We start from the raw sequence: 55145 nt of genomic DNA, 5'->3' as shown, positions 1-55145 counted from the left end.
CCGAATGGGGGATCGCGCCCTTTACGAACAGATCCCGACGAAACTGCTCATTCGTCACGAAGGCTTTCAACGTCTCGCGCTGTATCGGATCCGCCTCTGCCCCCAATAAAGCCTGGTGCTCGGAGCTGAGCAACTGGCTCTCCACCGCATCGAGCAAATCGACCGATCCGAGGAATGAGAGCTTCGCGGCAGACAATTCCCTGACGACGTCAGAAAAATACATGGGATGCCAGTCCTCGTTGAAATATTCGTGCGCGAGGTAGTTGCGCGACATTGGCTGCATCTGACCAAAATGCGTTTTCACTGAGGTATTGCTTTTGAAATATCCCGCATCCGATTTGAGAAGCGTGTCCGCGAACGCGAGAGCTTCCTCGATGCGCGGCAACAGTGGTCCCGAACGCCGATTTGCCCGATCGATAAGAATGCGCCGCAAAGGCAGGGCGGACGCCCAGCCAGGTAGCGTGTTGTAGCTGATGAAGACCAGACCGCCGGGCTTCAGCTTGCGGGAGATGAAGTCGATGATCTCGCCGCGGTTCCTCGCCGATATCCAGCTATAGACCCCGTGGAGGGCGATGATATCGAATCCATCGGGAAGCGAGGGTTCGTCGGCAAAATCTGCAAAAGCATGCTCGTAAAAATGGACATTGGCAAGTGCGGCGTCACCGGCCAGCCATCTTGCGCCGGCAATGTGGGCGGGATTGAAATCATTGGCATAAAATTCGATATCAGGGTTGGCGGCGGCAAGAAGATTGGTCGAAAAGCCCTGGCCGCAGCCAAGCTCGCAATAGTTTAGTAGCCGGCCTTCCAGGGCAAATTTCTGTCCCCTGCAAAGAGCCGCAAAACCCAGCAAAGCAGGCGTCAACTCCCGGTAAAAATCGAACGTGTAGTCCAGACCGTCTACATAGCCTTGCGTCCAATTCGTCAAAATACACCTGCTTTGCGACGGGTTATAATCTGGGCCGATCAATTCAAAACATCGGCGGGCAGCCTGCCGCTTTGTTCCCAAACTGGATCGGAGTTCACGCTCAACGCGCCTGGCAGGGGCGCTCCCTATAAAGGGCCTTGATGCGATGGGTTTGGGACGGCTTGTAACCAAGGCCCGATTCCGCCTCCATTCCGTTCCAGACGCGTTGATATTTATCGGGCAGGAGGCACACGAGGGGAGTCGCAGAAGATCGCCCGATAGGTCCGCCCGCCGCAGACGCGACGACTTAAGCCATCCCGACTTGCTCCTTCAGAGCAGCAAAAAACTCTGCGTCGTTTGACGCATAGCGCGCGGCGAGGAACTGGTTCGCATCGGCGCCAGCGATATAGCGGAGCCGGTCGCTCTTATCCGTTGCCGCTTCGTAAACGATTTCGGCAATCGCCTCCGGCGACGAGGTTTGCTCCTTCATCGAACTCACAAGATCCCACATGCCCTGAATAAGGGGCTGATATTCAACGAGTGCCGGATCGTTGTTGTGTTCGAAGGACCGACCGGAAAAATCCGTGTTGATCATGCCGGGCTCGACGATTTTCACACGGATGCCGAGGGGCGCAAGCTCATATTGCAGCGCTTCGGAAAAGCCTTCCACCGCGAATTTGGTGCCGTGATAGAGCGTGCCGGTCGGAAAGGCGATCCGCCCACCCATCGATGAGATGTTGACGATGGTGCCGCCGCGGTTTTTCCGAAAATGCGGCAAAAGGGCCTTGGTCGTTGCCATGAGGCCAAGGACGTTCACGTCATACTGGCGGCGCATGCTCTCAAAGGGCGTTGCCTCGAGAGGACCGTAAGCGCCGTAGCCCGCATTGTTGACAAGGGCGTCGATGCGCCCGAACCTTGCCAGACCGGCTACCAGCGCAGCGGTGATCGACGTCAAATCCTGAACGTCGAGGCGGGTGACGAGGGTGTTTGCAAGCTTCGTCAGTTCTGTTTCGGACTCGGGGTCGCGCATCGTCGCGATGACGTTCCATCCCTTCGCCTGAAAGAGCTTGGCCGTGGCACGACCGAGGCCGCTCGAAGTTCCGGTAATGAGGATCGTTCCAGTCATCTTGTGCTTCCCAATTTCGTGACAAGCGTCACTCTATGTGACTGGGTTTTGGGTGGCAGTATCGAAGCGCGCCAATATACAATCGGATCACGCCAACCGTTCCATGATCTTGGCAGGGTAGGCAGCCCTTGCCCAATCCGCCGTGGCTGCAGCAACACCACTGGGGTCGGACACAGACTTGGGATATAACGCCGCGACTAGTTCGCGGCGTTTCTGTTTTGCCGTACGAGATAGATGATCTGGGCGGTCAGGCCGACCACAAGGATCGCCAGCAACCCTGCCTGAGCGCCGAGAAGCAGCGGCGATTTCAGGTCCGTAACCAGAGGGTGACCGTCTGGAACACGGCGCAGGATTTCGCTGACCGTCGGGACCATCAAAAGAAACGCACTGATGCTGAGACAGATGGTTTCAATATATCTGGCCGTGCGCGTTGAACCCAGAACGCCTTCGATGCCGTAACCTGCGAGCAGGAACAGGATGGTCAGGACGCCAACGCCGTAACTGATCGGCTGATGCGCCACGAGGAAGACCGTCGCAGCGCCGATCAGCATGGAGACAAGATAGAGGGTGCCTAGCGCTGATCGGGGAACGATTCGACCGTGGCGGGCAAACATGTAAATGGCGGCGGGAATGGCCGGCAGGCTTCCAAGCGTATGGATCCAGCCGAGCGGAGAAATTCCGAACATGAGAGATTGCCTTTCTCGTCCAAACGGACGTGGTGGTCCGGGAAGCAGACTGTCATTGACAAATCTGCCAGCTTGATACGGTCTATTTTCTCGGTGGCGTGCCGCTCAGGTCATGCATCGAGCTCCCTCGCGAAACTGCGAGCTTAAGCGGTCATGCGCTCCAGCATGGGACGGGTTATTGCGCCAAAAGTCGTCGCATCACCGTGAGCACGGGCGGAAAGCATCGCGCCGTGCACGGTGGCCACGAAGATTTCAGCGTTCGCTCTGGCGGTCCCGCTCAGCGCGAGGCGCCCCTGGGCAACGCCACGTTCCAGAACGGCGGTGAGCCAGTCGGAGAGATTTCGAAAATGCGCGCGCACTTCAAGAGCGACCGTTTCAGGAAGAACCGGAATTTCACTGGCGAGCAGAGCGCAGACGCAGAAGGGATGAGTGGCCTCGGCGATACAGCCCTCCCAATAGCCGATATAGGCGCGGAGCTGTTCGAGCGGATCGGAAATGTTTCGCTCCAGTTCGGCGATACCGGCTTCGGCCTCCTGCCTGTATTGAGCGACAAGTTTTTGGACCAGATCGGACTTGCCGGGAAAGTGATGGTGAATGCTCGCATTGCGAATGCCGACCACGGCGGAAATGTCGGCATAGCTGAAACTGTTGTAGCCGCCCTTTATGATCAGGGAGCGTGCGCAACGGAGGATTTCATCGGCCTTGGTCTGTGGATTTTTCATGAGAACTACCTACCAACTAGTAGGTAGAATGTCAATGCCAGGCGGTTTAGCCTATGAACGCTTACAAGAGCGTGCCGGAGACCGAGTGCGCGTGGCGGATGTGGCGGGCCTATTCCAAGGCCGATGGCAGCTGATCCGCGCCCCGAACCGAGGCCGCATCGTCCGGGTCCAGAAGCTTGTGTCATGCGGTTGACGAGCCACGAAGCCGCTTGCACGTTTGACTTTGTGCCCCTTTTCGCCAGTATTTCGACTGTCCTTCGCAGAGCACCGTCGGTCCGGCACGGCTTTAGCCAGTGCCATGCAGTCCGTTAGGACAGGCTACGTGCGCCTGCAAAGGACAATGGGAGGAGCCCATCGATGACACACGATGTCGATCCGAAGCCAATGTCACGCGCCGCCGCGATCCTCTACGCCATTATTGCACCGCTCAGCCTGATGGCCCTGATCTTTCTGCCTGCGGGCCGGATCGGCTGGTGTCCGGGCTGGGTTTTCCTCGCGGTCGTCGTCGCGGCCTTTGGCCTTTCCGCGCTGGTATTGGCGCGTGTGAATCCGGTCATTTTCCGCGCGCGCAGCCGGTTCCAGCCCGGCACCAAGACATGGGACCTATTCCTCGTCACCGGTATCCTTCTCGCTTTTGCCGCTGAAATCCCGGTTGCGGCACTCGACGCCGGCCGGATGGGGTGGTCCGTCGTGCCGCTTTGGACCGTTCTGCTCGGGTATATCCTGCTTGCCGGCAGCATTGGGGTTACGGCGTGGGCCCAGGCCGTCAATCCGTTCTTCGAGCCGGGTGTCCGCATCCAAAGCGAGCGCGGACAGCGGGTGATCACGTCAGGCCCATACGGTATCGTGCGCCACCCCGGTTACACGGCCGCAATCGCCATGTTCACCGGCATACCGCTCGCATTGGGTTCCTTGGTGGCTCTGCTCCCCGCCGCTTTGGCCATCGCCCTGCTGATCCTGCGCACCGGCTGGGAAGATCGTCTGCTCCAGGCCGAATTGCCCGGTTATGCTGATTATGCCCGTGAAAGGCGCTATCGGCTATTTCCCGGCATCTGGTAAGCGCCACAAGACAATTGTTCTCTTTTTGTTCTTTAAATTATTGCCGTTAGTGATAATATCCCGGCCCGGGCAAAGGCCGTGGAGCATCGCTATGGGTTTCGGGTTGGCAGATGAAGGAGGTTTAAGGCAGCTTTTCTTCGAAGGATGGGAGCCGGAGAAAATACGGCGTTTCAATCCGCGATTTAGCAGCAAGCTCTTGATCACGGTGAAACCGCCGGCAGCCCTGGCGGAACGAATTTTTGCCGATGCGTCGCGCCATGCCGCAGGGCGGACGAAGCGTGAGGCCTATCCGCCGGAGCTTCTGCATATAACCCTGCTCTGTATCGGAGGTTTCGAGACCGTGCCTCACGGGCTGGTAGAAAGGCTGAAGGCAGCGCTGGGGGAGATCAAGGCGCGGCCCGTGCCGATCACATTCGATGGAACATCGCTTTTCGGCAATCGCAACAGTCTGGCGCTACGCAGCAGCCGCGAGATGCAGGAACTTAAGGCTCTGGCGAAAATGGTGCAGCGCGCCCTGCGGCGGGCAAACCTGCCCTATGTCGCCGCATCGTCGTTTACGCCACATCTCACCGTGATCTACGGCTGCGGGAAAATTGAGCTGATGCCGACTGATAAGCCCTATAGCTGGCTTGCGGGGAGCTTCGAACTCGTTTTCAGCCACAATGGCGAAACACGGCATGAGTTGCTCGGGCGCTTCGCACTCTCGCCGAAAGCGGAGCGTTATGAACGGCCTGAAAGCCAGCTACATTTGCCGGAAAAAGTGATCGGACCTTCGAAACGGCCGACACAAAGGGCGTCGGTGCGATAACATGCACCTGAAGCGGCATAGCGCTCTGATACCGACAATTTTTCCGCATTCTCCATTGAGAACTATACGGAACCTTGCTGTGCGAATCCGACGCTTTTCGCGCCAGTTGCACATCCGCCGCGCCAGCCGAAAACCGATCCGGTTATCAATCCTGAGCGCAAGCGAGGCGCTATCGCCTCGCAACGGATGATGACCAGCTTAGAGCTGTACCTTGTCGAAAGCCTTACCGTCGATGCCGAGGGCTTCGAGATCGGCGCGGGCGGGCTTGCGATGTGCGCGAACAGCGGCCGAAACCGAGAGCGCTGCACCGAGAACGGCGAAAGTTTCACCGAAGAAGTTACGCGATGTCTTTGCAACCTGACGCATTTTTCTCTCCATCTTTGATGCCCAGATAATGGGCATTTCCGGCCCGTTCTACAACTCATGATGCAGCAGGGAAGCCATGCAGCTTTGCTCGCGCTCGTTTGGATATCAGCCATTGCGATTTTGCATGGCTTAAGCACCATGACCGGGTATATGCGCAGGGCACTTCAGCAGGCGGGTTGAATAAGACGGATATTTTGTTATGCCGGAAGTGCTTTTAGAGACGAAGGGGCAGAAGGCATGACGGTCACGATTTACGGCATCAAAAACTGCGACACGATGAAGAAGGCCAGAAGCTGGTTGGAAGCCAACGGTGTCGACTATTCTTTCCATGACTATAAGGCGGCCGGCATCGACCGTGCCCATCTGGAAACATGGTGCGATGCCGCGGGCTGGGAAACGGTTCTCAACCGGGCCGGCACGACCTTCAAAAAACTCGACGACGGCCAGAAGACCGATCTCACCCGTGAAAAGGCCATCGGGCTGATGCTGGAGCAGCCCTCCATGATCAAGCGTCCCGTGCTGGAAGCGAAGGACAGGATAACCGTCGGTTTCAAGCCTGAAACCTACCAGACCCTTTTTGCGTGAACGCAGCCCGCCATGTCCAAAACAACCCGTGCCACCCAGATGCTGACCAAGGCCGGTGTTGCCTTCACCACCGTCACCTATGACTACGACCCGAATGCCGACCGCATCGGCCTGCAGGCGGCCGAGGCGATCGGTGAGCCACCGCATCTGGTGCTGAAAACGCTGATGGCGGAGCTGGATGGCAAACCGGTCTGCGTCGTCGTCCCTTCGGATCGCGAGGTCAGCATGAAAAAGCTGGCCGCCGCCTTCGGTGGCAAATCCGCCAGCATGATGAAGCCTGCCGATGCGGAACGAGCCACCGGTTACCATGTCGGCGGCATCAGCCCTTTCGGGCAGAAGAAACAGGTCCCGACGGCCATCGAGGCCGGGGCCATGGCGCATGATTATGTCTACATGAATGGCGGACAGCGTGGCTTGCAGGTGAGGCTTTCGCCCCGCGATGCCCAAAGCGCACTGAAGGCGATTGCCGCGCCGCTGGTCGCCGATTGAAGCGCAGGAGGCGCGCCTGAAAGCATTTGGCTTTCGGAAGGAATGGGCTATGGTCGGCGCCTCCTATTGAAATAGACGAAGGCAGATCATGACCGTTTCCCCCATCGATCCCGTCAAACTCGAAAAACTGGCTGAAGTCGCCGTCAAGGTCGGCCTGCAATTGCAGAAGGATCAGGATCTGGTGATTACCGCACCGCTGGCGGCCCTGCCGCTGGTGCGATTTTTGACCAAACACGCCTATATGGCGGGTGGCGGGCTGGTCACCACCTTCTATTCCGACGAAGAAACCACGCTTGCCCGCTATCGCCACGCCAGCGACGCCAATTTCGACCGGGCTTCCGGCTGGCTCTACGAAGGCATGGCGAAGGCCTATGCCAATGGCGCGGCGCGGCTGGCCATTGCCGGCGACAACCCCATGCTGCTGGCCGAACAGGACCCCGCCAAAGTAGCCCGCGCCAACAAGGCCAACTCCACGGCCTACAAGCCGGCGCTGGAGAAGATTTCCAATTTCGACATCAACTGGAACATCATCTCCTATCCGAACCCCTCCTGGGCAAAGCAGGTCTTCCCCGGTCTCGCGGAAGACGAAGCGGTCCGCAAGCTTGCCGATGCCATCTTCGCCGCATCGCGGGTGGATCTGGCCGACCCGGTCGCGGCCTGGGCCGAGCACAATGCCAATCTCGCCAAACGTTCGGCATGGCTGAACGGCGAGCGCTTCTCTGCGCTGCATTTCACCGGCCCCGGCACGGATGTGAAGATCGGCCTGGCGGACGGCCATGAATGGCATGGTGGCGCCTCCACCGCCAAGAATGGCGTGACCTGCAACCCGAATATCCCGACGGAAGAAGTCTTCACCACCCCGCATGCGCTGCGTGTCGACGGTTACGTCTCCAGCACCAAGCCACTGTCGCATCAGGGAACGCTGATCGACGACATACAGGTGAAGTTCGAAGCCGGCCGCATCGTCGAAGCCAAGGCTTCGAAGGGCGAAGCGGTGCTGAACAAGGTGCTCGACACCGATGAGGGCGCGCGGCGTCTCGGCGAAGTGGCGCTGGTGCCGCATTCCTCGCCGATCTCGGCAAGCGGCATTCTGTTCTACAATACGCTTTTCGATGAAAACGCCTCCTGCCACATCGCGCTTGGCCAATGCTATTCGAAATGCTTCCTCGACGGCGCTTCGCTGTCGCAAGATCAGATCAAGGCGCAGGGCGGCAACTCGAGCCTGATCCACATCGACTGGATGATCGGTTCCGACAAGGTGGATATTGACGGTGTGAAGCCGGACGGCTCCACGGTTCCGGTGATGCGCAAGGGCGAATGGGCCTGACGACACCTATCTCGGCAACTGGCTGCGCTGACTGAGCCAGATGCTGAAAAGCACCGCACCGAAACCGGCGATCTGCGCTGGCGTGAGGCTTTGGCCGAGCGCCAGCCAGCCAAGCAGGGTTGCAACGACCGGGCTTAGAAAACCGAGCGATGCGGCGGCGGAAGGTTCGATGCGGGCAAGCCCGCGAAACCACAGAAAATAGGTCAGAGCGGCACCGATAAGTCCCAGATAGGCCATGCCGAGAATATTGGCCGCTGTCGGCGTCGGCAGGGCCGGTTCCAGGAAATAGGCGACCGGCAGCAACAGAAGGCCGCCCGCCGTCAATTGCCAGGCGGTGAATGTGAGGTTCGACACCGGCGGCCGCCACTTACGGGTCAGCACCGTTCCAAAAGCCATGGAGACGGCACCGGCAAGACCTGCCGCCACACCGATACCATCCAGCGCAGCGCCCGGCGCCAGAACCAGAAGCGCGACGCCGACAATGCCCAGAAAACCGGCCGCGATGGCCAGCGGCCGGACGGGTGCGGCGAGAAACAGCCGGGAAAGGCCAATCACGATCAGGGGCTGGACTGCACCCACCGTCGCCGCCACGCCGCCCGGCAGCCGATAGGCCGACACAAAAAGCATCGCCCAGAAGAACGAGAAATTCAGCGCTCCGAGAATGAAGCTGCGCGGCCACCAGATACCGTGCGGCAACTTTCTCACGAAAAGCAGCAAAAGCACGCCGGCCGGCAATGCGCGCAGCATCGCGACATGAAAGGGATAACCGTGCGGCAAAAATTCGGTCGTCACGAAATAGGTGGTTCCCCAGATGGCGGGGGCAAGGGCTGTCACCAGCACATTGGTGGCATAGGTCGTATTTTTCTTCATTTCAAGAATCTCTACATCAAGATAAATATAATCTAGCCGATTTTATCTTGACGTCAAGACATCAATTGTTATGCCTTGGTGATGAGCAAAGAACCGTTGGACCATGTCGATCACATTCTGGCGCAATGGCGCAGGGAGCGGCCCGATCTCGATGTCGGCCCCATGGGGCTGCTCGGGCGCCTGAACCGTCTCACCACCCATCTCGGCCGGGAGGTGGAGGCGGTGCTGCTGAAGCACGGGCTTTCCTCTTCCGCTTTCGATGTGCTGGCGACATTGCGGCGCTCCGGCTCACCCTACAGGCTCTCCCCCGGCGATCTCCTAGCCATGACGATGGTGAGTTCCGGCACCATGACCAACCGGATCGACCAGCTCGAGAAAGCCGGGCTGGTGGAGCGCATCCATAACCCGAACGACCGGCGCAGCGTCCTGATATCGTTGACGGAACGGGGGTTTGCCATTGTCGAGGAAGCGGCAGGCGCTCACGTCGAAAACCAACATCGCCTGGTCGCCGGCCTTAGCGAAGAAGAGCGTGCGACGCTGAACCGGCTGCTGAAACGGTTTCTGCGGGATTTCGAAAAGTAGGCTTTTCGGCCCGACAAACACACAATGGCTCCGTGATGGCGCTTGTTTCGCTCCCAAAAATCCTGTAAGCAATTTTCCATAAACCTGTACTACAGGTTGGAGGAAAAATGTTAACTGCCATTTCGCATGAATCCGGTCTCGTCAGCAGCACGATCGGCGCTATCACCCGCCATATCCGCGAAAACGAACTTGCACCGGGAGCGAAGCTCCCCAGCGAGCTTTCGCTCTCGCAGCAGCTCGGTGTCTCCCGTACCGTCGTTCGGGAAGCTTTCCGTTCTCTGTCGGCCATGCGGCTGATCGACGTGAGCGCCGGCAAGCGCGCGACGGTGGCGACGCTGGATCACGGTGCAATGTCATTGATGTTCGAACATGGCATTCACACCGAGCAGATCAACATCCAGCAGATCTACGATGTGCGCCGCACGATCGAAGTCAGAACCGTGACGCTCGCGGCACTGAGGCGCACGGATGCGGAAGCGCTCACCATTCTCGACCATGCCAACAATATGGAGCGGGATTTCGGCGACAACGACAAGGTCATGGAACACGACCTTGCTTTTCACATCGCCGTTGCCAGGGCCTCCAAGAACCCGGTTTTCGAACTCATTCTTGGGGCTTTCCAGAACGTGACGCGCCAGACATGGCCAATCGGCTGGAAAAGCCGCACATCCGATGCGCAGCGCCATGCCGCAAGCGAGCTTCACATCGCCATCGGACAGGCCATTGCCGCCGGCGATCCGCAAACGGCTTCAACACTGATGGCGCGGCATTTCGATGAAAGCGTGCACGCGCTTCTGGCAGCCGGCATCGCCTGATTTTTCAAACACCGTTCCAGACGGAACACGACCTGCCTCTGGAGGAGGAGACACTTCATGAAAATCACAAAACTCGAGACCGTCCGCGTGGCGGAACGGACAAACTTGCTCTGGGTTCTGGTCCATACGGATGAGGGCATTACCGGGCTCGGCGAAACCTTCTTCGGAGCGGAGACGGTGGAGACCTATGTGCATGAATATATCGCCCCGCGCGTAATCGGGCGCGATCCGCTTCAGATTGACCTTCTGGCGCAGGACCTCGTCGGCTATCTCGGCTTCCGTTCATCGGGCGCGGAAGTGCGCGGCAACTCCGCCTTCGATATTGCGCTGTGGGACATTTTCGGCAAGGCCACAAATCAGCCCATCGCCCAGCTGCTCGGCGGTTTCAGCCGCAAGGAAATTCGCACCTACAATACCTGCGCGGGCACCGAATATATCAAGAAGGCCACGGGGCAGCAGACGGCCAATTACGGCCTCTCCAGCGGCAAGGATTACGACGACCTCAACGGCTTCCTGCACCGCGCCGACGAGCTTGCCCATTCGCTGCTGGAAGAGGGCATCACGGCCATGAAGATCTGGCCGTTCGATGCGGCGGCGGAAAAGACGCGCGGGCAATATATCTCGATGCCGGACCTGAAAAGCGCGCTTGCGCCTTTCGAGAAAATTCGCAAGGCGGTGGGTGACAAGATGGATATCATGGTGGAGTTTCACTCCATGTGGCAGCTTCTGCCCGCCATGCAGATCGCCAAGGCGCTCACTCCCTACCAGACCTTCTGGCATGAAGACCCGATCAAGATGGACAGTCTTTCCAGCCTGGCGCGTTATGCCGCCGTTTCGCCTGCGCCGATTTCCGCCTCGGAAACGCTCGGTTCACGCTGGGCCTTCCGCGATCTGCTGGAGACAGGTGCTGCCGGTGTGGTAATGCTGGACATCAGCTGGTGCGGCGGGCTTTCCGAGGCGCGCAAGATCGCTTCGATGGCGGAAGCCTGGCATCTGCCGGTCGCCCCGCATGATTGCACCGGGCCGGTGGTGCTCTGCGCCTCCACCCATCTGTCGCTCAACGCGCCGAACGCGCTGGTGCAGGAAAGCGTGCGCGCCTTCTACAATACCTGGTATCGCGATCTCGTCACGGCATTGCCTGAGGTGAAGAACGGCATGATAACCGTGCCTCCGGGCGCCGGCCTTGGCATGGAACTGCATCCCGATATCGAAAAGATCTTCACCGTCAGCCGGCGTTTTTCGGATGCGGCGTCGATCTGATCAGAACAGGCTGCCCTGATTGCCCGGATCGGAAGAAGCCGGTTTGGCCGGCTTCTTTTTTGACACTACGGGGTTATCAGGGGACGGCGCGCCCTCCCCCGTCGTGATGGCCGAGACGCGGCCATCGGCAAACTCCATCGAGACCACAGCACCTGAAGCGACAGCGGTAGCGCGGGTCAGCGGCCGGTTTTCTTCATCGCGGATCACGGCATAACCGCGTTTCAGCACGTTTTTATAAGACAGCGATTGCAGGATGCGGTCATGGGCGGCAAGGCCTGCACGGTTCTGCGCCATGCGGTGCAATACGGCGGTATCGGCCCGGCGCGCGCCGGTGACGACCCGCTCCTTCTGCCGCTCCAACTGGCCGAGCAGCCGGGCGGGAAGCGAACGCAGCGCTGAATCGAAGGCATCGACACGGCCTTTTCCCTGCAGCAGACGGCGTTCCACCAGGGTCTCGGCCCGATGCATGCGCTCGGTAATCCGTTGCCTGTGCTGTTTGAGACCGTTCAGCAGGGTTTCCGGCCTGAGACCCGAAGCGGACCGTTCAAAGGCGCGGCGCTTGTTCAGCGTGGTCAATTCCAGTCCACGCCCGAGACCGCTCGCGGCCTCGTCGAAACGGCGGCGCGGCAGGGCCAGAAGCTGATCGAGCGACGGCAGCGCGCGTACCAGCGCCCGCACACCCTGACGGCGATTGTCCATCTGCCGCGAGACCGAGCCTGAAAGACGCGCGGCAAGGCCGGAGAGCTGCGCTTCCAGTTCCGCACGCACCGGCACGGCCATTTCGGCGGCCCCCGTCGGGGTCGGCGCACGCACATCGGCGGCGTAGTCGATCAAGGTCGTATCGGTTTCATGCCCAACGGCGGAAATCAGCGGAATTTCGCTTTCGGCAGCGGCGCGCACGACGATTTCGTCGTTGAAGCTCCAGAGGTCCTCCAGACTGCCGCCGCCACGCGCGACAATCAGCACATCCGGCCGCGCAATCTCACCGCCGGGCTGGAGTGCGTTGAAACCGCGAATGGCGTTCGCCACCTCCTCGCCCGAGCCTTCGCCCTGCACCTTGACCGGCCAGACGACCACATGGACCGGAAAGCGATCCGAAATGCGGTGAAGAATATCGCGAATAACCGCACCCGTGGGCGAGGTGACGACGCCGATGACATGCGGCATGAAAGGCAGCCGGCGCTTGCGGGCCGCATCGAACAGCCCTTCCGCCGCCAGACGCCGGCGGCGATCTTCGAGAAGCGCCATCAGCGCGCCGGCGCCGGCAGGCTCAAGGCTTTCTATGACGATCTGGTATTTCGATGAGCCGGGAAAGGTTGTGACCTTGCCGGTGGCGATGACTTCCATGCCCTCTTCCGGGCGGAACTTCAGCCGCGAGAAGGTGCCTTTCCAGATCACCGCATCGATACGGGCGCGGTCGTCCTTCAGCGAGAAATAGGCGTGTCCGGACGAATGCGGCCCACGATAGCCGGAAATCTCGCCGCGCACCCGCACCTGCTCGAAAGCCGTCTCCACCGTGCGCTTGATGGAACCCGACAGTTCGGAGACCGAGAACTCGGCAAGATTGCTCAATGCTGCGTGGGAGAAGATATCGCTCATGCCCGTTTGTAACCAAAACCCGTCGATTCGGAAATGCCGGCGCCGGCCAGCCTCATTTTAACGGCGATGAAACCATATCCTCAACTAACGAGTTAGGAAAATGGGGATTGGAGGAGGAAACAAGGGTTCGTTAGGGAAAACGGCGTTACGTCTTGCCCCAGGCCCGACAACCAAAGAGGAGGCGGCATCATGATTTTTCTTACCGCCACAGCGCTCGGCGTAACCGCAGTTGCGCTTCGTTCGGTTTTCAGCATCGTTTTCATCTGCATGATGATTATCGGTGCCTATGGCGTGGCGATTGCACTTTCTTCCACGGCCGTGCCCTTGATGTCGCTGCTTCTGGCGCTCGCCGGTTACAATTTCGGTGTCGTGGGTGTCGTCCTCGGCCTTCTGGTGCTGCAGCGCCCGCGTTCCACCCAGCCAACCCTCTAAAAGCCCACGGTCTTGAGGCTTCCGCACTTTGCGCTGACCGAGATTTGCGGACTGGCCGCCGACCTTGCCGTTACCTGTCTGCTTATTTTCTATCTCGGTGTCGATCCGCTGGCCGCCCGTTTGCCGGGCGCAGCAACGGGGCTTGCAACAAGCTGGCGGCTGAACCGTGCAAATGGTGAGGCGTCAGCCAGGCTGAACAGCTTTCTGATGAATGCCGTCACACTCACCTCACGTATCGTCAGTGTCGGCCTGTTTGCCCTGCTGCAATGGCGCAACCCGCTGGTGCAGCCGCTCGTCCCACTTGCCTTTTCAGCGCTGGCGGCACTGGCGCTGGCGCTTTACGGCTATTGGCGGCTTCAAAAGCAACGGCAAGATCAGGACTAAACCGTCTCCCAGCCATCCTTTTCCGCTGCCCGGTAGATAGCGTCGATGAAAAGCTGGTTCTTTCTCGAGCTTTCCAGCGTAACCACGTCGCCCTCGCCCTTCGCCGCACGGGCAAAGGCCTCCGCCTCCAGCTTATATTGGCGGCTATCCTGAAACCGGAATATTTGCGACTGGCTATGGGCCTGATTGGTCAGTTCGATCTCTTCCGCACCCCAGCGATTGGCGTTGAAGGGAGACTTGACCTCAATGTACCCCTCAGTGCCATGGAAAACCATGAGCTGACGGGCGGCAAGCTGTGTGGCCAGATAAAAACTCAGTTCGAAATCGCCGAAATCGGCCCTGACACTGGAATAGATATCCGTGCCGAATTCCTTATCGCGCTCGACGGTGGCCTGTACGCGCCGGGGCTCCGCGCCGGTAGCGAAGCGGGTAACGATGGTCGGGTAAACGCCGATATCCGGCAAGGCGCCCCCACCCAGTTCGGGAATATTGCGCATATTGCCTGGATCGCGGTTGAAATAGCTGAAAGCGCCCTGAACATGCTTCAGTGTGCCTATCGCGCCGGATGCCAGCAATTCCTTCACCTTCGCCCAGACGGGCGCGTAGGTGACCATGAAAGCTTCCGAGACGATAACACGGTTGCGGTCACGCGCGGCGATGAGAGTGTCGATCTCCTCTGCCTTCAATGCAATCGGCTTTTCGCACAGAACATGCTTGCCGGCATCGGCCGCCTTGATGGTCCATTCCACATGCTGCGAGGTCGGAAGCGGAATATAGACGGCGTCGATGACATCCGAGGCCAGCATCTCCTCATAGGAGCCGAAGGCGTGGGGTACGGAAAAACGATCCGCCACCGCGCGGGCCTTGGCATGGTCACGGCTGGCGATGGCGCTGACCACGCAGTTTTGCGCATCCTGTATCGCCGGAATGACGTGATCCTGTGCAATTTTCGCCGTTGAGATTATTCCGAAACGCAGCATTCCATTCTCCCGCTCTGCCATCCGTCGGAAACTTACCATCGTCACACGGTCTGGCAAGCCGCAGATGCATGACAGAACAAGGTATGGCTGAATTTGTCCTGTCTTTGTCGGAATACCTGCTTTTCCCCGAGTGAGATAAGAGGAATTATGCTATGCATGAACCCAATGGAGAAACATGAAATGTCCTCTTCCCATACAGCACTGCTTGTCATCGACGTTCAGGAATCCTTTCGGCATGCCCCTTACTTCGAGGAAAGCGAGCTTGCCGCCTATCTGGAGAAGCAGCAGGCACTGATCGACGGTGCAAGGGCTGCGGGCATTCCCGTCGTACAAATCTTCCATGTCGATGGCGACAGGGCCTTTTCAAAAGACAGCGGCTATATCCGTGCGCTGCAGGGCGTGCGGATTACCCCAGATGTCACTTTTCACAAGAACCGCCATTCGGCTTTTGCCGGCACCGGCCTCGAAATCTGGCTGACGCAGAAGGGCATCAACCGGCTGATCGTCTCCGGTATCCGCACCGAACAATGCTGCGAAACCACCACCCGGCACGCTTCCGATCTTGGTTACAGCGTCGATTACGTCACCGAAGCGACGCTGACTTTCCCGATGACACATGCTTCCGGCACCGTCTTCAGCCCGGACGATATCCGCAAGCGGACCGAGCTGGTGCTGGCCGGCCGCTTCGCGCGCATCGTGACCGTCGATGACGCACTTGCCGCCGTGAAAGAGGCCGCCTGATGGATAAAGGCGGCACGCGCACCATTCCCTTTTATACGCTTGTGCCGCCACATGCGCTGTTGCTCGATATTGCCGGTCCGCTCGAAGTGATCCGTTATGCCAACGGGGAACAACGGGACATTCATTTCGACTGCCGCTACATTGCTGCGACTGACAAACAACAATCTTCCATCGGCCTTGCGCTTTCAGGGCTGGAGAGCTTGCCTGAGACCCTGCCGGAAAATGCTTTCCTGCTGATCTCCGGCAGCACGTCACGCTTCGACAACGATCCGGAGACACGGCGAGAGCGGCAGGCGCTGGCGGCATGGCTGCGCCGTGCGGTGCGCCCCGATACGACAGTCATTTCCATCTGTTCCGGCGCGCTGCTGGCGGGCGAAGCCGGGCTTTTCGACGGGCGCAACTGCACGACCCATGCCGATTGCCTTGAAGGGCTGCGTCGCATCGCGCCGCTGTCCCAGGTGGCCGAAAACCGCCTTTTCGTCGAGGATGGCAACCGCTTCTCAAGCGCCGGAATTTCCACCGGCGTCGATCTGATGCTGCATGTGGTTTCCCGGCTGACATCCCCGGCTGTCGCCGCGCGTATTGCCAAAACCATGGTGGTTTATCTCAGACGCAGCGGCAACGATCCGCAAATCTCCCCCTGGATGACCGGCCGCAACCACATCCACCCCGCCATTCACCGGGTTCAGGACCGTGTGATGGCCGAGCCGGCGCAGGACTGGTCGCTGGAGCGGCTGGCCGATATTGCGGCGCTCAGCGAAAGGCATTTGTCGCGACTGTTTCGCGAGCATACCGGCATCAGCGTCATCGACTACGTCAACCTGATGCGGGTCAATCTCGCCCGCGACATTCTCGCCAACAGTCGCCTGGATATGGAAGCCATTGCCGAACGGGCGGGCTTTGCCTCCGCCCGGCATTTACGGCGTGTCTGGCAGCAGCATAATCGTTACCCGCCCAGCCATTATCGCGGTTTTCAGGCCTGATAATCTCAAACCCCGCTGCTTCCTGATGAATGCCATCAAAGGAATTGAATGGTTATGCGGATGAGCAGTTGCTAACCTTGCCACCAAGACAGCAACAGGAGCATTCCCCGTGGAAAAACGAAGCCTCGGCCGCACCGGCCTCTCCATCGCCCCGATCGTTTTCGGCGGTAACGTGTTCGGCTGGACAGCGGATGAGAAGACTTCCTTTGCGCTGCTCAACGCCTTTTTCGACGCCGGGTTCAACGCCATCGACACGGCGGATGTCTATTCCGCCTGGGTGGACGGACATGTGGGCGGCGAGTCCGAGACGATCATCGGCAAATGGCTGAAGCAGTCGAGCGTGAAGCGCGAAGATGCGGTAATCGTCACCAAGGTCGGTTTTGACAATCGCGGCCAGAAGACAGGCCTCAGCGCCAAGTGGATCGAAGAGGCCGTGGAAGCGTCGCTGAAGCGGCTGCAAACCGACTATATCGACCTTTACCTCGCCCACAAGCCGGATGCGGATGTGCCGCTGGAGGAAACGCTCGCCGCTTTCGGCAAGCTGAAGGAGCAGGGAAAAATCCGCGCCATCGGCTGCTCCAATTATTCCGCAAGCCAGCTTCAGGAAGCGCTGGACACGGCCGCAAAAAACAATCTTCCCCGTTATGACGTGCTGCAGCCGGAGTATAATCTCTATAACCGCAAGGATTTCGAAGGTCCGCTTGCCGAGCTTTGCCAGAAGGAAGAAATCGGCGTCATCAATTATTACAGCCTCGCCGCCGGCTTCCTCACCGGGAAATATCGTGCCAAGGCCGATACGGAAGGCGTCGCCCGCAGCTATCGCGTGGGTGAATATGTCAATACGCGCGGGCTTGCCATTCTGGGCGCCATGGATGCCGTGGCAGTGGAAACCGGGGCCAAACTTGCCGACATCGCACTGGCCTGGCTGTTGCGCAAGAAGGCGATAACCGCGCCGATCGCCAGCGCCACCAGCCTCTCCCAGCTTGAAAGCTTCAAACGCGCCGTCGAGTTAAAGCTGACGGATGAGATGATGACGCTGCTCGACAAGGCGGGTGCGTAACATGGAGCTCAGAATTCGCGATGCGCAGCCGGCTGACCGGCCTGAATGGCTGCGCCTGTGGAACGACTACCTCGCCTTTTATGAAGTTCATCTTGCCGATGAGGTGACCGAGCATACCTGGGCGCGCATTCTCGATCCCGCATCCCGTGTTTCCATGCGCGTGGCCATGCTCGGCGACCGCATGGCCGGTTTCGCCATTCACCACTTCCATGATTCCACCTGGGTAAAGACGCCCGACTGCTATCTGGAAGACCTGTTTGTCGATGGCGAAATCCGCGGCAAGGGAACGGGCCGGGCGCTGATGGATGATCTTGTCGCCATCTGCAAGGACAAGGGCTGGTCACGGCTGTACTGGCACACCGGCGAGGACAATCACCGCGCCCAGAAGCTCTACGACAGCTATGTGAAGAGCGACGGCCATATCCGCTATCGCATCAAGTTCTGATCAAATCCTGAAGCGGAAGAAATCCACGAAAGCCCTCAGCGCCGGCCTCATCTGCCGGCGCGAGGGATAATAAATGTAAAAACCGTCGAACGGGGCGCACCAGTCGTCAAGCACGCGGATAAGCCTGCCCGCCCGGATATCGTCTTCAACACGCTGCTCGAAAACGAACGCAAGCCCTGCCCCGTCGATGGCAGCCCGGCGAATAAGGCTCTGGTCCGACAGGATCAGCGGCCCCTGCACATCAACCACCAATGGCTTGCCATTCTTCTCCAGTTCCCAGCGATAGATAAGGCCGCTGGCGAAACGCCGGCGGATACAGCGATGCCGGATGAGATCCCTTGGATCCTGCGGTGGTGGATTTTCTGAGAAATAGGAGGGCGCGCCGACAATCGCGCCGCGCCATGCGCCGCTGGCTTTTACCGCAATCATATCCGCATCGAGGTGCTCGCCAAGCCGCAAACCCGCATCGAAACCTTTCGCAACAATATCCTCGAAGCGGTCGTCGGTTGATATTTCGAGTGAAATATCGGGATAGAGCCGCAGGAACTCGCCCAGTCGGGGCACGATGAGGTCCTCAGCGGCAAGTCGCGGCAGGGTGATGCGCAGGGGGCCGGCCGGTCTTCCGCCCTGCTCGGCAAGCGTCTCGATGACCGCATCGATATCGGCAAGCGCCGGGCCAAGCGTCTCGAGAAGCCGCTTGCCCTCCTCTGTTGGTGAAACGCTGCGGGTGGTACGATGAAGCAGGCGCAGCCCAAGGCTCGCCTCCAGCGACGACACCGCATGGCTGACGGCGGAAGGGGCAATGGCAAGTTCGGCGGCGGCCTTGCGAAAGCTGCGGCCTTCGGCAACGGCGGCGAGAACGGCCAGTTGAGAGAGTTGCACACGGTTCATTGTTCTAAATGATAGAACAACTCAAGCGGATTTGCAGCGATTATTTTTACCGCCCTGAGACGCTATTTTCTCATCACGCCCTTAACGATGGGCGGTTCCTTATGGAAGGACGTACAGATGAAAAAAAGAACCCTTGGAAACAACCTTTCCGTTTCGGCGCTTGGCCTCGGCTGCATGGGCATGACACATGCCTATAGCCCGACCGGCGATGAGAGCAGCGCAATTGCCACGCTGCACCGCGCCGTCGAACTCGGCGTCACCTTTTTCGATACGGCGGAGGTTTACGGGCCTTACAATAACGAAATCCTTGTCGGCAAGGGTTTGAAGCCCTATCGCGACAAGGTGGTCATTGCCACCAAGTTCGGCTTCAAGATCGACAACAGCAAACCCGCTGGCCAGATGATGGTGGGTACCGACAGCCGCCCGGAAAATGTGCGCGCCGTCGCCGAAGCCTCTCTCAAACGCCTTGGCGTCGATGAGATCGACCTGTTCTACCAGCATCGCGTCGATCCAAATGTCCCGATCGAAGACACGGTAGGCGCCATGGCCGAGCTGGTCCGGCAGGGCAAGGTGAAGCATCTCGGCCTGTCGGAAGCAAGCGCCGAGACACTTCGCAAGGCACACGCCGTTCATCCGATCGCGGCCATACAGAGCGAATATTCGCTGTGGACCCGCGACGTGGAGGAAAACGGCGTGCTGGAAACCTGCCGTGAGCTTGGCATTGGTTTCGTCCCCTTCAGCCCGCTCGGGCGCGGTGCCTTGACGGGCGCGCTGAAGTCGCTCGACGGCCTTGCATCCGACGACTTCCGCCGCGGCCTGCCGCGCTTCCAGAGCGAAAACTTCGACGCCAATCTGGCGCTCATCAAGCTTCTGGAGGACATGGCGACTGAGAAGGGTGTGACCGCCGGACAACTGGCGCTGGCCTGGGTGCTGGCACAGGGCGACTTCATCGTTCCTATTCCCGGCACGACAAAAATCGCCAATCTGGAGAAGAATGTTGCCGCGGCGGAGGTATCGCTGACGGCAGAAGAAGCCGCCAGCCTCGGCGCGCTGCTTTCGCCCGCAAAAGTCGCCGGCGCGCGTTACCCAGAACAGATGTCACGGATGGCCAACCGATAACAACAAAAAGCCGCGGCAGCTGCCGCGGCTTTTTTCACTCCGACAGATGCCTTCAGGCTCAGGCGCGCAGGACGCCGCCCGTCGATTTCTCGACATTGCCGACGATCTTGGCCGTCAGGGCCTCGAAATCCTCGTCCGTCAGCGTCTTGTCGACCGGCTGGATCTGCACTTCGATGGCAACCGACTTGCGGTTTTCACCGAGCGACGCGCCTTCGAAAATATCGAAAACATTGACACCGGTGATCAGCTTGCGGTCAGCGCTCGTTGCAGCCTTGATGATGGCGCCCGCCTCGACCGACTTGTCGACCACGAAGGCGAAATCGCGCTTGACTGCCTGGAAGGGCGAAAGTTCGAGCGCAGGCTTGGTGCGGGTTGCCTTCTTCTTCGGCTCCTGCATGGCGTCGAGATAAATCTCAAAACCGCAATAGGCGCCGGAGACGTCCAGCTCGGACAGCGTCTTCGGATGGAACTCGCCGAAATAGCCGAGCACGACCTTCGGCCCCATCTTGATGGTGCCGGAGCGGCCTGGGTGATACCAGCCGGGGCCGCCGGCTTCGATCTGCACATTGGCCATGGGCAGGCCGCAGGCTTCCAGCACCGCCAGCGCATCGGCCTTGGCGTCATAGACATCGACCGGCTTGCCGCCGCCCTTCGCAGCATTGGACCACATGCGGCCGCTGCCCGCGAGCGAGGCGGTGCCGCGGCGAACGCCGCCGGCAACGCGGCGCTGGGCTTCCGGCGTATCGCCCTCATAGGTGCCGGAGACCTCGAAGATTGCGACATCTCCATAACCTTTATCGGCATTGCGCTGCGCGGCGGTCAGAAGGCCGGGCAGCAGCGAAGGCCGCATGTCCGACATATCGGCTGCGATGGGGTTGGCGAGTTTCAGCGCGGGTGAACCGCCGCCGAACAGCTTTGCCTGCGCTGCCGGGATGAAGGACCATGTGACAGCCTCGAGCATGCCACGGCTTGCCAGCGCACGGCGCGCGGTACGCGTACGGATCTGCAGCGTGGTCAGGATACGGCCGTTGACGGCCCCAAAACTTTCCAGCGGCTCCGGCTTGATATTGTCGACGCCATGGATGCGCATGACCTCTTCCACCAGATCGGCCTTGCCATCGACATCCGGACGCCAGGACGGCACGGTGACGGACACACGCTCACCCGTTCCCTCGACGCCGAAGCCGAGACCCTTGAGAATGGCGAGACTCTCTTCCGCCGAGACTTCCAGACCTGTCAGGCGCTTCACTTCCGCCAACGGAAAATCCACGACCTTCGGCTGATGGCCCTTGTAACCGACGACCCGGGCTTCGCCGGCGACGCCGCCGCACAGTTCGAGGACCAGTTCGGTGGTACGCTCCAGACCCGGAACCATATATTCAGGATCGACGCCACGCTCGAAGCGATAACGCGCATCGGTGATGATGCCGAGCGAACGGCCGGTCTTGGCGATGTTGATCGGATCCCAGAGAGCGGATTCGATCAGCACGTCGGCGGTGTTTTCATCGCAGCCGGAATGTTCGCCGCCCATGACGCCGCCGATGGATTCGAGACCTTTCTCGTCGGCGATGACGACATTGTTCGGGCCGAGCTTATATTCACGCTGGTCGAGCGCGAGGATCGTCTCGTCCTCTTTTGCGCGGCGAACCGTCAGATCGCCCTTGACCTTGGCGGCGTCGAAGACGTGCATCGGCCGTCCCTGATCGAAGGTCATGTAGTTGGTGATGTCGACAAGCGCATTGATGGGGCGCAGGCCGATTGCCATCAGACGCTGCTGCATCCATTTCGGGCTGGGGCCGTTCTTCACGCCGCGCACGATGCGCAGCGAAAAGCCGGGGCAGAGCGCCGCATCGTCCAGCTCAAGCTTCACGTCGACCGGGGTTGCGCCTTCGATCTTGAAGGACGGCGCGGGTCTTGTCTTCAGCTTGCCGAGACCGGAAGCAGCGAGATCGCGGGCAATACCGTAGATCGAGGTGCAGTCCGGGCGGTTCGGGGTCAGGTTGATTTCGATGACCGGATCGTCGAGCCCGGCATAGGCGGCGAAAGAGGTGCCGACCGGCGCATCTTCCGGCAGGTCGATGATGCCGTCGTGATCGTCTGAAATGTTCAGCTCCTTTTCGGAGCACATCATGCCGTGGCTTTCCACGCCGCGTATCTTGCCGACGGCAAGGGTGACGTCGATGCCCGGAACATACATGCCCGGACGCGCGAGCGCACCGACGAGGCCGGCGCGTGCATTCGGCGCGCCGCAGACGATCTGCACCGGCTTGCCGTCTCCGGCGTCGACGGAGAGAACCTTCAGACGATCAGCTTCCGGGTGCTTCTCGGCGGAGAGCACCTTGGCGATGACGAAAGGCTTGTAGGCCGCCTTGTCGTCAACGTCCTCGACCTCAAGGCCGATTGCCGTCAGCCGCTCGCAGATCTCATCCAGCGTCGCATCGGTATCGAGATGCTCTTTCAGCCAGGAAAGAGTGAATTTCATGTCTTTGCTCCTTGGCTAACCGGATTAAACGCTCAAACCGCCGAACAGCGTCGGCATGTCGAGCGGGCGGAAGCCGTAATGGTTCATCCAGCGGACATCGGCGTTGAAGAAATCGCGCAGGTCCGGCATGCCGTATTTCAGCATGGCGATGCGGTCGAGGCCCATGCCCCAGGCAAAGCCCTGATATTCATCCGGGTCCAGCCCGCCGGCTCGCAGCACGTTCGGGTGCACCATGCCGCAGCCGAGGATCTCCATCCAGTCCTTGCCTTCGCCGAACTTGACGATGGGACCGGAACGGTCGCACTGGATGTCCACCTCGAAGCTCGGCTCCGTGAAGGGGAAGAAGGACGGGCGGAAGCGCATGACGACGCTGTCGACCTCGAAGAAGGTCTTGCAGAATTCTTCGAGAATCCAGCGCAGATTGCCGACATGCGCCTTCTTGTCGATGACAAGGCCTTCAACCTGATGGAACATCGGCGAATGCGTGGCGTCGGAATCCTGGCGATAGGTCTTGCCGGGAATGACGATGCGGATCGGCGGCTTCTGGCTTTCCATGGTGCGGATCTGCACCGGCGACGTATGGGTGCGCAGCACCTTGCGCTCGCCGTTTTCATCCGGCTGGAAGAAGAAGGTGTCGTGCATTTCGCGGGCCGGATGGCCTTCGGGGAAATTCAGCGCCGTGAAGTTGTAGTAGTCGGTTTCGATATCCGGACCTTCGGCGATCGAGAAACCCATATCCGCGAAGATGGCGGTGATTTCATCGACGATCTGGCTGATCGGATGAATGCGGCCGCGCTCGGCCGGAGACTGGCGGACCGGCAGGCTGACATCCACCGTTTCGGCCTTCAGGCGCGCAGCAATGGCGGCGTCCTTCAGCGCATTCTTGCGTTCGCCGATGAGGTCGGTGATTTCGGTCTTGAGCTGGTTGATGGCGGCGCCGCGGGTCTGGCGCTCTTCCGGCGTCATGCTGCCAAGCGTCTTCAGAAGCTCCGAAACCGAGCCCTTCTTGCCCAGCGCGGAAACGCGCACGGCTTCGATGGCCGGCTCATCGGCAGCCGTGGCGATCTCCGACATCAATTGCGATTTCAAGGTATCAAGTTCAGTCATCTTTTCCTGCCTTGCCGGTCTTTTTAACAGCGGCTTCGGGGTTCACAGCATTCATCAGATAGTCGGTCGCCATGATAAAGCGTCGCAGATCACTACCCATCCGCACGCGCCCGATCAACCGGGCAACCGGTAAAAAACGCCCCAGAATGCCGGTCAGACGGCACAATTCTTCCAGCGCCCGGGGCGGGGCGTTTTCGCGCCAGCGGGCGAAGGCGGCATCGCAGGTTTTCCGCGCATCGCAGGCGCGTGTCGCGACCTGCAGAAACAGCAGCCAGATATCGCGGGCCTGCGCCGTCTCGAGCGGCATGACGTCCTGCGGGCGCTCCTCGAAATCCATGAAACCGACGCGGCCATGCTCGAGAAAAAAGTCGCGCACGTGCGGTCGCCCATGGCAAAGGCCTGCCGCATGCAACTCGCCGAGTGCCTCGGCAGATTTTACCAGCAGGGCGTCATGTTCCGCCGGCCTCGCGGTTTTAATCGCGTCCATATGCTCCATGATGGTTGGGCCGACATCCCCCAGGACAACGGCCGTCAACGAAGAATAGATGATGGGCGGAACAGGAAAGCCGCGGGCCTTGAAGACCTGCAATGTTTCGAGTTCACGGCGCATCAGGCCTGCGCCATCGAGCGGCGGCGATGGGCGCATGAAAGTGTAGGGAAGCAGCTTTGCGAGAAAGGTCTGCAGCTTTATCCACCAGGATGGCGTTTCGGTACCCTGACGCTTGATCCACACGGTTGTTGCGGAAAGCTCGAGTTTCTGCACGCGGCGCTCGCTCTTAAGCAAAGCCCGCATCAAGGCTGCGATATCGCCATCTTCGAGATGGACGTGGAAACCCTTCGCCTTTTCCGCCTCGCTTGCGGCAACCAGCATTCTTGCCCCCAATGGAACATGCCGACCGAAAGCCGGATGCCCCACCCTTTTTGGCAACCTCGGCGCAAAAGCGTTCCACGCCTTTGCCGAAACTGCCGTGAATTCCAAAAAACGAAAACCCGCGCCGGAGAACCGGCGCGGGTTTCAAATGAACAACAGATTGTCCGCGCCGTAATTACTTTACAGCGGTTTCAAACTCGTTGGCCGTACCAGCATCCTTGAGGTACTCAAGAGCCTTCTTCGCTGCTTCGACGAGCGCGCCGAATGCTGCCGGCTCATGGATAGCCATGTCGGACAGAACCTTGCGGTCGACTTCGATGCCAGCCTTGTTCAGGCCGTCGATGAAGCGGCCGTAGGTCAGGCCGAATTCGCGAACAGCAGCGTTGATACGCTGGATCCACAGAGCGCGGAAGTTGCGCTTGTTGACCTTGCGGTCGCGGTAAGCGTACTGCTTGGAACGATCCACGGCAGCCTTTGCTGCGCGGATGGTGTTCTTGCGGCGGCCGTAGAAACCCTTGGCTGCCTTGAGTGTCTTGGTGTGCTTGGCGCGGGAAGTTACGCCACGTTTTACGCGTGCCATGTCATGATCTCCTTAAAGTGTCCAAATGTGCGGAAAAGTCTCAGAGACCGTTCGGCAGGTAGTTCTTGACGACCTTCTTGCCGTCAGCGTCGGCGAGAACCATGGTTCCGCGCGCGTCGCGAATGAACTTGTTGGTACGCTTGATCATGCCGTGGCGCTTGCCGGCGGCGGCTGCAACAACCTTGCCGGTTGCGGTGATCTTGAACCGCTTCTTTGCAGCGGACTTCGTCTTCATCTTGGGCATTTTGCTACTCCGTTTTTGTATCGAAACAGGCAGACGAGGCCTATTTCAAGCTATTCAGGAACGGCCTCGGCATGCCCTGCCGGACCGTTCGGACGCGCGCTTATAACCGCAGTCGGCTAAAAGCGCAACGGGGAATGAGAATTTCCCCTTGCGATGGGATACGCGCCGGTGATGTGAACGCGTAAAAAGATTATTTCGGGGCGAGAACCATCATCATCTGACGGCCTTCCAGCTTCGGCTCGGCCTCCACCTTGGCAATCGCCTGGGTGTCTTCCTTCACCTGGAGGAGAAGCTTCATGCCGAGTTCCTGGTGGGCCATTTCGCGGCCGCGGAACTTCAGCGTTACCTTCACCTTGTCGCCATCGTCAAAGAAACGGCCCATCGCCTTCATCTTCACGTCATAGTCATGCGTGTCGATGTTGGGGCGCATCTTGATTTCTTTAACTTCGACGATCTTCTGTTTCTTGCGCGCTTCAGCGGCCTTTTTCTGGGTCGAGTACTTCAGCTTGCCGAGATCGAGGATCTTGCATACCGGCGGTTCCGCGTTCGGCGAAATCTCAACGAGATCGAGACCGGCCTCCTCCGCCAGTTTCAAAGCCTGATCCGTCGGCATGCTACCGAGGTTCTGGCCCTCTTCATCAATAAGCTGAACTCTGGGAACCCGAATTTCCCGGTTGGAGCGCGGCCCCTCCTTGACGGGGGCATCGGCTTTGAAAGGTCTGCGAATGGTCGTATTCTCCTGATCTGTTTCTGGATCACGTCAGCAAAAAACAGCTTGTTTGGTACAAGCGGCGGAAATGTCGTTATTGCCGTGGCGAAGTCAATAGCATATCTGCCCGAAAAGATCACCTGTTGTCACGGTTTTTGCAAATACGCCGCCGTTGTTGCACCAAAATCAGGAGAATTGCATATACATGACCGAACAAGCCGCTGAATTCCTGCGTGTAGGCCCCGACAACGACACTCGCGACATCGCTTTCCTTCATCGCCCGGCGGCGTCGGGCGAGAATATGCCGATGCTCGTGTGGCTCGGCGGCTATCGTTCCGACATGACCGGAACCAAGGCGGTTGAACTCGATCGCTTCGCCGCTGAAAACGGTCTTGCCTGCCTGCGGCTCGACTATTCCGGCCATGGCGCCTCCGGCGGCGACTTCAGGAAGGGCACGATTTCCCGCTGGCTGGAAGAGGCGCTTGCCGTGGTGCGCGCAAAAGCGCCGTCGCGTGTCGTTCTCATCGGCTCCTCCATGGGCGGATGGATTGCGCTACGCATGGTCGAGGAGCTGCGCAAGGCGGGTGGCGCGCCATCCGTCTCCGGTCTCGTCCTCATTGCGCCAGCGCCGGATTTCACGCAGGAGCTGATAGAGCCCAGCCTTTCGGATGCGGAAAAAACCTCTCTGGCGGAAAAGGGTTATTTCGAGGAACATTCGGAATATAGCCCCGAGCCCAACATCTTCACCCGCGCGCTGATGGAGGACGGGAAGCAGAACCGCGTGCTGCAGGGTATCATCACCACCGGCTGCCCCGTTCACATCCTGCAGGGCATGCGCGACCCCGATGTTCCCTATCAGCATGCGCTGAAGCTTCTCGAACATCTTCCCTCCGACGACGTCGTGCTGACGCTGATCCGCGACGGCGACCATCGGCTTTCCCGGCCGCAGGATATCGAGCGGATGCTCGCTGCGGTCAAAGCCCTTGCAATATAGGCTTTTGCGCAACGCTCTTAACCATATTCGACGAGTCTTGCGCGCCGCCGATTGCTAGCGATTGACTCAAGCCCCCTATCCCTCTTAACTTTTCGTTAAGAATTAAGGGACGGGTTTCATGATGAACGCACCGCTGGCGCGTGCGCTGCTGTTTGCAGTTGCCGCCGGGCTAATGACTGCTGCCTCCGCCACGGCGGAAACCAAGGGAAGCCCTTCCATGGTGACGGGGGGGATCACATCCCAGCCGATCGGCCATTATGAGTTCTGTCAGAAATATGCCGACGAGTGCAATATTCGCAGCAAGGCGACGCCGCCGCCGCGCGTCACGGATTATGGCTGGGATGTCATTCGCGAGGTCAATACGTCCGTCAACACCACAATCGTGGCGATGACCGACCAGGAAATCTACGGCAAGGACGAAGTCTGGGAATATCCGACGACCGCCGGCGACTGCGAAGATTTCGTGCTGCTGAAGCGAAAGAAGCTGGTTGAGCGCGGTTTTTCCGTGGCTGATCTTCTGATCACCGTCGTGCGCAAGCCGGATGGCGAGGGCCATGCCGTGCTGACCCTTCGCACCACCGACGGCGATTATATTCTCGATAATCTCACCGACGACGTGAAGCTGTGGACCGACACCAACTACACCTATCTGAAGCGGCAGGCGTCCTTCAATACGGGCCGTTGGGTCTCCATCGAAGACGGCCGCGACGTGCTGGTCGGCGCATTGCGCTAACGCCTGGTTCCACGTTTGATGGATTGAGAGCCCGCTATTGCGGGCTCTTTCTTTTTTCAGCCATTGCCGATGATGATACCGGCCGCGAGCACCAGTGAGCCGCCGAGGACCACCTGAAACACCGCGCGCAGGAACGGCGTTTCCATGAAGCGGTTCTGAATGAAGGCGATGGCCCAGAGTTCCACGAAAACGACGACGGCGGCAATCGCCGTTGCCGTCCAGAAATGCGGAATGAGATAGGGCAATGCGTGGCCGAGACCGCCTATGGCCGTCATGATGCCCGAGGCCAAGCCCCGCTTTACCGGAGAACCGCGGCCCGAAAGCTTGCCGTCATCATGGGCGGCCTCGGTGAAACCCATGGAGATGCCCGCACCGACAGAGGCCGAGAGGCCGATGAGGAAGGTCTGCCAGGTATCCTGCGTGGCAAAGGCGGCCGCGAAAATCGGCGCGAGCGTCGAGACGGAACCATCCATAAGCCCCGCAAGACCCGGCTGCACATAGGTCAGAAGAAATTGCCGTTTTGCGGTTTCCGCCTCTTCGGTCTTGCCGTTTTCATCGAGGTGTTTTTCTTCCAGCATCTGCGCGATGTCTTCGTGACCCCGCTCCGCCTCGGCCAGATCGCCGAGGAGCTTGCGCGTCGAGGCATCGCTGGTGCGCTTGAGGGCCTCATCGTAGAAGCGGATCGCCTGGGCTTCCATCAATTCGGCCTGGGCGCGGATTTTTTCGAGCGACAGGTTCTTCACCAGCCAGTCCGGGGTACGCTCGTAAAAACCACGCACATGTTCGCGGCGGATCAGCGGGATGGTTTCTCCGAAACGACGGCGATGCATGTCGATCAGGATATTTCGATGCTGCTGTTCGACTTCCGCCATATCGTCGAAGACTTTCGCCGATTGCGGATATTGCGCACGCAGATGGTCGGCATAGGAGCGATAGATACGGGAATCGTCTTCTTCGGATGAAATGGCGAGCGCGAGGATTTCCTGTTCGCCGAGGGAGGAAAAGGGGCGTTTGGACAGGGAAAAAAGACTGCGAAACATGGCTGAAACCTTTTTATAATAATTCTAAATACATCCGCATCGCGCCTGGATCAAGTCTTCTTAGAATAATTCTAATAAGGCAAAGGGTCGCATTGCAGGCCCCATCGCAGCGGGGTAAATTCGCAAAAAAGGAAACACCATGCAGAACGACGTTACGGCCAGAGCCGCCCACAGCGCGGAGATTCAGCACAGGGCGGAAAAAGCCATGGCGGAGATCGGCGTCGATGCCGGTTTCATCGATCTGCTGGTGGAAACATTTTACGGCCGCGTTCTTGAACATCCCACGCTCGGCCCGGTTTTTGATGCGCGGCTTGCCGGGCGCTGGCCGGAACATATGGCCAGGATGAAACAGTTCTGGGCGGCTGTCGCGTTCAAGAATGGTGGTTATGGCGGTAAGCCCGTGCAGGCGCATCTCGGCGTAAAGGGCATGTCGGCGGAGCTTTTCCCGCAATGGCTTGCGCTTTTTTCCGCCACGCTGGATGACATCGCGCCGAACAGGGAAGCCCATGACTGGTTCATGGAAACGGCGGAACGCATCGCCAGAAGCCTGACGCTTTCGCTGTTTTACAATCCCGCAATGGACGACCCGGCGTTGATGCGCAGCAAATGACGCGGAAAGACGTGACGAAGCAACATTCGCCAAGCATCACCGGAGATCACGCAAGTTTCGAACATTCCCTCTTGATGGCTGCCGGGATAAATGATTAGTAGCCTGCGGGAGGCGTACCGTGCGGTTCGCCTGTAATATGCAGACATAGCAGGGCTTATCGACATGGATCGCAGATCATTTATCCGCAAGGCGGGCGCTCTCGGCGCCGGTGTTACCGCAACGGCACTGGCCGCTCCGGCTATTGCGCAGGAAAACCCCAAGATCACCTGGCGCATGACATCGTCCTTCACCAAGGGCCTCGACATTTTGTTCGGCGCGGGCCAGATCGTCGCCGATCATGTCAAGGAAGCCTCCGGCGGAAACTTTGTCATTCAGCATTTCGCCGGCGGTGAAATCGTGCCGGCGCTTCAGGCGGCGGATGCGGTAACGGCCGGAACCGTCGAAATGGCGCATACCTGCGCCTATTATTACGTTGGCAAGGATCCGACCTTCGCGCTCGGAACTTCGGTTCCCTTCGGTCTCAACGCACGGCAGACGAATGCCTGGTTCAATCAGGCCGGCGGCAATGAGCTGCTCAATGAATTCTTGGCGCAGCACAATATCTACTCGATCCTGCTCGGCAATACCGGTGCCCAGATGGGCGGCTGGTTCCGCAAGGAAATCAACACCATCGATGACCTGAAGGGCCTGAAGATGCGTATCGCCGGCCTGACCGGCCAGGTGATGCAGAAGGTTGGCGTGACACCGCAGCAGATCGCCGGCGGCGATGTCTATGCGGCTCTGGAAAAGGGCACAATCGACGCCACCGAATTCGTCGGCCCCTATGACGACCAGAAGCTCGGCTTCTACAAGGTCGCGAAATATTACTATTATCCGGCATGGTGGGAAGGCGGCCCGGCCGTGCATGCCTTCGTGAACCTGCAGAAGTTCAATGAGCTGCCCGAGAACTACAAGCGCATCCTGAAAGACGCCTGCGCCGCCGGCAGCGCCAGCATGCTGGAACGTTACGATGCGCGCAATCCGAAGGCGCTGAAGGAACTCGTGGCGCAGGGCGCCATCCTGCGCCCCTTCAGCCAGGAAATCCTCGATGTCTGCCACAAGGCGGCGCAGGACACCTATGCGGAGATTTCGGCCAAGAACGAGAGCTTCAAGAAGATCTACGAGAGCCAGCAGGCCTTCAAGAAGGACGCCTATCTCTGGGCGCAGATCGCCGAATATACCTATGACACCTACATGATGATCCAGCAGCGCAACGGCACGCTCTGATCCGCATCATTTCCCGACGATCTTCAAACGGTCATCCGGCATCGGCCGGGTGACCGTTTTGTTTGGCGAGACCAGCTTCCACACTTCACGCTCCCGCCAGTCGACCGGGCTCATGCCGGTGACGCGGCGAAATTCGCGGTTGAAGTTGGACTTGGTCTGAAAGCCGGAGGACAGCATGATCGCCGTCACCGATTGCTCCGTCTCTTCCAGCAGCCGGCAGGCTTCGTGGATGCGCAACTGGTTGACATATTGTGAGACATTGACGCCGAGCGAGCGGTTGATCGCGCCGGATATCTGCCGGCTCGGCAGACCGAGACGTCTTGCAAGCCGCGACAGGTTAAGGTTCTCATCACGGTAAAGCGCCTGCGTTTCCATCAGCCGATCAACCCTTGCAACGATATCCCAATCCTGTTCCGATGGCTCCGCCGACGCTGACAATTCCGCGACAGGTTCTATGGCTGTTTGCGGCGCCTTGCTCCTGCCGGCCAGCGCGGCCATGAGGCCAATCAACAGCAGGCCGAAAAGATTGGCATTGCTGACCAGCGCTGCAACATTCTGCCCATGCGCCCATTCGAAATCGGAAAACACGAGAAGATCGAACAGGGCAGAAACACAAAGAGCGACGGCAGCGATAATAAGCGCCCGGTGCGCCGAGGTGACGCTGGCAAATTGCGCCTCGTCCAGCCCATCCGGGCCCTTTCTGCCAAGAAGAAGCAGGGCAATGGCGTGGCCGACGAAGATGACGATCAGCGCAAGATCAATCGCCATCGGCCAGGTGAGTTCCATGATGACGATGAGCAAAGGCGACAGGACGAGGTTGGCAAGCATCGCTATCCTGCTCTCAGCCGCCACTCTCATCAGCCCACGAAAAGCGATGTAGACGAGCGGCGGCAGGCAGGCGGCGAGGACCGGCAAAACATAACGCGCTTCGCTGACGCCGTACCCCCAGCGCAGGCCGACAAGGACGGATTGCAGGGCACAAAGCGCGATCAGCGTCAGAAAGGCCCGATTGGTTCGCACATCGTCTCCGCCTCGAAAGAAAACGATGAACATGACAACCAGCAGAAGCGCCACGACGAAAGGCAGCGGAATGAACAGCACGAATGAATATCCCCGGAACAACGGCTTATATCGCCAATTCATGGACCAGATCGCGTTTCGGGACGACCTTTAACACGATCAAGGACGCAAAAAACATGTAGCGGCGCAGATTGAACCCCGTTCTTTCCAACCGCACGAGGTTTTCATGCGCCCCATCACCACCATCACGACCATCCTGTTTTCCGCTCTCGTCACCCAGCCTGTTCTTGCAGGCGAGGCTGTCGGCGTCAGCGAAACCACCATTCATTCGCCAGCACGCGGCAAGGACCTGGCCGTCACAATCTGGTACCCATCCGACGGAAAGGGCACGCAGACGCTTTCCGGCGATGACCGGATTTTTCAGGGCACGCCAATGGTCAAGGATGGCGCCGTGAAACCGGGTCGGCTGCCGCTTGTGCTTCTGTCTCACGGCTCGGGTTCACGAGTGTCCGGCATGGCGTGGATAGCCGCGAAACTTGCGAGCGAAGGTTTCATTGTGGCGGGAGCCAACCACCCCGGCACCACCAGCGGCGATTCCACACCCGCCGACACGCCGAAAATCTGGGAGCGAACGGACGATCTCTCCACGATTGTCACTGTTCTAACGGCGAAGGGCAAATGGTCGAGTGCTATCGACGTGCAAAGGATAGGCGTGCTCGGCTTTTCGCTCGGCGGCAGCGCGGCGATGGAGATTTCGGGTGCGCGCGCCGATCTCGATGCCTATGCGCGCTATTGCGAAGACCATGCCACGATGATGGATTGCCAATGGTTCGCCGGTGGCCGAGGTTACCTCAATGGCGAGGCGGTCGGCGTGCCGAAGCTCGATCTCAGAACCCTCGACAAGACCCGTTTCGAGCAGCAGAACCGCGATCCCCGCATCCGTTCCGCCGTGCTGGTCGATCCCGGTCTGGCACTTGCCTTTCAGCCTGATAGCCTGAAGCAGATCGATATTCCGCTAACCTTCATCAATCTCGGCAGCAAGGGCAAAATTCCGCCAGCCGTGCTTGCGGATAAACTCGCGGACCAAGTGCCCGGCGCGACCTATCAGCAAGTAGATGAGGCCAATCATTTCAGCTTCCTGCCACTGTGCAAACCGGATGCCGACGCCTTTCTCAAATCCGTCGGCGAGCGCGATCCGATCTGCGAACCGGCCGGACCACGGGACCGTGCGGATATTCACGCGCAATTGGAGACGATGATCGCTGCCGCCTTCAACCGTACACTGAAGCCGGGTCAATAAGGCGGCAGATTGAGAGGCCTAGCCGATCCGCTTGTAAAACAGGGTCGTGCCGCAAAAGCGTCCATCCGGAAACAGGGCGTAGTCGGGGATGACGCCGACCCGCTCCCAGCCGAGGCGAGGATAAATCGCCTCGGCATCGCTGCCCGTGGCCGTATCCAGCACCAAAAGGGTACGACCACGTTTTGCCGCCTCCTCTTCCACTTTTTGCATGAGTTTGCGGGCAAGCCCGAGGCCTCGCGCGGACGGATGCACCAGAAGCTTCATCAGATCGCCGCGATGCGGCTGGTTGGGTTTGGAGGCAAGGCCGACCTGCACGGTGCCCACCACCTTGCCATCCACTTCCGCTACCACATGAATGGTCGTCCCCTCGCCCGCTGTTTCCGCTGCGGATCGCCAGAAAGGTTCGGCATCCTGTGGAGAAAAGGGCAACATGAAGCCGACGGATGCGCCGCCGTTCACGCAGGCAGCCAGAACCTCACAGAGTTCGGGCAAGACATCGATGGTCTCTTGCCCGTTCAACAAGCGGATGGTGGTCATATTAACTCCTGTCGGGGAAATCAGCGCTGTCTTTGGTCCAGCACGACGGCATAACGGGCAGGTTTTTCGGTAGGATTGTGGAAAACATGTCCCTCGCCAACCGGCATGAAAAGACAATCGCCGGGCTCCAGCCGGTGAACGTCTCCACCGCTGGTCATTTCCAGCACACCTTCGAAAAGCCAGACATATTGCGTCATCCCCCGGCTCGCCGCATGCGGTGGGAAACCCACGCGCGCGCCGGGCGGAAATTCGACTTCGACGATGTCGACATCGGATCCCACACGCGGCGGGGAAATGGCGCGGCGCACATAACCGGTCTCCGAATCTTTCCAGAGCTGCTGATCACGCTTTTTCATAAGCGGGGAAACAGCCTCTTCGTTTTCGGCGAAGAAACCGGAAAGCGACAAGCCAAGGGCTGCGCAGATACGGGCCAGCAGCGAGGCCGTGGGGCTCGCCTCGCCACGCTCGATGCGGGAGATCATGGCGCGGCTGACGCCGGATTCGGACGCCAGACGGTCCAACGTCAGGCCGTTTTCAGCCCGCAATGTTTTGATCCGCTCGCCGATAGAGCGTTCAAGAATATGATCTTCGTTTTCCATCATATGAGAATTGCACTCTCACATGATGGAGTCAATATCCATGATAGTAGAAATTGATCATCGTGTTTGCCGCCGGTTGCTTGGCAGCAAAATGGGTGTCTCAGGCGCCAACCTGGGCAATCCAGTCGTTCAGATTATAGTAGTTCGTTACTCGACTAACTTTCCCGTCCTCGAGATCAAAGAAGGCACCGGCTGGCAGGACGTATTTCTGGCCATCGGCTTCGGGCAAACCTTCATCCGTTGCGAGATATTCGCCGTTCACGATGAATTCTGCGGAAGCACGCTTGCCATCTTCGCTCGCCATGATGACCATCTCGGTGAGATTTTCCTTATAGCAGCGGTTCATGTGGTCCATGAAGGAAGCGAAGGCGGCCTTGCCGGTCTGGCGCTCGCCCTGATTGATGTCGTGCACCACCTCTTCGTGAAGAAGCGCCAGAAAGGCATCCATGTCCTGACGGTTGAAGGCTTCGTAGTAGGCGCGGATGGTCTCGGCAGCGGTCATCGTCTTCTCCGTTCAATGCTTGCGCGGGTTTTCCATGACGGTATAACCAGTGCAACCGAAAGTGAAAATGCCCATGACCGTCGAAATCAAGTCTCTTTCCGGCATTGACGCCGCCCCCTATTTCGATGACCTCGCGCGCCTGCGGATCGAAGTATTTCGCTCCTTTCCCTATCTCTATGACGGCTCGCTAGACTATGAGCGCAAATATCTCGCAACCTATGCCGATACGGACGGCGCAGTCTTCGTGCTGGCGCTCGATGACGGCAAAGTGGTCGGCATGTCGACCGGCATGCCGATGGCGGCAGAGACCGAAGAGGTGAAGGCGCCCTTCGTCAAAGCGGGTTACGATCCGGACCGGATATTCTACTTCGGTGAAAGTGTGCTCCTGCCCGGCTATCGCGGCCATGGCGTCGGCGTGCGCTTCTTCGAGGAACGGGAGGCGCATGCAAGGCGGCTCTGCTTCGACATGTGCACTTTCTGTGCGGTGGAGCGGCCCGCAGACCATCCACGACGGCCGGCGGACTACGTTCCGCTGAACGCCTTCTGGGAAAAGCGTGGTTATCGCCATCACCCGGAACTACGCACCAGCTTCACATGGCAGGACCTCGACGAGAGCGCTGAGAGCCCGAAACCGCTGTCCTTCTGGATGAAGACCATTCTTGCCGGAGACGGAGACAAATGACACGCCTCGCCGCCAGCCAATATGCCATCGAGCTGATCGAGACATGGGAGGCTTATGCCGCACATCTCTCCGCCATCGTTCGCGAGGCGAAGGAAAAAGGCGCTGAGTTGCTGCTGCTTCCTGAATATTCAGCCATGGCGCTAACCGGGCAATTGCCACCCGCCGCGCGCTCCGATCTGCATCGTTCCATCGAAGAGATACAGCCGTTGATCCCTTCCTGGGTAGAGCTTTGCGAGGAGCTGGCGCGGCAACATCAAATCCTCTTCCAGCCGGGTAGCGCGCCGGTGAAGGACCCCGACGGCAAGTTCCGCAACCGCGCATGGCTGTTCGGCCCGGATGGGCTGATCGGTTATCAGGACAAGCAGATCATGACCCGCTTCGAGCGGGAGCAATGGCACATTGATGCCGGCATCGAGGGCCTGAAAGCCTTCGAGACGCCAATCGGCAGGCTCGGCATTCTCATCTGCTACGACAACGAGTTTCCGATGCTGGGCCGCAGGCTGGCGGAGCTGGGCGTCGAACTCGTTCTCGCCCCCAGCTGCACCGACACGCTGGCGGGCGCTTACCGGGTGCGGATCGGCGCGCAGGCACGGGCGCTGGAAAATCAATATGCCGTTCTTTCCGCCCCCACGGCGGGAGAAGCCCCATGGTCTCCCGCCGTCGATGAGAATCGCGGCCGCGCCGCCCTTTACGTGCCGTCCGACTACGGCATGCCCGCATCCGGTATCGTCGCGGAAAGCGAAAGCGATGCGGTGACACAGAGCACGCTTCTGATCGCCGATATCGATCTTGCCGCCGTCGCAAGACTCCGAACCGAGGGACAGGTGGCCACCCGCCGCGACTGGCCGGAGCAATTTGCGATCTGAAAAGCCCATTTTAAAAGGCTTTTAACCAAATTCCCGCTTTGCGGTGTGACAAGCCCCTGCTATAGCGCGGGACATGAGCACAAATTCGACCCGCACGCCCCTGGACCATATCCGCAACTTCTCGATCGTTGCCCACATCGATCACGGCAAATCGACGCTGGCCGACCGGCTGATCCAGTCGACGGGCGGCCTTGCCGAGCGCGACATGTCGGAACAGGTTCTCGATTCGATGGATATCGAGCGCGAGCGCGGCATCACCATCAAGGCCCAGACCGTGCGCCTGCACTACAAGGCGAATAACGGCGAGACCTATGTGCTGAACCTCATCGACACGCCCGGCCACGTCGACTTCGCCTACGAAGTGTCCCGCTCGCTTTCGGCCTGCGAAGGTTCGCTGCTGGTGGTCGACGCATCGCAGGGCGTGGAAGCCCAGACGCTCGCCAACGTCTATCAGGCCATCGACAACAATCACGAGCTGGTGACGGTGCTCAACAAGATCGACCTGCCGGCGGCCGAACCCGACCGCATCAAGGAGCAGATCGAAGAGGTGATCGGCATCGACGCCTCCGACGCCGTGATGATTTCCGCCAAGACCGGTCTTGGTATTCCCGATGTTCTGGAAGCCATCGTCAACCGTCTGCCGCCACCGAAGAGCGAAGTCGGCGAAAACGGACCGCTGAAGGCGCTGCTGGTCGATAGCTGGTACGACACCTATCTCGGCGTTATGGTTCTGGTGCGCGTCATCGATGGCGTGCTGAGCAAGGGCCAGCAGATCCGCATGATGGGTTCGGGCGCGAAATACGGCATCGAGCGCGTCGGCGTGCTGACTCCGAAGATGGTCAATGTCGACAGCCTCGGCCCCGGCGAGATCGGTTTCATCACCGCCTCGATCAAGGAAGTCGCCGATACGCGTGTTGGCGATACCATCACCGACGACAAGCGCCCGACGGCGCAAGCCCTGCCCGGCTTCAAGCCTGCGCAGCCCGTGGTGTTCTGCGGCCTCTTCCCGGTCGATGCGGCCGACTTCGAAGATTTGCGCGCGGCGGTGGGCAAGCTTCGCCTCAACGATGCTTCCTTCTCCTTCGAAATGGAATCGTCCGCCGCCCTCGGTTTCGGTTTCCGCTGCGGCTTCCTCGGCCTGCTGCATCTCGAAATCATTCAGGAGCGCCTCGAGCGCGAGTTCAATCTCGATCTCGTCGCGACAGCGCCTTCCGTTGTTTATGAAATGACGCTGACGGATGGCACGGAGAAGGAACTTCACAACCCGGCCGACATGCCCGACGTTGTGAAGATCAAGGAAATCCGCGAGCCGTGGATCAAGGCGACGATCATGACGCCGGACGAATATCTCGGCGGCATCCTGAAACTCTGTCAGGACCGGCGCGGCCTGCAGACGGAGCTGACCTATGTCGGCAACCGTGCGATGATCACCTATGAGCTGCCGCTCAACGAAGTGGTGTTCGATTTCTACGACCGCCTGAAATCCATCTCCAAGGGTTACGCCTCGTTCGATTACAACATCATCGACTATCGCGAAGGCGATCTCGTCAAGATGTCGATCCTCGTCAATGGCGATCCGGTGGATGCGCTCTCCATGCTGGTTCACCGCTCGGCGGCGGACCGGCGCGGGCGTGGCATGTGCGAAAAGCTGAAGGAACTCATTCCGCCGCACATGTTCCAGATCCCGATCCAGGCGGCCATCGGCGGCAAGGTCATCGCCCGTGAAACCGTGCGCGCGCTGCGCAAGGACGTGACGGCGAAATGCTACGGCGGCGACGCGACGCGCAAACGCAAGCTTCTGGACAAGCAGAAGGAAGGCAAGAAGCGCATGCGCCAGTTCGGCAAGGTGGAAATTCCGCAGGAAGCCTTCATCGCCGCTTTGAAGATGAACGACGAATAAGCGGCAAAATCATATTTGCCATCGCTATGGAAGGGAGGCACACAGCCTCCCTTTTGCGTTTAGGCTTCTATCACGCGTGCAGCTTTGCGCCCTTGGTGATCTTGTCGACGATCTTCCTGTCGGCCCTCAGCGCCATGCCGACCACCTTGGCGTTGTCAGGAGAAAACTCCGAAAATACCTGGCGATTGGCGACATCGTGCCCGGTGGCGAACATTTCCTCGATATAAAGCGATGTCGTAACGTCGCGCTCGAGGGATCGCTGGTGGATTTTGCGCAACGCCTCCTGATCCGTGGCCATGACGACAATCGGCTGGATGGACAGGGGATTATAGACGTTGCCCGCCCCGTCGCGGTATGGTTCTCCAATGATCTCCCTGGTCTGGGCGACGATCCCGGACATGAGAAATGCGGTAACGTTCAGTTTTTGCCACACGGCAAGGTCATCGCGAAGGATGACAGCGATCTTGGTATCAAACATGCGAACTCAATCTGGCTGTGGTTACGAAAGAGAAGCGATCCTAGCGCCTCGGGGTGTCTGCGATCTTGAACGTTCGTGCAAATTCGAAGGGATCGTGCAGGCGCCCTCCAGCGAAGGCATAGAACGCATCGAAGCGCGCTTTCATGGCAACGCCTATGCGCCGCACCGTCATGATACCTATGCGCTGGGTGTCACGCTTTCCGGCGTCCAGACCTTTTCCTATCGGGGGAAATCGCATTTCAGCACGCCCGGAAAGGTAATCGTGCTGCATCCGGACGAAGTTCACGATGGTGGTGCAGGTACCGATGAAGGCCTGCGCTACCGTATGCTTTATCTTCCGCCCGAAAAAACGACTGAGGCGGGATATAATGCGCTGCCCTTCGCCCAAAATCCCGTCATCGAGGATGAGGAATTCCGGCAATGCCTCATCGAGGCGCTTGGCAATCTGGAAGGCGAGCCGGACAATCTGCTTCTCACCGACTGGCAGTCGAGACTGGCGGATTTGCTCTGGAAACATTCAAACGGAAGCGCCAGAACAATCAAACGGATCGACCGTATCGCCGTTTTACGGTGTCGGGACTATCTGCTGGAGAATAGCGCCGACACCGTCGGCTCTGAAGAGCTGGAACGGATAAGCGGGCTCGACCGCTTCACGCTCTTTCGGCACTTTCGTTTCCTGTTCGGCACCAGCCCGCACCGTTATCTCATCATGCGCCGACTGCAAAAATGCAAGGACATGATGCGTGCGGGTGCGGGCCTTGCGGAAACGGCATTTGCCTGCGGTTTTGCGGATCAGGCGCATTTTACCCGACATTTCAAAAATGCCTTCGGCATGCCGCCTGGCCGCTGGCTCAACCTTGTTTCGCATTGATCATTCCGGAAACAGGATCGACCGGTGAGCCGCAGCACCCGCCATGGCGCCGTCTCCCACTGAAAGGGCGACCGAGCCGGCAGGCCTTGCCACATCGCCGCAGGCGAAGATGCCGCGAGCAGTGGTCTGTTTCATGGGATCTGTCACGATGGTCGATCCCATCGGCCCCTCCTCCACGGCGCAGCCAAGTTTTTCCAGCCAGTTCGAGGAGATACGCAATTTCGGCTGGGTGAAAAGGCCAGCCAATGCGATGCTGCGTCCATCCGCCAGAACGACATCCGCATGCCCCGTAATTTCCCGGATGCGGGTTGTTTCCACCCGCACGCCCCGGTCCGACAACAATGCCTGCTGATCCCCATCCGGCTCGAATACGCCATTGGTGAAAAAGGTCGTCTCGCCCCAGTCGGGCAGCATCAATGCGTGGTGAATGGCCAAAGATGAAGCGGCGATGACGCCGATCTTTTCCTGATTGAGCTCGTAACCATGGCAATAGGGGCAATGGAAGACCGAAGAGCCCCAACGCTCTTTCAGCCCGGCAATAGCAGGCAATTCATCGGTGACGCCCATGGCGAGTATCAGCCGGTCCGCTATCTCACGGCGGCTGCCATCGATCTCGACTACAAAATCGCCGAAGGAGCCTTCGGCATCGGTCGCCCTGCCCTCAGCCCAATCTATGGTCGGATAACGTTCGATCTGGCGGCGTGCCTCGGCGATAATCTCACCCGGCGCCTTGCCATCCTGGCCGAGAAAACCGTGCGAATGGCTGGCGAAACGGTTTCTCCGTTCACCGGCATCCACCACCAGAATGTTTTTTCTGGCGCGTCCAAGCTGCAGGGCGGCCGAGAGGCCGGCATAGCTGCCGCCGATAATGATGACGTCGAATTTCATGATGCACCCATCGGTTCAGGAAAGAGGCGGAAGTGCCCGTTCATTTCACGATACTTATATTGTTACGTGATTTTCGGAGTCAATAGTCACGCAACTTATATTGTTACGTCACATCGAAAGTGATAGCTTCGGTGTAAACAGACGGGTTTGGACAATGAGACACGACACGCGGCTTTCACGGGTGCTGCATATTCTGATCCATATGGAAAATCATAAGGGTGCGGCGACATCCGAGAGCATCGCGGCGATGCTTCAGACCAACCCGGTGGTGGTGCGCAGGACGATGGCCGGCTTGCGCGAGCATGGTTATGTCTCGTCGGAAAAAGGCCATGGCGGCGGGTGGGTGCTGGCGCGGCCGCTCAGCGAAATCACGCTGCTCGATATTTACCGGGCGCTTGGCGCGCCGGAACTGTTCTCAATCGGGCTGGCGGGCGACAACCCGAACTGCGTTATCGAACAGGCCGTCAATGCAGCACTTTTCGACGCCATGAAAGAGGCGGAGAACATTCTGCTGTCCCGTTTCGGAAGCATTGCCCTTTCGCAGCTGGCACAAGAATCCATCAGCCGTTGGTCCAGGGTTTCCAACCACCCTTCCGCGATGGAGCAGCTTTAAGGGGCGGGCAGCCGTCCTCCTCTCGCAAAGAAAAACCGCCTGCCCGGAGGCAGGCGGTTTTATCATATCAGTAGGCCCGTTACGGCTGGGTCTGCGTGCCGCCCGTATTCGGGCTTGCCGGTGCGGTGTTGTTCGCAGGCGGTGTTGCCGGAGCGGTCGGAGCCATGGGCGCCGGTGCCTGATCCGTTGCCGCAGGCGGCGTGGTGGAGGATGTCGTGGCCGGATCGGTGGTGGGGCCGCTCATCTGCGACCAGGCGAAAACGCCCACCAATACGACGACGATGATCGCCAACCACGGCACCCAGGACGACGACGTGCGGGCACGCGGTTCATTGCTGATATTGACTTCCGGACGAAGATCGCGGTCCGGACGCGGGTTGTTGGGATCGAATGTCATGGTGTTTCCTCCTCTTCATTCTGCGGAGAAAACGACGTTCACGGGATTTTGTTCCGATTCCTTCCAGAACGCTTACAACCGACAAGGTTCGGGCGCTTGCTGAAGCGCCTCCGCCAGCACCGTCATGACCTGCGGACCTGCCATTTGCGAGACATTGAAACGCATGAAACCGGAGGCGTTCTGCGAGGAACTGAACACATTGCCGGGGGCCAGCACCACCTGACGCGAAAGCGCCCGGCGCGCCACATCGGCGGCATCAACCCCGTCCGGCAGACGGCACCATAAAAACATGCCCGCCTGCGGTTCGATCCACGGCACACATCCGACCGACCTCAGACGCGCCGCCACCTCCGGCATCGTTGCCGCAAGACGCTGCCTCAGCGCCTCGACATGCTTGCGGTAACTGCCATCGGTCAAAAGCGAGAGGATCAGCGCCGCCGAAAAATGCGTTCCGCCAAAAGTGGTGGCGATCTTGAGATCGGTCAGGGCCTCCACCCAAGCCATGGGTGCCGCAATGAAACCGCACCGCGTGGAGGCCGACAGTGTTTTTGAAAAGCTGCCTATCTGGACGACGCGGTTCAGACCATCGAAGGCCGCCAGCCGGGGCGCGGCCTGGGTTTCGAAATCGGCAAAAATATCATCCTCGATGATGGTCAGCCCCACCTGCTCGGCGAGCATCAGCAGGCGATGCGCGGAAACGGCGGAAAGCCTTGCACCTGTCGGATTATGAATTGCGGAATTGGTGATATAGAGCCGGGGCTCATGGTCTTTCAGCGCCTGCTCGAAGAGTGCCAGATCCGGTCCGGTCGGCGTATAGGGAACACCGACGATCTTCACCCGATGAGCCCGCAAGAGGGCGTGGAAATTGAAGTAACACGGGTCGTCGACAATCACCGTATCCCCCGGTTGCAGCAGGAAACGGCACAGAAGATCGATCGCCTGCGTGCCGGAATCGGTGAGCATGATCTGGCTGGCGCCCGCCTGCACCCCGTGTTCGGCCAGCCGGCGTGACAGAAGCTGCCGGAGCGGCAGCAGCCCAATTGGGTTGCCATAATCCGTCAGCAGGGCGGCGTCGGCGCGGGCAAGCCCGCGCACCGCCCGCCTCAACGCCTCCTGCGGCATCCACGATGCGGGAAGCCAGCCGCAACCGGGTTTGGCGAGAACGGAACCTTCATCCAGCGCCTGCCGCGAGACCCATAAGGGATCCACGGCCCTGTCGAGCTGCGGCTCGATATCGGCGAGCGACAGGGGCGCAAGCGGGCCCGAAACGAAAAAACCGGAGCCGGGGCGCGAGCTTATCGTACCATCCGCCACGAGCCGGTCGTAGGCCTCGACAACGGTGGAGGTGGAAACCTGCATGGTCTTCGCCAGCGCCCTGACCGACGGCAGGCGCGCGCCCGGCACGAGGCTGCGCGATGCAATGCGTTGCCGCACACTTGCCATCACCTTTTCTATGCGCGTGCCCACGACAACCTGTACGTCCACATTTTCCTCCAACTGTACCGCTTGTGATACCATAACAGTTTGTTGAAATCGTATATGATTGTCGCTGTTCCTGCCAGCCATTCGGGATCAAGAAAGGCAAAACGCAGGAGTTGACAATGGACAAGACGACGAGCGGCTGGCTGAGCGGCCTGACAGGCGTGGTGATATTCAGCGGCTCGCTGCCCGCGACACGCATTGCGGTAACGGGTTTCGATCCGGTGTTCCTGACCGTCGCCCGCGCCAGCATTGCCGGCCTGCTGGCGTTGGCGCTGCTGTTTCTGTTCAGGCAAAGGCGCCCGGCGCGCGATGATCTGACATCGCTTTTCATCGTCTCGCTCGGTGTCGTGGTGGGCTTCCCGCTATTGACCGCACTCGCCCTGCGACATGTCACCTCGGCGCATTCCATCGTTTTCGTGGGGCTCTTGCCGCTCGCAACGGCAATCTTCGCCGTGCTGCGCGGCGGAGAACGCCCACGCCCGGTGTTCTGGCTCTTTTCCTGTCTTGGAAGCGCGCTTGTTGCAGGGTTTTCGCTGTCGAATTCGTTTGCCGCCGGGATCGAGGCCTCTCTTGCCGGCGATCTTCTGATGCTCGGCGCAATCATCGTCTGCGGGCTCGGCTATGCGGAAGGTGCTGCCCTTTCCCGTAAGCTGGGCGGCTGGCAGGTCATTTCCTGGGCACTGGTTCTTTCCCTGCCGGTAATGCTACCGCTTGCTTTCTTCACCGGGCCGGAAACGCTTGCCGGCATCGACCCGCAGGCCTGGGCTGGCCTTGCCTATGTTTCCCTGTTCAGCATGCTGATCGGCTTCATCTTCTGGTATCGCGGGCTGGCGCTTGGCGGCATCGCGGCCGTCGGCCAGCTGCAATTGCTTCAGCCCTTCTTCGGGCTCGCACTTGCCGCAACCCTGCTGCATGAGGAGGTGAGCCCGGCCATGATCGCCGTTACGCTTGTGGTGGTGCTCTGTGTTGCAGGCGCGCGGAAATTCGCGCGCTGACGGCTGCCATCGTCAGCTCGAACGGCGGTCCACCCAGCGATGCCATGCATCCTCACTGCCGTTGAAGACATTGAGATCGATGCGGCCATCGACGCCATGCGACAGACCAGAACCGGAATATTGCCAGAACAGCCACTTGCGGCCGGGATAAACCACCGACGGATGCTGGGCGACGGCGCGCAGCCAGAAGGGGTAATCCTGGAATTCGCCCTGGAGGTTGTCCTTGTAAAAATCGGGCGCCGTATAAATGATCGGCCGCTGGCCGTAATGGCGCTCGAGCTTGTCCATGAAGACGCGCATCTTTTCCAGAACGCGTTCGCGGGAATGGCGCATCTTGCAGCTCGATTCGCCGTTATATTCCACGTCGATAACCGGTGGCAGGGCGTCCGGGTCGCGCGGTACGTTACGAATGAACCAGTCCGCCTGTTCGCTGGCGTTGCGGCACCAGTAGAAGAAGTGGTAAGCGCCGCGGCGAATGCCCGCCTCCTTCGCGCGCTGCCAGTTGGTGCGGAACATCGGATCGAGATGATCGCCGCCATCCGTCGCCTTGATGAAGGCGAAATTGGCGCCGCGCGTGCGCAGCTGCGGCCAGTTTATATTGGCCTGCCAGCGGGATACATCCACCCCGTGGACCTGAAAATGACGCGGCTGGACCCTGCCGAAATTGATCGGCTTCGCATCGCTAAAGCTGGAGCGGAAAATACGCGAGCGTATCTGTGCACCGGCGCTCGCCGCCGGGGCCGCAGCCATGGCCAACTGTACCGGACGCTCCATCTGGTTGATCGTTGGCCGCTCCGCCGGCCGCACCATTCCGGCCGCCTGTGACGGAACCGGCAACCGGATTTCAGGCGCATTCTGCGTTAACGACGCCCTGGGGATGACAGCGGAAAAGGCCTTGGGTTCGTCAGGCACCGGCCCGCCCCATGCCAGAACTTCCTGCCGCGGCTGGGCGGCGATGGCCTGGGTACCGACGCCTGCCTGCGGTACCGGTGCGGATGGCGTGACCGAACTCGTCGTTTCCTTCGAGGGCAAGCCGGCCATCAGGCTTTCCGGCCCGGAACTGGACGTGCAGCCTCCAAGCAGGAAGCAACCGAAGAAAAGTGCTGGCACAGCCGATGAACGCATGAGAACCCGTACGCAAAACAAATCGGGGGCACTCTGATGCCGCCCGGAGACCTCGAAATACAAATGCTAACGGAAGATTATCAAAAAAGACTGAATCTTATCTTTACGTCGGCACCCGCCGATGCGCCCGTCATTTCTGGCAGGCGAAACGGTTCGAGTTCTCGCGCAGCGGCGCGGCTCAGGCTGTCATGGCGGTCAGATCGACAGTGTCGGCACCGGGGGAATTTCTCTTGATCGATTCGATCGCATGGATGGCCGAAGCCTTCGCCTTGTATCCTTCCGACGAGAACATTGTTTCCCCGTTGGATGCCTTGAAACGGAAACGATATTCGCCGGCCTTGTCCTGATAGATTTCGAATTTGTACATGATCTTTGCGCCTCCTTTCGCGCAGTAGTCCATCAGCCGCAACTCTGTTCGGCCTCGATCACTTTCGCAACGGAAAATCGCCGATCTCAATGAGCCGTACCCAGGCTCGAGCGATCTCCAGCCCGGCTGCATCGGCCATTTCTGCGCGTAAGCCACGGTGGTCACGATAATTCTCCAGCCAGCCCGGCGACATTCTTTCGACGGAAGCAGGAAACGCCTGACACCAGCCGTCAACCACGGCGGTCGAGGCCTCGAAATGGAATTGCGTGCCATAGACTGCCCGACCGATGCGAAAGGCCTGATTTCGTGTCGCGCCATTGGTCGCAAGCCGCGTGGCGTCCGGCGGAAGCGTAAATGTATCGCAATGCCACTGAAAAATCGGGAAGGTCTTTTCCAGCCCGGCCAATAGCGGATCGGACACGCCCTCTTCCGTCAGGGATATATCATGCCAGCCGAATTCCGGCGGCCCCGAGAGAATATTCTCTCCGCCATAGGCGCGCGCCAGCAACTGGCTGCCGAGGCACACACCCATGACCGCTTTACCAGCATCGCCAAAGGCTTTCATGAGAAGGGCGAGATCGGCAAGATAGGGATAAAGCGCATCGTCAAGCGCGTTCTGTTCGCCGCCCAGAACGACGAGCGCATCATGGTCGGCGGCATCCCTTGGGAGAGGCTCACCCGCATAGGCGCGGATGACATTGATTTCCGCCGCCGCTTCTTCCAGCGCTACGCCGAGCTGCCCGTGCGGCGTACCCGCCATGTTTTCTATGATTGCAACGCGCATAAAACCTCGTGGAGACGACGATGGATTCAACCGGCCAAGAGTGCCGATCGAATCCAGCTTCACCACGAGAAAAATCGATTTTCAAGAGCCCCGGCGTCGTCAGTGCGACAACAGGCGGATGACCTGACCTGATGCGCCTTAGAATTCACGCGCCAGCTTTGCGTCTGCGGAATGCCGGTTGCCGCCGCGAACGGCGAAGAACAGGAAAATCGCGGCCCACAGAATCGATTTTTCCGCACCGCCCAGACCTTCCGCCTTTACGATGCCGTGAAAATAAACGGTTACCAAAAGAACGATCATGGCCGCGAAGGATGCCGGCCGTGTGAACAGCCCGATGGCGACCAGAATTCCGCCGAAAAACTCCGTGGCGGCAAGCAGCGGCGACCAGAAAATGCCGGGATAAAAGCCGAGGCTCTCCACCATGCCGACCGCGCCGAAAGGATTGAGGATCTTGCCGAACCCATGGGTGACGAGGAGAAGCCCGGCCGTAACGCGCAGGATCGTCTCCACCAGATCGTGTGTCGCATTATAAAGCGGTGCGACCGCCGGAACGAAAAGACGCTGACGATTATTCTCGAACTGGGCCATAGGATCTCCACGTTTCAGCCTTCGACAGCTTCTCTGTTCGCAAAGCCGCATGATAAGAACAAGCGTACGCCCGGTAAAAACATGAGTATTATAGTTGACATTATCGTGAACATTATTGCCGCCGGGCGGTGAAGGAGACGTGAGGATGACCGAGACCAAACCCCGCATAACCATCCGCTATTGCACGCAATGCAACTGGCTGCTTCGGGCAGGCTGGATGGCGCAGGAAATCCTGCAGACCTTCGCTTCCGATGTCGGCGAAGTCAGCCTCGTTCCCTCAACCGGCGGTCTGTTCGAGATCACCGTGGACGGCACGACCATATGGGAACGCAAACGCGATGGCGGTTTTCCCGGCCCCAAAGAACTCAAACAGAGAATCCGTGACATCATCGACCCGGAGCGCGACCTCGGTCATGTGGACAGAACGAAGCATGAAGGGCTCGACACTTGACCCGGCGACATGTTTCAACAGCCCCAACCAAGTTTTTTCCCTTTAAAATCAATGATCGTCATAAAAGTTCAAAAAGCCTGTTGACACCGGGCGGCTGCCCTCGTACATCGCTCTCCGTCGCCCAGATGGCGGAATTGGTAGACGCGCCAGCTTCAGGTGCTGGTACTCGCAAGGGTGTGGAGGTTCGAGTCCTCTTCTGGGCACCATTCCATTTTTGATCTTAGCCAGATCAAGAACTTAGCCGAAAAAACAGCAACATATAGCCGACCGGTAAACGCCGGGAAGCGTGTTGCTTTTTCGCCTTTTCCACTTACAGAAAAGCTACGAACAGGCCGCTTCCGTTTTTGTCGGAAGGCCTGTTGTCCTGTCTGAAAATATGATCGACCTTGCCTGTTATGGCTGAGCGTCTTTATCGCCACTATTTTGCGAATGCTGTTCGCAATTCGGCGTACAGGACAGAACGGTCCGCTCCGTCTGCCGGAAAACACGCACCGTATTGCCCTCGTCGATGGAGACGAGAATGCGTTCATCCACGATTGGATTGCCATCGGCATCCAGAAGCACGAGATTGGTCGTGCCGAAACTGCGACCCGTCAAAACAATCGTGGTGGCATCGGCAACCGTGGCATCGGCGACTTTGGAGTTGCCGACGATAACCTTGCTGACGGCGCGGTCGAGACGAAGGACACGGGCGTGATTCATCGAAACGCGCAATATGTCATCTTCAGCAAAAGCGGGCTGCAGCGAACCCGATAGAAAGACGGACAAGCCGACCACAATTTTCGCCAGTTTTCCGGATGACACGCGTTTGGCCCTTGCTCACTACCCGCACTTTATTGCTCCACAGAATGCGCGGTTTTAGTGAATGAAGCGTTAAATGGCGGAAATCCGCAACGAGGATGGTAACCATTCGTAATGTATTGATATTTTCACGCCTCTCCGCCCCGCGTCAAAACTGAACAGCTGCGCCTCTTTCAAAGGAAACTTTGCCGAATGAGAGAAATGGTCAGTGCCTGAATATATTTGTTTATCAGCAAATATAAAAATGCAGACAATACTTTTCGTTTTTATTTACCAAGAGAAACTCATCCTGCCATTTACTTTGAGTTAATCGTTTTTTTTAAGCGCTTGGAAATCGCTCCGCTGTAGTTTGAACCCAACCGAACAACGGAGAACAGTTGTCGGCGTGCTGAACCAACACAGAGTTAGGAGAGACCCTATGACCAAGATTTTCGCTCGTTTCCTCAAGGATGAATCCGGTGCGACCGCTATCGAATACGGCCTGATTGCGGCCCTTATTTCTGTCGCCATCATCGGCGGCGCCAAGACCCTGGGTACGAGCCTCAGCGACCAGTTCACGAACCTGGGCAGCTACATGAACGTTGCGAAAAACCCAGGTTGAAACTGGATTTCATTGTGTTGCGCTGGCTGCCGTCGGCGCAACACAATCCGTAACCATAGGTAGATTTAAAAATCATGACAGTTGCGGCGATATTCCTTATACTTCCATTATGCCTCAGCTTCGCCGCGCTGAACGACCTCTTCACCATGACGATTCCCAACAGGATACCGCTCATCCTGTTATTTTCCTTTATAATCGTTGCACCAGTTTCAGGCATGGACTGGCAAACTTTTGCCCTTAGTTTTGCCGCTGGCACCGCAGTTTTTGCCGCCTGTTTTGCGCTCTTTGCCGCCAATGTCATGGGCGGGGGAGATGCGAAACTCTTGACCGCCGCGGCGATCTGGTATGGCTTCAACATCTCCGTCATCGAATTCCTGCTCGCAGTGACCTTTATCGGTGGTGCTTTGACGATCGGCATCCTTCTTTTGCGGACACGCTCAAGAGAAATTATGGCGGCCGGAATTCCGGTACCCGATTCCCTGCTTGTGGCAAAAAAAATCCCTTACGGTATCGGCATAGCGATAGCTGGTCTTCTAACCTATGGGGAAACACCACTTGTCAAGGCAGCCATTGCGAGCCTTTCTTGAGTAACCTTGAGCGTTAAGCATCGGTTAACTACAAATCCAAGCATAATATTAACCATAATTATACCAATCGCACGCCATCCTGACGGGAGAAGAATCTGATTCCCTCAAGGATCGAGCATGAAACCGTCGCGTATCGTCATTCTGTCCGTTGCTCTGGTGGCCGCCGGTCTTGCCGGTGTTGTCGCCATGCAAATTTCCGGCGCGAAGCAGGTCATCGAAAAAGCAGAAACGATCATCCAGAAGGAGCCGACGGTCAACGTTCTCGTTTCGTCGGTCAACCTGCCCGTCGGCAGCCGCCTGAACGACAGTTCCGTGCGCTGGACACCCTGGCCGCAGGGCAATGTGGTCGACAGTTTCATAACGGAAGCGAAAAGGCCCGACGCCATCACCGAACTCACCGGCGCGGTCGTGCGGCTACCTCTCTTCGAAGGTGAGCCTATCCGGCCGGAAAAAGTGGTCGATTCCAGCACGCGCATCATGTCCTCCCTTTTGCCGGCCGGAAAACGCGCCGTCGCCACCGAGATTTCCGTCTCGACAGGCGCAGGCGGTTTCGTACTGCCGAACGACCGGGTCGATGTGATCATGGTCCGCAAGGGCGATAACAACAACTTTCTGACCGAAAATGTTTTGAACAATGTTCGTGTCCTGGCGATCGATCAGCAGATCAAGGAAGGCGAGGATGGAACGTCAGCGGTTGTCGGCGCAACCGCTACACTCGAACTGACCCCGGAGCAGGCAAAGATCATAACGGTGGCGCAACAGATGGCGGATCGTCTCACACTCGCCTTGCGCTCCGTCGCCGATGCACAGGAAAATGACACGCTTTCGGCCGGCTATCTTCTCAATGGAGGTTCCGGACAACCGGAAATTCAGGTGATCAAATCCGGCTCGATCGTGAAAAGCGGTCAAGGAGCATCACAATGACCGGGGAGCTCATGACAAACCGTCTAAAACAACGCCTGCGTTCATCGATGGCGGGTGGGCTCGCATTCTGCCTGACCTTTTCAGGTGTTCCCGGCCAGCATTCCCCCGGGTTTCTGCGCGTCAGCGAAGCAGAGGCGCAAAGCGCGAGCGTCGTGCGGATTACCGAAAGCGGCGCTGGCACTCGCAAGCGCCTGAACCTAGGCTTGAACAAGGCGCTGGTTATCGACCTGCCAGAGGATGCTCACGACATTCTTGTTGCCGATCCAAGTCTTGCCGATGCCGTGACCCGCACATCAAGACGCATCTATCTCTTCGGTAAAACGGTGGGACAGACCAACATCTTCATCTTTGGTGAAAATGGCCGGGAAATCGTCAGCCTCGACCTGGAGGTCGAGCGCGACATCTCCGGGCTCGAGGCCAATATCCGCCGTTTCATTCCGGAGTCGGATATCAAGGTAGAAATCGTTTCGGACAACATCGTTCTTACGGGATCGGTGCGCACACCGCAGGACTCCGCCCGCGCCGTTCAACTTGCCGACGCTTTTCTAAAAGGCGGCGAGGCCACCACCCGCAATATATCATTGACGGGCGGCGACAATGGCGGCGATGCGGCGATTTTTGCCGAGCGCCGGCAGGTATCGCAAATCGTCAACATGCTGACGATCGAAGGTGAAGATCAGGTGACGTTGAAGGTCACCGTCGCCGAAGTCAGCAGGCAGGTTCTGAAGCAACTTGGCTTCAATGGCTCCATCAGCAGTTCGACAAGCAACAATGGTTTCGAATTCGCAAACCCTTCCAATCTCGGAAATACAATCGACACTGCATCCAGGATCGCCAGCGGTGCAATAGGCTCCGGCTCACTCAGGTTCGCCTCCTATCTCAATGCCATGGAGCAGGCAGGTGTTATGCGCACTTTGGCAGAACCGAGCCTGACGGCAATTTCTGGCGAACAGGCGAAATTTTACGTCGGGGGAGATTTCCGGATCGCCGCGGAACAGGACGTTTCGCTCGACAAGGATACGAATACCACGGTCGTCAAACGTGAGGTGGAAACGGTCGACTACGGCATTACGCTGAACTTCAAGCCTGTAGTCCTTTCACCCGGAAGAATAAGTCTCAAGATCGAGACCAACGTGTCCGAACCGACTTATGAAGGTAATGTCGTCACCGGAAACTACGGGCGAGGCATTCCAGGTTCGACCTACATGTCCGTCCGCAAGCGTGAAACATCCACAACGGTCGAGCTTCCCTCTGGCGGTTCGATCGTGATCGCAGGTCTCGTTCAGGACAATATCCGCCAGGCAATGTCCGGCCTTCCGGGCATGTCGAAAATACCGATTTTCGGCACGCTTTTTCGCAGCAAGGACTTCCTGCGCAACGAAACGGAACTGGTCATCATTGCAACGCCCTATCTGGTCCGGCCCGTTGCCCGCAATCAGATCGCCCGGCCAGACGATAACTTCAATCCGGAAAACGACGCCGCCATGTATTTCATGAACCGCGTCAACAAGGTCTATGGCCGCAAGGATCAGGTTCAGGCGGCGCCCTATCAGGGGTCAGTGGGGTTCATCTACAAATGACGACACGCACACAAAATCCCCTCTTCACAGCAAGCCCGGTCAGGGCAGGAAACGTCATGAAGGAACCCTATTCCTCCTTTTCCCCCTACCTTTCCGGAAGACGGACCGGCCTCGTCGTCGTTGCCGCGCTTGCCGCTGGCCTTTTGCAGGGCTGCGCACGCGACCCGATGACCACCAACGCCATTCCTGACGATTATCGCACACGCCACCCGATTACCCTGTCGGAAGCGGAGCATTCGCTGGATATTCCGGTCTCGGCCAGCGACAGCCGGCTGACCACAGCGATGGCGGATAATGTCCGCGGTTTTGCCCAGAATTATGCGTCTATGTCGACCGGGATCATCAATATTCAGACCCCGTCGGGATCGGCCAATTCGGCGGCCGCATCGCGAATGGCAAAACAGATCCGCTCGACGCTTTCCGGCGCGGGTGTAGCGCCGGGCAAGATCATGGAGACACGTTATGCCGCTTCCCCGAATGGCGACACCTCCCCCATCCGCCTGAGCTATGTCGCCGTTACCGCCATGACCGGTCAGTGCGGCCAATGGCCCGAGGATCTCTCGGACAATACCTTCGCCAACAAGAACTGGTACAATTTCGGGTGCGCTTCCCAAAGCAATCTCGCGGCGCAGATTGCCAATCCCATGGATCTGGTCGGCCCGCGCGGTATGAGCCCGATCGATGCCGAGCGCCGAGCGGTCGTCATCGACACCTATCGCGGCAAGACTTCGACCGCGGCAACAGATTGATGCAGACCCAACATTTGTCACGGCAGGAAAGACGATGAGCGCTGTAGAATACGATATCAAGCCTAGCGACGGCGCAGAAGCCGAACCGTCGGTGCGCGCTTCGGATATGGATCGCCTGCGCCCCCTGCCCCGTATTTCCGTTCACGCTTTCTGCGTCAGCGACAATATGCAAGGCGTCATGGACGCATTGTCCAGCGACCGGCGCATGAGCAAGGTCACCCTTCGGGTGACCAAGGGTGATATCAATGCGGCAGCCACGATGTTTTCGACGTCGCCCACGCCCAATCTCATCGTTCTCGAGACAGCAAGCTCAACCGCCTCGCTGCTGGACGATCTCGCGCCCCTGGCAGAAGTTTGCGATCCCTCCACGCGTGTCATCATCGTCGGCCGACACAACGACATAACGCTTTATCGCGATCTCATCCGCAACGGCATTTCCGAATATCTCGTCGCTCCGATCAATATGGCCGATCTCCTGGCCTCTATCGCCGCGATCTTCGTCGATCCGGAAGCGGAGCCGCTGGGCCGCAACATCGCCTTCATTGGCGCCAAGGGCGGCGTAGGTTCATCGACCATCGCGCATAATTGCGCCTTCGGCATTTCAAGTCTTTTCTCCACGGAAACCATTCTGGCGGATATGGACCTTGCCTATGGAACGGCGAATATCGATTTCGATCAGGACCCTGCCCAAGGCATGGCTGAAGCGGTCTTTTCGCCGGAGCGGCTGGACGAGGTATTTCTCGACCGTCTTTTGACGAAATGTTCCGATCATCTGTCGCTTTTGGCGGCACCGTCTCTTCTCGACAGAACCTATGATCTCGATCGTCAGGCCTTTCTGCCGATCCTCGAGGTTTTGCAGCGCAGTGCCCCGGTTGCGGTTCTCGATCTTCCCCACCAATGGTGCGACTGGACGCGGGCAGTCCTTTCGGAAGCCGATGAGGTGGTCATAACGGCCGTTCCCGATCTGGCAAATCTGCGCAATACGAAGAACCTCTTCGACGCACTGATCAAGCTGAGACCCAACGATAAATTGCCGCATCTCGTTCTCAATCAGGTCGGCATGCCCAAGCGTCCGGAAATCGCGCCGGCGGATTTCCTTGAGCCGCTGGAAATCGAGCCGATCGCGATCATTCCGTTCGACGCACAATTGTTCGGAAATGCCGCCAATAGCGGCCGTATGATCAGCGAGATGGATGAAAAATCCCAGACGGCGGAAACCTTTTCGCAAATCGCCCATACCATCACAGGCCGCTCCGTGCTGCGCAAAAGCAGGCGTGGCGGTCTGGAAAAACTGAAGAATATTCTCAAGCGCAAGTAGGTCTTCTGCCTGCGTCCTTAGACGGAAACGCCGATGTTCGGAAAACGCGGGCCTGAAGGCCCAGCCAGAAGCACGAAGCCGGATCATGCTGCACCTGTGTCCACGCAGGTGATGACAGCGCCTGAGCCTCGTTCTGCTGCAATTGACACTCTTGAACCCGGCCAATCACCAGTGGTGCGCCAGGCGGCAACGAGCGCACCGCCCGCGCAGAGAAAACGCGCCCGCACGGAAGATTACTACAATACCAAGAGCCAGGTATTTTCCGCGCTTATCGATACGATCGACCTTTCGCAGCTCGCCAAACTCGACGCGGAGAGCGCGCGCGAGGAAATTCGCGATATCGTCAACGACATTATCACGATCAAGAACTTCGCCATGTCGATTGCCGAGCAGGAAGAGCTGCTCGAAGATATCTGCAACGACGTTCTTGGTTACGGGCCGCTGGAGCCGCTTCTCGCACGCGACGACATTGCCGATATCATGGTCAACGGTTCCGGCCAGACCTTCATCGAAGTCGGCGGTAAAACCATCGAATCCGATATCCGCTTTCGTGACAATGCGCAGTTGCTTTCCATCTGCCAGCGCATCGTCAGCCAGGTCGGCCGACGCGTGGATGAGTCGAGCCCGATATGCGACGCGCGCCTGCCGGACGGATCGCGCGTCAACGTCATCGCTCCGCCGCTTGCCATCGACGGCCCGGCGCTGACGATCCGAAAATTCAAGAAGGACAAGCTGACACTCGACCAGCTCGTACGTTTCGGAGCGATCACGCCGGAAGGCGCAACATTGCTCAAGATTATCGGTCGCGTCCGCTGCAATGTCGTCATCTCGGGCGGCACCGGCTCGGGTAAGACGACGCTTCTCAACTGCCTGACGAGCTTCATCGACAGGGATGAACGCGTTATCACCTGCGAAGACACCGCCGAACTTCAGCTGCAGCAGCCGCATGTGGTGAGGCTCGAAACACGTCCGCCCAATATCGAAGGGGAAGGCGAGATCACCATGCGCGATCTGGTCAAGAACTGCCTTCGCATGCGGCCCGAACGCATCATCGTCGGCGAAGTGCGCGGACCGGAAGTTTTCGACCTTCTCCAGGCCATGAACACCGGTCACGACGGTTCGATGGGAACACTTCACGCCAATACGCCACGCGAATGCCTCAGCCGTATCGAATCGATGATCGCCATGGGCGGCTTCACCCTGCCGGCCAAGACCGTGCGTGAAATCATTTCGGGATCGATCGATGTCGTCATTCAGGCGGCGCGTCTGCG

63 protein-coding genes and 1 tRNA gene (2 of these 64 cut by a window edge) are annotated in these 55145 nt (G+C 58.9%); 35 read left to right on the top strand and 29 right to left on the bottom strand.

The window, feature by feature from the left end; genetic code table 11:
- From FGF54_RS14780 to FGF54_RS14765, 4 genes are all read right to left on the bottom strand, one after another.
- On the bottom strand, window positions 1–925 hold the 5' portion of the coding sequence (locus FGF54_RS14780; RefSeq protein WP_142780059.1) for a methyltransferase regulatory domain-containing protein. The gene continues 623 nt to the left of window position 1, outside the view; the window shows 925 of its 1548 coding nt (coding positions 1–925); it begins with the start codon at window positions 923–925; the stop codon falls past the left edge of the window.
- A gap of 286 nt (window positions 926–1211) precedes the next feature.
- Window positions 1212–2030 (bottom strand): SDR family oxidoreductase, encoded by an 819-nt coding sequence (locus FGF54_RS14775; protein WP_142780058.1) that lies wholly within the window; start codon window positions 2028–2030, stop codon window positions 1212–1214.
- 197 nt (window positions 2031–2227) lie between these two features.
- Complete coding sequence (locus FGF54_RS14770; protein ID WP_142780057.1) at window positions 2228–2716, bottom strand: hypothetical protein; 489 nt, start codon at window positions 2714–2716, stop codon at window positions 2228–2230.
- A 143-nt stretch (window positions 2717–2859) separates the two neighbouring features.
- Window positions 2860–3438, bottom strand: a complete 579-nt coding sequence (locus tag FGF54_RS14765) for a TetR/AcrR family transcriptional regulator (RefSeq protein ID WP_142780056.1) — start codon at window positions 3436–3438, stop codon at window positions 2860–2862.
- A gap of 357 nt (window positions 3439–3795) precedes the next feature.
- Between FGF54_RS14765 and FGF54_RS14760 the strand changes: the two genes are divergently transcribed.
- Entirely contained in the window at window positions 3796–4497 is a 702-nt protein-coding gene (locus FGF54_RS14760; RefSeq protein WP_210247423.1) for an isoprenylcysteine carboxylmethyltransferase family protein, read from the top strand.
- 91 nt (window positions 4498–4588) lie between these two features.
- A complete protein-coding gene (locus FGF54_RS14755) occupies window positions 4589–5305 on the top strand; it encodes a 2'-5' RNA ligase family protein (protein WP_142780259.1) in 717 nt (238 codons plus the stop codon).
- Between the two features lie 198 nt (window positions 5306–5503).
- Here FGF54_RS14755 and FGF54_RS27235 read toward each other — a convergent pair whose 3' ends face one another.
- Window positions 5504–5671 carry a hypothetical protein gene (locus FGF54_RS27235; RefSeq protein WP_003503889.1) on the bottom strand — a complete coding sequence of 56 codons (168 nt, stop codon included), beginning with the start codon at window positions 5669–5671 and terminating at the stop codon, window positions 5504–5506.
- A gap of 237 nt (window positions 5672–5908) precedes the next feature.
- Between FGF54_RS27235 and FGF54_RS14745 the strand changes: the two genes are divergently transcribed.
- From FGF54_RS14745 to FGF54_RS14735, 3 genes are all read left to right on the top strand, one after another.
- Window positions 5909–6256, top strand: coding sequence for an ArsC family reductase (locus FGF54_RS14745; RefSeq protein ID WP_142780055.1), 348 nt, complete (start codon window positions 5909–5911; stop codon window positions 6254–6256).
- 12 nt (window positions 6257–6268) lie between these two features.
- Entirely contained in the window at window positions 6269–6745 is a 477-nt protein-coding gene (gene ybaK / locus FGF54_RS14740) for a Cys-tRNA(Pro) deacylase (protein WP_020812408.1), read from the top strand.
- An 88-nt stretch (window positions 6746–6833) separates the two neighbouring features.
- Window positions 6834–8072: an aminopeptidase gene (locus FGF54_RS14735; protein ID WP_142780054.1), complete on the top strand. Its 1239-nt coding sequence runs from the start codon at window positions 6834–6836 to the stop codon at window positions 8070–8072.
- A 6-nt stretch (window positions 8073–8078) separates the two neighbouring features.
- Here FGF54_RS14735 and FGF54_RS14730 read toward each other — a convergent pair whose 3' ends face one another.
- A complete protein-coding gene (locus FGF54_RS14730; protein WP_142780053.1) occupies window positions 8079–8942 on the bottom strand; it encodes an EamA family transporter in 864 nt (287 codons plus the stop codon).
- A gap of 81 nt (window positions 8943–9023) precedes the next feature.
- On the opposite strand from FGF54_RS14730, the gene FGF54_RS14725 reads away from it, so the two are divergent.
- The 3 genes from FGF54_RS14725 (at window position 9024) to FGF54_RS14715 (ending at window position 11599) form a co-directional block, all read left to right on the top strand.
- A complete protein-coding gene (locus FGF54_RS14725) occupies window positions 9024–9524 on the top strand; it encodes a MarR family winged helix-turn-helix transcriptional regulator (protein WP_168208112.1) in 501 nt (166 codons plus the stop codon).
- Between the two features lie 107 nt (window positions 9525–9631).
- Window positions 9632–10339 (top strand): FadR/GntR family transcriptional regulator, encoded by a 708-nt coding sequence (locus tag FGF54_RS14720; RefSeq protein WP_003520144.1) that lies wholly within the window; start codon window positions 9632–9634, stop codon window positions 10337–10339.
- A gap of 57 nt (window positions 10340–10396) precedes the next feature.
- Window positions 10397–11599, top strand: a complete 1203-nt coding sequence (locus tag FGF54_RS14715; RefSeq protein ID WP_142780052.1) for a mandelate racemase/muconate lactonizing enzyme family protein — start codon at window positions 10397–10399, stop codon at window positions 11597–11599.
- On the opposite strand, the gene xseA is transcribed toward FGF54_RS14715, so the two are convergent.
- A complete protein-coding gene (gene xseA, locus FGF54_RS14710; protein WP_142780051.1) occupies window positions 11600–13198 on the bottom strand; it encodes an exodeoxyribonuclease VII large subunit in 1599 nt (532 codons plus the stop codon). It lies immediately after the preceding gene.
- 189 nt (window positions 13199–13387) lie between these two features.
- Here xseA and FGF54_RS14705 point away from each other — a divergent pair, with 189 nt between their 5' ends.
- Together FGF54_RS14705 and FGF54_RS14700 are read left to right on the top strand one after the other, a co-directional pair.
- Window positions 13388–13630, top strand: coding sequence for a hypothetical protein (locus FGF54_RS14705; protein WP_020812414.1), 243 nt, complete (start codon window positions 13388–13390; stop codon window positions 13628–13630).
- Between the two features lie 12 nt (window positions 13631–13642).
- On the top strand, window positions 13643–14014 hold the full coding sequence (locus tag FGF54_RS14700; RefSeq protein WP_142780050.1) for a hypothetical protein: 372 nt from the start codon (window positions 13643–13645) through the stop codon (window positions 14012–14014).
- Here the strand turns inward: FGF54_RS14700 and FGF54_RS14695 are convergent.
- Window positions 14011–14994, bottom strand: coding sequence for a Gfo/Idh/MocA family protein (locus FGF54_RS14695; protein WP_142780049.1), 984 nt, complete (start codon window positions 14992–14994; stop codon window positions 14011–14013). The two genes, FGF54_RS14700 and FGF54_RS14695, sit on opposite strands and share 4 nt — an antisense overlap.
- 180 nt (window positions 14995–15174) lie before the next feature.
- Here FGF54_RS14695 and FGF54_RS14690 point away from each other — a divergent pair, with 180 nt between their 5' ends.
- The 4 genes from FGF54_RS14690 (at window position 15175) to FGF54_RS14675 (ending at window position 18223) form a co-directional block, all read left to right on the top strand.
- Complete coding sequence (locus tag FGF54_RS14690; RefSeq protein WP_142780048.1) at window positions 15175–15735, top strand: cysteine hydrolase family protein; 561 nt, start codon at window positions 15175–15177, stop codon at window positions 15733–15735.
- The gene (locus FGF54_RS14685; RefSeq protein ID WP_142780047.1) at window positions 15735–16718 is read left to right on the top strand and encodes a GlxA family transcriptional regulator; all 984 of its coding nucleotides are present in this window, start codon (window positions 15735–15737) and stop codon (window positions 16716–16718) included. Before FGF54_RS14690 ends, FGF54_RS14685 begins: the two co-directional genes overlap by 1 nt.
- 109 nt (window positions 16719–16827) lie before the next feature.
- The gene (locus tag FGF54_RS14680) at window positions 16828–17778 is read left to right on the top strand and encodes an aldo/keto reductase (RefSeq protein ID WP_065654675.1); all 951 of its coding nucleotides are present in this window, start codon (window positions 16828–16830) and stop codon (window positions 17776–17778) included.
- A gap of 1 nt (window position 17779) precedes the next feature.
- Window positions 17780–18223 (top strand): GNAT family N-acetyltransferase, encoded by a 444-nt coding sequence (locus FGF54_RS14675; protein ID WP_142780046.1) that lies wholly within the window; start codon window positions 17780–17782, stop codon window positions 18221–18223.
- Here the strand turns inward: FGF54_RS14675 and FGF54_RS14670 are convergent, their stop codons facing one another.
- Window positions 18224–19114 (bottom strand): LysR family transcriptional regulator, encoded by an 891-nt coding sequence (locus tag FGF54_RS14670; protein WP_142780045.1) that lies wholly within the window; start codon window positions 19112–19114, stop codon window positions 18224–18226.
- A gap of 117 nt (window positions 19115–19231) precedes the next feature.
- On the opposite strand from FGF54_RS14670, the gene FGF54_RS14665 reads away from it, so the two are divergent.
- Window positions 19232–20233: an aldo/keto reductase gene (locus tag FGF54_RS14665; RefSeq protein ID WP_142780044.1), complete on the top strand. Its 1002-nt coding sequence runs from the start codon at window positions 19232–19234 to the stop codon at window positions 20231–20233.
- Window positions 20234–20291: 58 nt separating this feature from the next.
- Here FGF54_RS14665 and pheT read toward each other — a convergent pair whose 3' ends face one another.
- The 6 genes from pheT to infC form a co-directional block, all read right to left on the bottom strand.
- Window positions 20292–22715, bottom strand: coding sequence for a phenylalanine--tRNA ligase subunit beta (pheT, locus tag FGF54_RS14660; RefSeq protein ID WP_142780043.1), 2424 nt, complete (start codon window positions 22713–22715; stop codon window positions 20292–20294).
- Between the two features lie 24 nt (window positions 22716–22739).
- A complete protein-coding gene (pheS, locus tag FGF54_RS14655; RefSeq protein WP_026363813.1) occupies window positions 22740–23822 on the bottom strand; it encodes a phenylalanine--tRNA ligase subunit alpha in 1083 nt (360 codons plus the stop codon).
- Window positions 23815–24693, bottom strand: coding sequence for a phosphotransferase (locus tag FGF54_RS14650; protein ID WP_142780042.1), 879 nt, complete (start codon window positions 24691–24693; stop codon window positions 23815–23817). Before FGF54_RS14650 ends, pheS begins: the two co-directional genes overlap by 8 nt.
- Before the next feature lie 175 nt (window positions 24694–24868).
- Window positions 24869–25273 (bottom strand): 50S ribosomal protein L20, encoded by a 405-nt coding sequence (gene rplT, locus FGF54_RS14645; protein WP_003493358.1) that lies wholly within the window; start codon window positions 25271–25273, stop codon window positions 24869–24871.
- A 40-nt stretch (window positions 25274–25313) separates the two neighbouring features.
- Window positions 25314–25517 (bottom strand): 50S ribosomal protein L35, encoded by a 204-nt coding sequence (gene rpmI, locus FGF54_RS14640; protein ID WP_035264590.1) that lies wholly within the window; start codon window positions 25515–25517, stop codon window positions 25314–25316.
- A gap of 190 nt (window positions 25518–25707) precedes the next feature.
- Entirely contained in the window at window positions 25708–26244 is a 537-nt protein-coding gene (gene infC, locus FGF54_RS14635) for a translation initiation factor IF-3 (RefSeq protein WP_078051391.1), read from the bottom strand.
- Between the two features lie 187 nt (window positions 26245–26431).
- On the opposite strand from infC, the gene FGF54_RS14630 reads away from it, so the two are divergent.
- The gene (locus FGF54_RS14630; RefSeq protein WP_142780041.1) at window positions 26432–27220 is read left to right on the top strand and encodes a carboxylesterase; all 789 of its coding nucleotides are present in this window, start codon (window positions 26432–26434) and stop codon (window positions 27218–27220) included.
- Between the two features lie 118 nt (window positions 27221–27338).
- Window positions 27339–27953 carry a transglutaminase-like cysteine peptidase gene (locus tag FGF54_RS14625; protein ID WP_003524508.1) on the top strand — a complete coding sequence of 205 codons (615 nt, stop codon included), beginning with the start codon at window positions 27339–27341 and terminating at the stop codon, window positions 27951–27953.
- A gap of 56 nt (window positions 27954–28009) precedes the next feature.
- On the opposite strand, the gene mbfA is transcribed toward FGF54_RS14625, so the two are convergent.
- Window positions 28010–28993, bottom strand: a complete 984-nt coding sequence (mbfA, locus tag FGF54_RS14620; RefSeq protein ID WP_080852803.1) for an iron exporter MbfA — start codon at window positions 28991–28993, stop codon at window positions 28010–28012.
- 139 nt (window positions 28994–29132) lie between these two features.
- On the opposite strand from mbfA, the gene FGF54_RS14615 reads away from it, so the two are divergent.
- Together FGF54_RS14615 and FGF54_RS14610 are read left to right on the top strand one after the other, a co-directional pair.
- Window positions 29133–29603, top strand: coding sequence for a group III truncated hemoglobin (locus tag FGF54_RS14615; RefSeq protein ID WP_142780040.1), 471 nt, complete (start codon window positions 29133–29135; stop codon window positions 29601–29603).
- Window positions 29604–29765: 162 nt separating this feature from the next.
- Window positions 29766–30869 (top strand): TRAP transporter substrate-binding protein, encoded by a 1104-nt coding sequence (locus FGF54_RS14610; RefSeq protein ID WP_080852804.1) that lies wholly within the window; start codon window positions 29766–29768, stop codon window positions 30867–30869.
- Between the two features lie 6 nt (window positions 30870–30875).
- Here the strand turns inward: FGF54_RS14610 and FGF54_RS14605 are convergent, their stop codons facing one another.
- Window positions 30876–31970, bottom strand: coding sequence for an AraC family transcriptional regulator (locus FGF54_RS14605; RefSeq protein ID WP_168208111.1), 1095 nt, complete (start codon window positions 31968–31970; stop codon window positions 30876–30878).
- A 145-nt stretch (window positions 31971–32115) separates the two neighbouring features.
- Here FGF54_RS14605 and FGF54_RS14600 point away from each other — a divergent pair, with 145 nt between their 5' ends.
- A complete protein-coding gene (locus tag FGF54_RS14600) occupies window positions 32116–33189 on the top strand; it encodes a dienelactone hydrolase family protein (RefSeq protein WP_142780038.1) in 1074 nt (357 codons plus the stop codon).
- A gap of 18 nt (window positions 33190–33207) precedes the next feature.
- Here FGF54_RS14600 and FGF54_RS14595 read toward each other — a convergent pair whose 3' ends face one another.
- The 3 genes from FGF54_RS14595 to FGF54_RS14585 all read right to left on the bottom strand — a co-directional run bounded on the left by FGF54_RS14595 (window position 33208) and on the right by FGF54_RS14585 (window position 34827).
- Window positions 33208–33726 carry a GNAT family N-acetyltransferase gene (locus FGF54_RS14595; protein ID WP_142780037.1) on the bottom strand — a complete coding sequence of 173 codons (519 nt, stop codon included), beginning with the start codon at window positions 33724–33726 and terminating at the stop codon, window positions 33208–33210.
- A 20-nt stretch (window positions 33727–33746) separates the two neighbouring features.
- Window positions 33747–34328, bottom strand: coding sequence for a helix-turn-helix domain-containing protein (locus FGF54_RS14590; protein WP_142780036.1), 582 nt, complete (start codon window positions 34326–34328; stop codon window positions 33747–33749).
- A gap of 97 nt (window positions 34329–34425) precedes the next feature.
- Window positions 34426–34827 (bottom strand): ketosteroid isomerase-related protein, encoded by a 402-nt coding sequence (locus FGF54_RS14585; RefSeq protein ID WP_142780035.1) that lies wholly within the window; start codon window positions 34825–34827, stop codon window positions 34426–34428.
- A 73-nt stretch (window positions 34828–34900) separates the two neighbouring features.
- Between FGF54_RS14585 and FGF54_RS14580 the strand changes: the two genes are divergently transcribed.
- From FGF54_RS14580 to lepA, 3 genes are all read left to right on the top strand, one after another.
- Window positions 34901–35509, top strand: a complete 609-nt coding sequence (locus FGF54_RS14580) for a GNAT family N-acetyltransferase (protein ID WP_168208110.1) — start codon at window positions 34901–34903, stop codon at window positions 35507–35509.
- Window positions 35506–36375: a carbon-nitrogen hydrolase family protein gene (locus FGF54_RS14575; protein ID WP_142780033.1), complete on the top strand. Its 870-nt coding sequence runs from the start codon at window positions 35506–35508 to the stop codon at window positions 36373–36375. The genes FGF54_RS14580 and FGF54_RS14575 overlap by 4 nt, the downstream gene beginning before the upstream one ends.
- Before the next feature lie 61 nt (window positions 36376–36436).
- On the top strand, window positions 36437–38275 hold the full coding sequence (gene lepA / locus FGF54_RS14570; protein ID WP_035264582.1) for a translation elongation factor 4: 1839 nt from the start codon (window positions 36437–36439) through the stop codon (window positions 38273–38275).
- Between the two features lie 70 nt (window positions 38276–38345).
- Here the strand turns inward: lepA and FGF54_RS14565 are convergent, their stop codons facing one another.
- Window positions 38346–38753, bottom strand: coding sequence for a DUF2000 family protein (locus FGF54_RS14565; RefSeq protein ID WP_142780032.1), 408 nt, complete (start codon window positions 38751–38753; stop codon window positions 38346–38348).
- Window positions 38754–38847: 94 nt separating this feature from the next.
- Between FGF54_RS14565 and FGF54_RS14560 the strand changes: the two genes are divergently transcribed.
- Window positions 38848–39624 (top strand): AraC family transcriptional regulator, encoded by a 777-nt coding sequence (locus FGF54_RS14560; RefSeq protein WP_059759147.1) that lies wholly within the window; start codon window positions 38848–38850, stop codon window positions 39622–39624.
- Here FGF54_RS14560 and FGF54_RS14555 read toward each other — a convergent pair whose 3' ends face one another.
- Entirely contained in the window at window positions 39625–40512 is an 888-nt protein-coding gene (locus tag FGF54_RS14555) for an NAD(P)/FAD-dependent oxidoreductase (protein WP_142780030.1), read from the bottom strand. It lies immediately after the preceding gene.
- Window positions 40513–40666: 154 nt separating this feature from the next.
- On the opposite strand from FGF54_RS14555, the gene FGF54_RS14550 reads away from it, so the two are divergent.
- Window positions 40667–41125: an Rrf2 family transcriptional regulator gene (locus FGF54_RS14550; RefSeq protein ID WP_020808452.1), complete on the top strand. Its 459-nt coding sequence runs from the start codon at window positions 40667–40669 to the stop codon at window positions 41123–41125.
- A gap of 79 nt (window positions 41126–41204) precedes the next feature.
- Here FGF54_RS14550 and FGF54_RS14545 read toward each other — a convergent pair whose 3' ends face one another.
- Entirely contained in the window at window positions 41205–41522 is a 318-nt protein-coding gene (locus tag FGF54_RS14545; protein WP_003524488.1) for a hypothetical protein, read from the bottom strand.
- A 72-nt stretch (window positions 41523–41594) separates the two neighbouring features.
- Window positions 41595–43007 carry a PLP-dependent aminotransferase family protein gene (locus FGF54_RS14540; protein WP_210247422.1) on the bottom strand — a complete coding sequence of 471 codons (1413 nt, stop codon included), beginning with the start codon at window positions 43005–43007 and terminating at the stop codon, window positions 41595–41597.
- A gap of 116 nt (window positions 43008–43123) precedes the next feature.
- On the opposite strand from FGF54_RS14540, the gene FGF54_RS14535 reads away from it, so the two are divergent.
- The gene (locus tag FGF54_RS14535; RefSeq protein ID WP_142780028.1) at window positions 43124–43999 is read left to right on the top strand and encodes a DMT family transporter; all 876 of its coding nucleotides are present in this window, start codon (window positions 43124–43126) and stop codon (window positions 43997–43999) included.
- A gap of 12 nt (window positions 44000–44011) precedes the next feature.
- Here FGF54_RS14535 and FGF54_RS14530 read toward each other — a convergent pair whose 3' ends face one another.
- The 4 genes from FGF54_RS14530 to FGF54_RS14515 form a co-directional block, all read right to left on the bottom strand.
- On the bottom strand, window positions 44012–45124 hold the full coding sequence (locus FGF54_RS14530; protein ID WP_142780027.1) for a GH25 family lysozyme: 1113 nt from the start codon (window positions 45122–45124) through the stop codon (window positions 44012–44014).
- Window positions 45125–45302: 178 nt separating this feature from the next.
- Window positions 45303–45491, bottom strand: coding sequence for a YegP family protein (locus FGF54_RS14525; RefSeq protein ID WP_059759498.1), 189 nt, complete (start codon window positions 45489–45491; stop codon window positions 45303–45305).
- A gap of 58 nt (window positions 45492–45549) precedes the next feature.
- The gene (locus FGF54_RS14520) at window positions 45550–46275 is read right to left on the bottom strand and encodes a type 1 glutamine amidotransferase (RefSeq protein ID WP_168208109.1); all 726 of its coding nucleotides are present in this window, start codon (window positions 46273–46275) and stop codon (window positions 45550–45552) included.
- A gap of 138 nt (window positions 46276–46413) precedes the next feature.
- Window positions 46414–46863, bottom strand: coding sequence for a DoxX family protein (locus tag FGF54_RS14515; protein ID WP_142780026.1), 450 nt, complete (start codon window positions 46861–46863; stop codon window positions 46414–46416).
- A 145-nt stretch (window positions 46864–47008) separates the two neighbouring features.
- Between FGF54_RS14515 and FGF54_RS14510 the strand changes: the two genes are divergently transcribed.
- Window positions 47009–47314 carry a SelT/SelW/SelH family protein gene (locus FGF54_RS14510; RefSeq protein WP_003524477.1) on the top strand — a complete coding sequence of 102 codons (306 nt, stop codon included), beginning with the start codon at window positions 47009–47011 and terminating at the stop codon, window positions 47312–47314.
- Between the two features lie 119 nt (window positions 47315–47433).
- Window positions 47434–47520, top strand: a tRNA-Leu gene (locus FGF54_RS14505).
- A 187-nt stretch (window positions 47521–47707) separates the two neighbouring features.
- On the opposite strand, the gene FGF54_RS14500 is transcribed toward FGF54_RS14505, so the two are convergent.
- A complete protein-coding gene (locus FGF54_RS14500) occupies window positions 47708–48118 on the bottom strand; it encodes a pilus assembly protein N-terminal domain-containing protein (RefSeq protein ID WP_020812471.1) in 411 nt (136 codons plus the stop codon).
- A 415-nt stretch (window positions 48119–48533) separates the two neighbouring features.
- On the opposite strand from FGF54_RS14500, the gene FGF54_RS14490 reads away from it, so the two are divergent.
- The 7 genes from FGF54_RS14490 to FGF54_RS14460 form a co-directional block, all read left to right on the top strand.
- Window positions 48534–48716 carry a Flp family type IVb pilin gene (locus tag FGF54_RS14490; RefSeq protein WP_142780025.1) on the top strand — a complete coding sequence of 61 codons (183 nt, stop codon included), beginning with the start codon at window positions 48534–48536 and terminating at the stop codon, window positions 48714–48716.
- A gap of 74 nt (window positions 48717–48790) precedes the next feature.
- Window positions 48791–49303, top strand: a complete 513-nt coding sequence (locus tag FGF54_RS14485; RefSeq protein WP_142780024.1) for a prepilin peptidase — start codon at window positions 48791–48793, stop codon at window positions 49301–49303.
- A 117-nt stretch (window positions 49304–49420) separates the two neighbouring features.
- Complete coding sequence (gene cpaB, locus FGF54_RS14480; RefSeq protein ID WP_127756704.1) at window positions 49421–50227, top strand: Flp pilus assembly protein CpaB; 807 nt, start codon at window positions 49421–49423, stop codon at window positions 50225–50227.
- 11 nt (window positions 50228–50238) lie between these two features.
- Window positions 50239–51807, top strand: a complete 1569-nt coding sequence (locus FGF54_RS14475) for a type II and III secretion system protein family protein (protein ID WP_371733898.1) — start codon at window positions 50239–50241, stop codon at window positions 51805–51807.
- Between the two features lie 56 nt (window positions 51808–51863).
- A complete protein-coding gene (locus FGF54_RS14470; protein ID WP_142780022.1) occupies window positions 51864–52556 on the top strand; it encodes a CpaD family pilus assembly protein in 693 nt (230 codons plus the stop codon).
- Between the two features lie 34 nt (window positions 52557–52590).
- A complete protein-coding gene (locus tag FGF54_RS14465) occupies window positions 52591–53874 on the top strand; it encodes a CpaE family protein (protein ID WP_142780021.1) in 1284 nt (427 codons plus the stop codon).
- Window positions 53875–53907: 33 nt separating this feature from the next.
- Window positions 53908–55145: the 5' portion of a CpaF family protein gene (locus tag FGF54_RS14460; protein ID WP_080852822.1), read on the top strand. Its footprint extends 235 nt past the window's final position; 1238 of the gene's 1473 nt are visible here — the first part of the coding sequence; it begins with the start codon at window positions 53908–53910; its stop codon lies beyond the right edge, outside the window.

It is taken from the genome of Agrobacterium sp. T29, from assembly GCF_006970545.1.
GTDB lineage: Bacteria > Pseudomonadota > Alphaproteobacteria > Rhizobiales > Rhizobiaceae > Agrobacterium > Agrobacterium leguminum.
The sequence above is the reverse complement of the archived record's forward strand: the minus strand, read 5'-3'. Positions and strand labels throughout refer to the sequence as shown.

Coding starts and splice junctions, on each gene's coding strand:
- FGF54_RS14695 (WP_142780049.1), bottom strand. CDS start 14,994: ATGCTGCGTTTCGGAATAATCTCAACGGCGAAAATTGCACAGGATCAC.
- FGF54_RS14520 (WP_168208109.1), bottom strand. CDS start 46,275: ATGCGCGTTGCAATCATAGAAAACATGGCGGGTACGCCGCACGGGCAG.
- FGF54_RS14580 (WP_168208110.1), top strand. CDS start 34,901: ATGACCGTCGAAATCAAGTCTCTTTCCGGCATTGACGCCGCCCCCTAT.
- FGF54_RS14755 (WP_142780259.1), top strand. CDS start 4,589: ATGGGTTTCGGGTTGGCAGATGAAGGAGGTTTAAGGCAGCTTTTCTTC.
- FGF54_RS14490 (WP_142780025.1), top strand. CDS start 48,534: ATGACCAAGATTTTCGCTCGTTTCCTCAAGGATGAATCCGGTGCGACC.
- FGF54_RS14735 (WP_142780054.1), top strand. CDS start 6,834: ATGACCGTTTCCCCCATCGATCCCGTCAAACTCGAAAAACTGGCTGAA.
- FGF54_RS14630 (WP_142780041.1), top strand. CDS start 26,432: ATGACCGAACAAGCCGCTGAATTCCTGCGTGTAGGCCCCGACAACGAC.
- pheS (WP_026363813.1), bottom strand. CDS start 23,822: ATGACTGAACTTGATACCTTGAAATCGCAATTGATGTCGGAGATCGCC.
- rplT (WP_003493358.1), bottom strand. CDS start 25,273: ATGGCACGCGTAAAACGTGGCGTAACTTCCCGCGCCAAGCACACCAAG.
- FGF54_RS14685 (WP_142780047.1), top strand. CDS start 15,735: ATGGATAAAGGCGGCACGCGCACCATTCCCTTTTATACGCTTGTGCCG.
- FGF54_RS14475 (WP_371733898.1), top strand. CDS start 50,239: ATGACAAACCGTCTAAAACAACGCCTGCGTTCATCGATGGCGGGTGGG.
- FGF54_RS14545 (WP_003524488.1), bottom strand. CDS start 41,522: ATGACATTCGATCCCAACAACCCGCGTCCGGACCGCGATCTTCGTCCG.
- FGF54_RS14585 (WP_142780035.1), bottom strand. CDS start 34,827: ATGACCGCTGCCGAGACCATCCGCGCCTACTACGAAGCCTTCAACCGT.
- FGF54_RS14675 (WP_142780046.1), top strand. CDS start 17,780: ATGGAGCTCAGAATTCGCGATGCGCAGCCGGCTGACCGGCCTGAATGG.
- pheT (WP_142780043.1), bottom strand. CDS start 22,715: ATGAAATTCACTCTTTCCTGGCTGAAAGAGCATCTCGATACCGATGCG.
- FGF54_RS14610 (WP_080852804.1), top strand. CDS start 29,766: ATGGATCGCAGATCATTTATCCGCAAGGCGGGCGCTCTCGGCGCCGGT.
- FGF54_RS14530 (WP_142780027.1), bottom strand. CDS start 45,124: ATGCGTTCATCGGCTGTGCCAGCACTTTTCTTCGGTTGCTTCCTGCTT.
- rpmI (WP_035264590.1), bottom strand. CDS start 25,517: ATGCCCAAGATGAAGACGAAGTCCGCTGCAAAGAAGCGGTTCAAGATC.
- FGF54_RS14625 (WP_003524508.1), top strand. CDS start 27,339: ATGATGAACGCACCGCTGGCGCGTGCGCTGCTGTTTGCAGTTGCCGCC.
- FGF54_RS14745 (WP_142780055.1), top strand. CDS start 5,909: ATGACGGTCACGATTTACGGCATCAAAAACTGCGACACGATGAAGAAG.
- FGF54_RS14730 (WP_142780053.1), bottom strand. CDS start 8,942: ATGAAGAAAAATACGACCTATGCCACCAATGTGCTGGTGACAGCCCTT.
- FGF54_RS14470 (WP_142780022.1), top strand. CDS start 51,864: ATGAAGGAACCCTATTCCTCCTTTTCCCCCTACCTTTCCGGAAGACGG.
- cpaB (WP_127756704.1), top strand. CDS start 49,421: ATGAAACCGTCGCGTATCGTCATTCTGTCCGTTGCTCTGGTGGCCGCC.
- FGF54_RS14510 (WP_003524477.1), top strand. CDS start 47,009: ATGACCGAGACCAAACCCCGCATAACCATCCGCTATTGCACGCAATGC.
- FGF54_RS14720 (WP_003520144.1), top strand. CDS start 9,632: ATGTTAACTGCCATTTCGCATGAATCCGGTCTCGTCAGCAGCACGATC.
- FGF54_RS14690 (WP_142780048.1), top strand. CDS start 15,175: ATGTCCTCTTCCCATACAGCACTGCTTGTCATCGACGTTCAGGAATCC.
- FGF54_RS14725 (WP_168208112.1), top strand. CDS start 9,024: ATGAGCAAAGAACCGTTGGACCATGTCGATCACATTCTGGCGCAATGG.
- xseA (WP_142780051.1), bottom strand. CDS start 13,198: ATGAGCGATATCTTCTCCCACGCAGCATTGAGCAATCTTGCCGAGTTC.
- FGF54_RS14525 (WP_059759498.1), bottom strand. CDS start 45,491: ATGTACAAATTCGAAATCTATCAGGACAAGGCCGGCGAATATCGTTTC.
- FGF54_RS14650 (WP_142780042.1), bottom strand. CDS start 24,693: ATGCTGGTTGCCGCAAGCGAGGCGGAAAAGGCGAAGGGTTTCCACGTC.
- FGF54_RS14600 (WP_142780038.1), top strand. CDS start 32,116: ATGCGCCCCATCACCACCATCACGACCATCCTGTTTTCCGCTCTCGTC.
- FGF54_RS14775 (WP_142780058.1), bottom strand. CDS start 2,030: ATGACTGGAACGATCCTCATTACCGGAACTTCGAGCGGCCTCGGTCGT.
- FGF54_RS14615 (WP_142780040.1), top strand. CDS start 29,133: ATGCAGAACGACGTTACGGCCAGAGCCGCCCACAGCGCGGAGATTCAG.
- FGF54_RS14485 (WP_142780024.1), top strand. CDS start 48,791: ATGACAGTTGCGGCGATATTCCTTATACTTCCATTATGCCTCAGCTTC.
- FGF54_RS27235 (WP_003503889.1), bottom strand. CDS start 5,671: ATGCGTCAGGTTGCAAAGACATCGCGTAACTTCTTCGGTGAAACTTTC.
- FGF54_RS14535 (WP_142780028.1), top strand. CDS start 43,124: ATGGACAAGACGACGAGCGGCTGGCTGAGCGGCCTGACAGGCGTGGTG.
- mbfA (WP_080852803.1), bottom strand. CDS start 28,993: ATGTTTCGCAGTCTTTTTTCCCTGTCCAAACGCCCCTTTTCCTCCCTC.
- ybaK (WP_020812408.1), top strand. CDS start 6,269: ATGTCCAAAACAACCCGTGCCACCCAGATGCTGACCAAGGCCGGTGTT.
- FGF54_RS14765 (WP_142780056.1), bottom strand. CDS start 3,438: ATGAAAAATCCACAGACCAAGGCCGATGAAATCCTCCGTTGCGCACGC.
- FGF54_RS14770 (WP_142780057.1), bottom strand. CDS start 2,716: ATGTTCGGAATTTCTCCGCTCGGCTGGATCCATACGCTTGGAAGCCTG.
- FGF54_RS14565 (WP_142780032.1), bottom strand. CDS start 38,753: ATGTTTGATACCAAGATCGCTGTCATCCTTCGCGATGACCTTGCCGTG.
- FGF54_RS14555 (WP_142780030.1), bottom strand. CDS start 40,512: ATGAAATTCGACGTCATCATTATCGGCGGCAGCTATGCCGGCCTCTCG.
- FGF54_RS14705 (WP_020812414.1), top strand. CDS start 13,388: ATGATTTTTCTTACCGCCACAGCGCTCGGCGTAACCGCAGTTGCGCTT.
- FGF54_RS14670 (WP_142780045.1), bottom strand. CDS start 19,114: ATGAACCGTGTGCAACTCTCTCAACTGGCCGTTCTCGCCGCCGTTGCC.
- FGF54_RS14590 (WP_142780036.1), bottom strand. CDS start 34,328: ATGATGGAAAACGAAGATCATATTCTTGAACGCTCTATCGGCGAGCGG.
- FGF54_RS14575 (WP_142780033.1), top strand. CDS start 35,506: ATGACACGCCTCGCCGCCAGCCAATATGCCATCGAGCTGATCGAGACA.
- FGF54_RS14515 (WP_142780026.1), bottom strand. CDS start 46,863: ATGGCCCAGTTCGAGAATAATCGTCAGCGTCTTTTCGTTCCGGCGGTC.
- FGF54_RS14760 (WP_210247423.1), top strand. CDS start 3,796: ATGACACACGATGTCGATCCGAAGCCAATGTCACGCGCCGCCGCGATC.
- FGF54_RS14715 (WP_142780052.1), top strand. CDS start 10,397: ATGAAAATCACAAAACTCGAGACCGTCCGCGTGGCGGAACGGACAAAC.
- FGF54_RS14595 (WP_142780037.1), bottom strand. CDS start 33,726: ATGACCACCATCCGCTTGTTGAACGGGCAAGAGACCATCGATGTCTTG.
- FGF54_RS14550 (WP_020808452.1), top strand. CDS start 40,667: ATGAGACACGACACGCGGCTTTCACGGGTGCTGCATATTCTGATCCAT.
- FGF54_RS14465 (WP_142780021.1), top strand. CDS start 52,591: ATGAGCGCTGTAGAATACGATATCAAGCCTAGCGACGGCGCAGAAGCC.
- FGF54_RS14665 (WP_142780044.1), top strand. CDS start 19,232: ATGAAAAAAAGAACCCTTGGAAACAACCTTTCCGTTTCGGCGCTTGGC.